Raw genomic sequence first — 53,485 nt, 5'->3', positions numbered from 1 at the left:
GCCTTTCATTTATTTCCATGATTGTACCCTCCATATGATGATGAATTATTAAATTGTAATTTAATTATAAAATATATAAGTTCAACAAATATATTAATTATGTAAAGATTTGATGTATTGCAGAAGGTTGGATGAAATTAGGGTATATTTCCTGTTAATATGGTAAAATATCGATGGTGAATAGGGGGAGATTATAATAGATACAACTAAATACTCAGATAATTTTTCTGAAGATTCATTTTGGAAGAAGATTAAAAAATTCGGCAAAAAAGCAGGGGTTAAAGTTGTTTATGTAGCTTTGCTATTGTTTTACACACTTCAAAAGCCAACTACTCCTGTTTGGGCAAAAACAGTAATTGTTGGTGCATTGGGATATTTCATACTTCCGATTGATTTAATTCCTGACCTAGTGCCAGGTGGATATACTGATGATTTTTCAGGGTTATTTGGAGCATTGATTACTGTTTCAATGTTTATCGATGAGGAAGTTAAGCTAAATGCAAAAGAAAGAATTGGGATTTGGTTCGGTGAAAGTGCAATTTCTGATACAGAATCAGTTGATGATAAATTAAATAAGAAAACTGATAGTGATGAGCAAGATAAAGATGAAGATCAGGATAAATAAAAGATGCAATCGCAAATATCCAGATACGGTAAAGCGATAAATATCCAAGCTACTTGTCATAAATTCAGACATACTTTTGCTCGATTACTGTAGAAGTATCTGCTGGTATCTTTGAACTTCAAGCAATTTTAGGACATACATCAATGGAAATGGTAAAGCACTATGTAAATTTGTTTTCTGATGACGTTATCAAAAAGCACAAAGAGTTTTCACTGATTGAAAATATAAATAAAAAAAGGGTACGAAGTTAATTCGAATGAAAAAAAAGAGACAAGGTACTCGCAATACCCTGCCTCCAAACATTTTAAATCAATAATCCTATAAAACTAAATATGGAATTTCCTTACCCTTATAGTATGGAAAAAAATTCGATGTTGCAAGGTGCCTTTAGTATTGCCTTTTTTAGGGTATTCCCTAGTGAGCTGCCGTTAAGCACAAGTTAATAGACAAAACAAAGGAAAAAACAGCTGATTTTAAGCAGGAGAAAACTGATCTACAATTCGATTTTTCTAGCTTTATCGACAGTGAAAGTTTAGAAAAATTTACTGTAGAACTGCCAAAATAATGCACTAGCATCTATTATATCCACATGCACTTAGTGTTGCAACAAAATATAGTTAGGATCACGAGGACAGCGTACATTTTGGTTAGCTGTCTTTTTTTATGGCAAAAGAGAACATTAAATCTAAATACAGTCTATATTATCCTTATTCAAGGGAACAATATAACCAATTAACTTAATGATGTCAGGAGCAGGGGGATTAATAATGAAAGTACTGTCGATGATCCAGCCTTGGGCAAGCTTATTTGTCCTTAGGGAAGCCGAATATGAAACAAGGACTTGGAGAACGCATTATCGGGGTCCTCTTGCTATTCATACGAGCAAAAAGGTAGATAAGCCCGCCTGTAGACTGGATGGAGTCGCCGAGCTGCTGGCTAAGCATGGGTATACAGAAGATAATCTGCCGACCGGAATGATAATTGGAGTCTGCAAGCTGAAAAACTGTTTGAAAATAGAAGAAAACAATGGTAACTGGGCGGTCTTAGAAGATAGTCGGGTTATTTCAGGGAACGACTTGTTTTTAGGGGATTACAGAGTTGGCGGCTATGCCTGGGAAATTGAGGACATGCGGATGCTCGATGAATATATTCCTGCAAAAGGGCAGCTTGGGCTGTGGGAGTTTAGCGGAAAGATATAAGTATCAAACCATAGTGGCACTGAATCTGGAAATTCTATGCTTGTGGTTCTCTTTGGGGTTGCCATTTGATTAGGAATTTACTTTTTTTGGTGGTTTTTCATGGTTCTGAGACTAATCTTTGCTTGTTTCCCCATTGCGCGGTTCAAAAAGAGGGAGAAATATGATGGTTTTAAAGGGATATCTCCGCAAATGGGGAATTTAACATTATTTAGCACGACTCAAAATCGTGTTCCTTGATAAATATTAAAAGGAAACGCTTTTATACAAGTGTTTCCTTTTTTGTTAATTGTATTTTATATGGAGAGTTAATCTTGATTTCAAATTAAAGATATTGTACTTCTTTACCAAAAAATTATTCAAAAACCAAGATGGAGAATAATCAACATAATGAAAATATATATATTTAAGACCAAGCCAGTGATTTTCAATGTCACTGACTTTTTTTTTACGTGGTAAAATTTGTTGAATATAGGAAACCTACACAAACTAAAGAGTATAATTTTTTGGTCACTAATGCGGTCACTAAAAGGTAATAAACCCTCTATTATCAGTATCTTTTTACACTTTCGAGCGGTCACAATATTGGTCACTAATTAGCAAATTACCTCTTACTCCCCAACATTTTTCTTATTAATCCGCTCCACAATCTCCATCAAATCATCCGGCCTATGAAATTCAATCGGCGAAACGCCTTTATCGAACTCTATTGTATTCGATTCAATCATCAATACATACTTCCCGTTAATCTTGCCTAAATGGATGCTTTCGCCGAAATCGGCCAGCAGTCCTTTGATGGATGTACTGCCAAGCTTCATTCGCAGTTCGGCTTCAGGTGTATGCTCGACAATCTGAGCTGTGGCTTCGACGACCTGATGGGTTTCAAGACGTTCCTGAATTTCACGCTTTTCACTCGTTTCCCAGATTTCCAGGTCCTGTTCGAATTTCTGCAGTTCGTCACTGTTTTCTTCGAATTGGGCGGATACATGTTCGTGGACCATGTGGATGACCTGGTTTTTCATGATTTCCGGCATCGATTCACCATATTCGACGAATTTCAAGAAGTCCTCGAAGTAGCGGGCATGTGAGGCCTGGTGGATTTTCAGTTCGCCTTCTTCGACCATTCCTTCTTCGGGCATGTAGGGGTATTGAATGGATTTCATATTTTTAGTGGTGATTGCCATTTCAACGTGCCTAATCAAGGTCCGTTCATCCGAAATGGAAGCAACTTTAGGCTCGAAATCACATTTTAATAAGAATACGAATGGTTCATCAAGATATTTCGATAATTTAGCCGAAGCAATTATGAAGACACCGCCACGGACGGCACTTGTATCAATATAAGACCGCGTGAATTGTTCATTTTCCTCTTGGAATTCCTCTTTCGTTTTGGCATAGCGAACACGGTTAAATACATTGTAATTAGGGTTGGAATCAAGTGAATGCCCTTCTTCGACAATAAAAGAACCGATTTTCGTCGGTATTTGTTCAGTTTTAGGATGACGGTCCACTTTTCGCTTGGAAATCTTCATCAATTCCCCATCCAAAAAATCCTTTAGAGGACTTTCCTCGTATTCTTGGGTATCAAGTGTTTGGAAATGTTTAAAACGCTTATCAGCCTGATCGCCTTTTCCTTCAACTTGGATTAGATAAAAAGATAGATAGGTAATTGTAAAATCCATGAATGTCACCTTCTTCAATTAGTAAGCATAATTCCCATACTTTTTTTAAGACTTAATAAGTATAGTGATGTACTTTGATTACGTCAAACGATTGGTGAACGAATGGTCAGAATAATATTGATGAATTATTTCATAATCTTCTCTGAGACACTCCCTGGAGTGTTTTTTTGTTTGGACATAAATAGTTCATAAGTCTTGTGTGAATGAGGAAAATTTATCAAAGTGAATTAAGATTAACAGACTTTATGTCGAAATAGTATATATGGGTAGAAAAAATTGGAGGGTAATTCAATCATGAAAAGTATATGGAGAAGTAGACAAAAGATAGATTCAATAGACTATATGCAATATAAAGAACAAGTCGGTATCAATATCAGCGAATATCCGAGTGTATTGAATCAAGTGGACATGATTCATTTGACGATCGGGGATTTGTGCATAATTCGTTCTTTACAGGAAAAAGTGAAAGAACACTTGACCCAAATTGTAGGGAATTTTTATAAAAATCTAGAAAATGAACCCTCTTTAATGAAAATCATTTCGGACAATAGTTCTGTTGAGAGATTGAAAAAAACACTGCATCGCCATATGTTCGAAATGTTTAGCGGTACTATTGATGATGCGTATGTTAAACAGCGTTATATTATCGCACAAGTACATGTGCAAATTGGACTGCAGCCAAAATGGTATATGAGTGCATTTCAGGATTTATTGCAATCATTAATCATTCATGTGATTTCCGATATAAATAATATTGAGCAATATCAAGAAAACATTCTGGCTGTCACTAAAATTTTTAATTTAGAGCAGCAAATAGTTTTAGAGGCATATGAACTTGAAAATGAGAAGATTCGCCAAAAAAACTTAGCAGAAAAAGAAACGATTAAACTACAGGTCAATCATAATGCAGAGGAATTGGCAGCAATCAGCCAAGAGACTAGTTCAGCCACTCAATTAATGGCAAATAAGGTAGGCGAAATTCATGATTTCACTCAAAAAGGGTCAGAGATTGCCATACATGCAGAGGGAAAATCAAATGAGGGAGTCGAACTGTTACAAGGATTAGAGGGAAGATTGGTAAAAACGCAAGAGCAAATGACGATCATCTCCAAAGATATGGAACAGTTATCCAATACGTCAAAGGAAATTGAACGAATTGTCACGATCATCACTTCAATTGCGGAGCAAACGAATTTGTTGGCGTTGAACGCAGCGATTGAAGCGGCAAGAGCCGGTGAAAACGGGAAAGGATTTGCGGTTGTGGCTGGTGAGGTTAGGAAGCTTTCAGAAAATACCAAGGAATCAGTTTCGGAAGTAGTGAAACTGGTTAATGGAATTGCTCATTTTACCGATGTCATGAACACGTCAATTTCCATGGTTAGCGGTGAAATTACTAAAGGCACGAAACAAGGAAAAGAGACTGGCATATTTTTTACTGAAATAGCACACTCCATGCTTTCTGTTAAAGAGCAGAATATTAAGATCACAAAGGAAATGACAGAGCTGAATGGTATATTCGATGATATTAATGAAGCGTTCAATCAGGTGGCCGTTTCCTCGGATCAATTGACTCAATTAACGATGAACTTGTAATGGAGTGTAACGATTTTGTTGGATGGAACACCTTGTCGGGGTCATTCATATTTTAATAAACAACTCGATAGAATATTTATAAAAAATCCCTAAAGCGGTTTTTAGAATAGGAACAATCATGAAGGAAATAAAACAATTCCAAGATGCCGGTAACAGGCTGCTCAATAAATCACTTGATATAAAATAAGTTTAATGTTATATTAATAAAGCGATGAGCTAATTTGTGTAAGTCGTAGAACATGCTTTTAGCTAAACGTCGGGATGTGGCCTGACGGTTCTGCGCCACAAACGCATCAAAGACGCCTGCTGCGTGCAGGCGTCTTTTTCATTTGATCGATTCTTTTTTTGCAGCTTGTACATCTTCCTTGAATTCCTCTTGTATTTCTTCTGTTATTCCTTTGGTTGCATCCTTAAACTCCCTTAGTGAGGTACCCACTGCCCGACCAATTTGAGGCAGCTTGTTTGGTCCAAAAACAATTAAAGCTAAAAGAAGGATTAAAATCAAACCGGGAAAACCAATGTTTGAAAGCATAACTAGTCACTCCAATCAAGTTTGTTAGTTAATATTATAGACTCCTTCCATGTATTTGCAAATATTATTTAGGATATACTATAAAGTTCAGCATCCGATGATCTTCGCAAGACAAACACTTTCAATTCCGTCCTTATTTTATCTTGCACATTCTATCTGAAAATATTAATTACCCAAGGATGCTATTCCTTAAAAAGATATCAATGAAAGTCGGGGACAGTTTGAGAAATTAGAGTGCAGCCATTAATTTTGCCGTTTGGGCATGACTAATTTGGCTCCGCCTGCTTAATGTGTAACAAGAAATTTTTTTGTTGTCTTGGAATAATTAAACTTGCAAGATTGAAGATATTTCGGTATTATAACTATACAAGCTGCGTTGTTCGTAATGATAATTAAGTTTTAACCTTTAAGCTGTAATAGGGAGTTTTATATCGAGACAGGAATGTTATGCCTCGTCACTGACTTGGACAACAGGATTGTTTCTGCAAACACCCACTTTGAGGAGTGGTGGTTTAAAACTTTCTTACTTGAATACGGCAATTGCGGCTTACTACCTTTATAATTAGAAACCAGTTCCGATAAGGGACTGGTTTTTTGTTGTTTTTACTTATTTTCGGAACTTTGTATAAAACGATAGCATCAGAAAACATTTTAAGATATTTATGAAAAATATATGAAAATTTTTATTGAAATATCAGATAATTAGCATTTATAATAATAAATAGATAACTCAGTTCACTATTTGTATAAAGTGATGGTGAGTCGATATTTTTTTAAAGGGTTACGTAAGCGCTATCATTTGGATGGAAGTACTGGAGTCACATGGAGAGGAGAAAATTTTATGGCTAAAATTAATACGACCGAGGTAATTAGCAACAGTAAGTTCAATCGCTTTCATTTTGGATTGCTGGCATGGTGTTTTATCATTATCCTTTTTGATGGCTATGACCTCGTCGTTTACGGTACGGTTGTCCCGGTATTGACGGAGGAGTGGAACCTTACTTCCGTGGAAGCGGGGGCAATGGGGAGCTATGGACTATTTGGAATGATGTTCGGGGCCATTTTCTTTGGTACATTAGCAGATCGGATTGGCAGAAAAAATGTAATCGCTATTTCACTGATTTTATTTAGTTTATTTACACTATTATGTGGATTTGCGAACACGCCTACCATGTTTTCGACTTTCCGATTTTTAGCCGGATTAGGGCTAGGGGGAATCATGCCGAACGTCATTGCCTTATTGACGGATTATGCACCGAAAACGATGCGGAGTATGGTCGTTTCAATCGTTTTGTGCGGTTACTCATTCGGGGGAATGCTTGCCCCGATACTAGGTATCTTGCTTATGCCTTCACTAGGCTGGGAATCAATATTCTGGTTTGCAGGAATACCATTGTTATTTTTACCCTTCATGATGAAGCGTTTACCAGAGGCTTCGACGCATCTGATCAGAATTGGCAAAAAAGAAGAATTGATCAGGGTATTATCCAAGGTCAGTCCGGAGAGCAAATTCGGCATCAAGGATGAAATTGTGGAAGTGAAAAAAACAGATGCGAATATGCCGATTGTTGGATTATTCAAGGATTCCCGTGCATTAAGCACACTGATGTTCTGGATTGCCTTTTTCATGTGCCTATTGATGGTATATGGATTGAATACATGGTTACCAAAGTTAATGATCGAGGCAGGCTATGCGCTGAATTCAAGCTTAGGTTTCTTGATCGTTCTTCAAGGGGGGGCTATCGTAGGCACACTTATCATCGCTAAACTTTGTGATCGCTATGGATCCAAGAAAATGCTTGTGCCGTTGTATGCGCTTGGGGCAGTCAGTTTGACCCTATTGGGAATGGGCGGAAGCTCCTTTGTGATTTACACTTTGGTAGCGATTGCAGGAGCCTGTACCATTGGTGCCCAAAATCTTGTGCAAGCCTATGTTTCCCAGTACTATCCACCCAATATTAGATCTACGGCATTAGGGGTTGCATCTGGAATCGGAAGGATCGGCGGTATGCTCGGACCAATCCTCGGCGGATTCCTATTATCCATCTCGTTACCCATCCAACTGAATTTCATCGCCTTCGCTATTCCGGGTCTCATTGCCGCGGTTGCGTTATCATTCGTTCCAGCGAAAATGGCTTATTATAAACGTGATCATCTGGAACCAACTGAAGAAATGGTGGTAGAGTCCAATAAAATGAACGTCTTGTAAAATTAAATGCATGAAATGCAGTGCAGGGATACCTCCGCAGTCATTTCATGCATATTTGTTTTATTGTCCTATTTGGACGAAGAAATAGTTCTAAATGAAAATTAATAAGAATAAGCGGGAAGATTTCTGGATGGCTTGGCCTATTCTTGAGAAAAGTTGCTTAAATGTTCATAATTTCGCAAATCGAGTCACACTTAAGGTTAAGAATAAATGTTAGAATGATGGTACGGATAATTAATTCCTCCTTAAAATGGAGCGAACTAGAAAAAATAATCTCATCTTTTGTGAGGAGTCTTACTTTGAAAATTTTAAAACATGTAATTTTTTGGTTAAGCATTATAGGGACATTATTCTCTATGATTTATTTCTTTGTAGCGGACATTCCGTTATATGTTAAATTATTTGGCGGAGCCATCATCCTTTATCTTGGATATGATCTATTTACAGAATCAAGGAAAAGAAAGCGTAAAGAAGCCTTGGACGCTTAATCCTATACTCTAATCGTTAAAAGCCCTCATTGATAAGAGGGCTTTTTTGTTGATCAATTTGGCTAATGACTTTGATTATTGACAATATTCTAAAAAACGAGTTAATTTATAGTGAACTTAGTTCTATATATGTATAAATTTGTTGATAACAACATTATCAGTTGTCCTTAAATGAGAGTTCAACCAAAAAAGAGGGACATCCTTAAGGCTATGTCAAAAGGAAAAGCAGAAAGAGGGGAGGAAATGCGCACGATCCAAGTGCCTGAAATGATTGATGAACAAAAATTTTACCGCTTTCATTTGCAGATTTTATTAAGTTGTATCTTTATCATCATCTGTGATGGGTATGATATGTTCATGCTTGGTACGATCCTGCCATCTTTGATGGCGGAGTGGAGGATAACTGCTGTAAAGGCAGGGTTATTCAGCAGCTATGCATTGTTTGGAATGATGATAGGAGCGTTGGTCTTTGGACCGCTGGCTGATAAATTCGGCAGAAAGAAAGTCATTTTGATTTGTACGGTCATTTTTTCCGTATTTACATTTACATCAGGTTTTGCGATTGAGCCAATTTCTTTTGGATTACAACGTTTCATTGCAGGACTAGGCTTGGGAGGAGTCATGCCGAACCTAATTGCAATCATTACTGAATATGCTCCTAAAAAACTTAGAAGTACCCTGGTCGCGATCATGTTCAGCGGGCACGCTCTAGGGGGAGTTGCCGCATCAATGGGAGCGATGTATCTAATTCCGAACTTTGGTTGGCGGGCAGTGGTTTGGCTCGGAGCACTCCCATCAATCTTCATGCCCATATTATATAAATTGTTGCCAGAGTCGATAAATTATTTAATGACAAAAAGCAAATTGGTGAATGTCCTGAATCAAGTGAATCTAGGCGGGCATCTAAAAAGGGAGGACTTTAAGTACCCTCATGTTCTGGATTGCCTTTTTCATGTGTTTATTCGTAATGTATGGCTTGAGTACATGGCTTCCAAAAATCATGGGAGGAGCAGGATATGAATTAGGTTCAAGCCTGACATTTTTAGTCGTATTAAACCTTGGAGCAGTTTTTTGAGCAATTGTTGAAGGGAAGCTTGCAGACAGATATGGTTCCAAGAGGATTCTGGTAACTTTTTTGGTCATTGGATTCATTACCCTCACGATGCTGAGTTTCAAGCCAAGCATGATTATGCTTTATATACTGATTGCCATTGCAGGAGGTACGACAACAGGTACACAAATCGTAACGAATGCATATGTATCCCAGTATTATCCGAATGAAATCCGTTCTACAGGAGTCGTTTGGGCATTGGGCATCGGCAGAATTGGCGGAATACTCGCTCCTACTTTCTGCGGGATCCTGCTTGATATGAAGTTGTCATTGCAGCAGCGGCGATTTGGTTCATTTAGGATAATTTCAGCAACATGACTGCAATCAGGCAGGAAAAGAAATTGATATAACGTAACGTACACCAATGCTGAATCACTGCAAATGGAGAATTTGGTAATAGAAATTGGCTCTTTTCGTAAAGATTGTTGTTTTTAAAAACTAAACGATTTAAGGTTGATTGGAGCGCAAGTGCGAGACTCCTGCGGGAGCAGCGGGACAGGTGAGACCCTACAGGCGTTTACGCCGAGGGGCTCGATTGGATTGGCGCTGTAATCTGTTTGGTCGGGGTTTCAGTCATTATATGGGGTCCTAGACACTAAGAAATTAAAGGGCATAAGGCCCTTTAATTTCTAGGCTGTTTTCGCATACTTTGTTGCTATTTACCAAGTAAAGCGGTGTGGTTGATTTCCCCTCCAGATACTCGCTTTCCGCGGGGCGGGCGGTGGAAAACCCCGCCATATGCAGCATAGACCCGTCCAAAGGTTGGGAACGTTTGGAAAGTTGCAATGATGCCGTATAGCACCAATCCGAAACCTCCGGCTAAACCTAGGTAAATGGATTTACCTTCTCTTAACCAGAGCCAAATCAGGTAACCGCCACCAATTTCCGCCAGGCCAGCCATAATGAAAATCAAAGTAGTAACTACCATATATATACCTCGCTTCCTCGTTGAAATTTTATCATATATGAACTGTAAATGATTATACTTCAACAAAGTTCTAACTAAATGAAAGTTACTGGAGGCAACATCTTGTTTCTTCATTAATGGGACATAGGTATGAGGGTGTGTTACTTATTCAATTAGTATGTATTTGAAAAGAAAACAGAAACCTCAGACCACTTTTGAAGAACCGATCGCCTACAAAAGCATTGAAGTAGAAGAACCTTATCCAAATAACTCTGTCATTGTCGATTAATAATTATATTTTTATACATTTATAATCCTCAATATAATTTCAAGCTATATGAAATATGGGAGTATTGTTCCTCATGATAAACGGGTATCCATCTGTGTTCTTACAAATTAAAACAACAAAAAAGGCTAATAAAAATATCAACACTACATTGTTGTCTTTTTACATTTCAAATTCGTAAAATATCCCTAAAAAGACCAGGATTTTTTAACTCTAACTTGGATTGCAAAACAGATGCAAAGGGTACTATACCTAAATAGGAATATAGTAATCTAGTTGAGGAGTTGCAGCCATGAAATCCCGAACATTTGCATACATGTTAGCGCTATTTCATTCAAGTATTGTCGGCCTATCTTTCTTATTTACGAAAATGGCGATTGCAGAATCGAATCCGCTTGATACTTTGGCGTTCCGATTCACGGTTTCTTTCGTCATCATTTTACTCCTGGTCGCCGTTAAAGTCATTAAGGTGAACTATACCTGGGAGTCGGTTAAAAATCTGATCCCGCTATCCTTGTTGTTCCCAACTCTTTTCTTTGCCTTTCAAACTTTCGGACTTAAGTATTCGCAATCCACCGATGCTGGAATTCTGTCTGCCGTCACCCCAATTCTAACATTGATGATAGCTGGATATTTCCTGAAGGAGAAAACTTCTTTATTTCAAAAGCTTTCGATTCTTTTGTCGGTAGTCGGGGTCATTTATATTTTTGTGATGAAGGGGAGCACCATCGATTTTTCCGACATGCTTGGGATGCTATTGATCTTGCTATCCTGTATTGCAACTGCCTGTTACACTACGATGACCCGTTCACTTGCCAAGGACTATACGCCAGGTGAAATGTCCTTCTTCATGATGGGAACAGGCTTTGTCATATTTAACGTGGCTGCGCTCTTCACCCACTTAAAACAAGGAACGATGGCGGAATTCTTTACACCATGGTCGAGCATGGAATTCATCAGTTCCATTTTGTATTTGGGAATATTGGCTTCATTGGCCACTTCATTATTATCCAATACGATTCTAACAAAAATCAAAGCGTCCCAAATGAGTGTATTTGCTAACCTTTCCACAGTTGTCACGATAACGGCAGGAGCTCTCATTCTAAATGAAAAGATTACCATCTACGATATTTTGGGGTCGATACTAATCATTTTAGGTGTAATAGGCACGAATTATTTTGGTGTGAAGAAAGAGCATTCAATAAAAGTGAAACTGGAATATAATGAAGGGAAATTGTGAATGAAAATGGTCCGTCCCAATTAGGGATGGACCATTCAGACTGTAGACAAACTGAAAATCGGGTTGTCTACAGTTTTTTATGGCTGGGTACAATGTAGTCGTTGATTTCCGCTCCAGACATGCGCTTTTCTAAGCAGGAGTCTCGCACATCCGCTCCGATCAACTTAGGTATAACATTTAGATTTAAACGATATCTGAGGAGTTGAAGATATTGCTTTGGGTCAGTTGGTTCGGGAACAACATTTGATGAAAGAAACATTTTCCGACCCTCTTTTCTAAACAAACTAATGTTCCATTATCATTTCCACCAACTTGTTTGAGGGAAGTCTGTTGAACCAATCACTACTGGTTCGCCTATTTGTGGTGTGCAAACCTGGACACCATAATCATTGCCTGCTTTTGTTACCCGTTCTATCGGATCTGTCCAGTCATGGAAAGACAAGGTGAACCCAGCCCAATGAATGGGGATCATCCGTTTTCCTTGTACATCGATGTGTGCTTGAACGGTTTCTTCGGGAACCATATGGATGGTTGACCAACGTTCATCATATTGTCCGCATTCCATTAAAGTTATATCAAAAGGTCCGTACTTTTCGCCGATTTCTTTAAAATGACTGCCATATCCACTATCTCCGCTGAAAAATACCTTTTCTTGTTTTCCATTAATTATCCAGGAACTCCAGAGTGTGGTATTGCCATCACGTAAACTTCTACCAGAAAAATGCCTTGCAGGCGTACAAACAAATTGCAAATCCTTGAATGAAATTTCATCCCACCAATTAAGTTCCTGAATCAGTTCTTGTTTAACGCCCCATCTTTCAAGATGACCACCGACACCTAGTGGCACAATGAACTGACTGACCTTATCTTTTAATTTCTTTATTGAGTAATAATCCAAGTGATCATAGTGATTATGTGAGAGGAGGACGGCATCGATAGGAGGCAGCATATCCAAATCGATAGGGAGATCACCGCTAAAGCGCTTGTTCCCAAACCAAGGAAAGGGAGTGGGCGCTTTGCCAAACATGGGATCCACTAAAATGGTTTTCCCATCTAACTCCAACATGAATGCAGAATGCCCAAACCAGGTGATTTTATTGGACTTTACAGATGCAGGTTGTTTTGTTTCCATTACGATCGGACGGTCGGGCCTCCTTTTTGGATTAGGTGTAATGAAATCACGTAAAATGGAACCAGTATGTTTAAGACTCATCGCTTGACTGGCAGGAATCTGATTTTGGAATTTTCCCTTGACAAAATTCTCTTTTGTAGTGAAATTTCTCACTTTTTCTTTGTTTGTTCGTCTTCCAAGTGGAGGATAGAGGTTTAGGAAAAGTAACAATAATATAAAAGAAGAAATGAGAATCTTAATAATTTTCATCATGATAGCTTCCTCCCGTATTAATCAGACCTTTTATTAAAACATATCATATCACAAAATTTATAGGGTTATTTACTATGATGTCCCACTAAAAATATGATTAAGATAAACCATTCCGAGACAAGGGCAATGGACGTTGAAACATATGATTCATTAACTGTAAACCCACATTGGGAGGAGTGTTTTTTCTCAAGTCTTCTGACAAGTGTTTAAGTTTCACCCGTCTTAGGCAGGGAATAGAGGTATATATAATGAATAATATAGAGAGCGGTATAAGGAATGTAGCAGCCGAAGGGTAGGGTGATAAATCGATTGTTAATGTTTTTCAGGGTCTTTGTATGGGTAGTATTTATTGCTTTATTAGCCTATGTCATTCTTTCTTGGAAATATAAAGACAAGGTAAGTAAAAGGATTGAAGCGATTCGAAAAACCTGGTATATCATTTTTATACTGGGTGCATTGATTTATTGGAATTTCTATCCGATGAGCATTTTTAATGAGTGGAAAAATTTCTTGATTATGGCTATCGTATTCATCCTGATTGATATGTTTGTGTTCTTGAGCATGTATATATCCAAGATTGGCGATAACGAGCTATCCTATGCAACAAAAGCCGTTGCGGAAAGTGACAAACTTTTAACGGATAATAGGGAAAAGGTCAAGAATATGTTTCATCTCCTAAAAAAGGAAGGAATACCTGAGTATTATCAAACGAATAAGGAATATTTGGCTTATTTGAGCATTCTCCTGCAAGCATATGCGGCAAAGGAAGGGATGAACGTGAAAATCCTTCCTTTCAAGACGGAACAGGACAAGCAATTGGTGATAAGTGGGCATCCGAACTTGAATGGCAGTACCATCCGTGCTACATTGGAAAGAGAAGATACGTATTATAATGATGAAGAAAAAATGGCTTTGCAGCCTGTTAGTATTTTGATGGAACCTTATATCCTTGACGTTAAATCGGAAAGCTTCGTTTCAGAAGTCGATTGTTTATTAATAGCATTATTAATCATGATGTTCGATATGGTCATAAAACAAAAACCAGGTGGTGAAGGATAAATGAGCATATATGATAAAGTGGGCAATGACGTGTCAGTTGCCGTAATCAAACCACAGGTGAAAATACCCGATGTAGGTTTAAGTCCCCACACTAAAAAAGTGATGAAACAAAACAAACGCATTATCATGAAACAAAAAGAAAAAGCTGCACGCTTCAGCCGATTAAAAAATGTTTTATAAGAAGGGAAGGGGGTTTTTCCTTTCCTTATGATATTTCATGGAGAACCCGCATATACTATTCAAAATCAAAGAATAGGAAGGGTCTTTCAGATTATGAACAAAAAACCCGAGAGAGTTAACATCCCAGTCCCCTCCGCTTCACCGTCCGAGAAACGGATACATAAGGGAAATGCTGAGTTGCTCAAGCTTTTACAAAAGCTGAAAGCTAAACGTTGGATTTTTTTAAGGTAAAAGAAAACCAGTCTCTAAGGAGAACTGGTTTTTTTATTTTTCAGATGATCACTGCTGGTGGAAGTATTGAATTTTCTTACGTCCAGACTCTTTAGCCAAATACATGGAACGGTCCGCTTTTTTTAAAAGTGCCTCCATTTCCGTACCATTATGAGGATAAAAACTTATCCCAACGCTAGCTGATACAAAATGATCATTTCCATTAATGTGAATGGGCATGGTTGATAAATGCTTCAGTAATAATTCAGCGTTTTGCTGAGTGTTTATCATTAAATCTTCACAATGCGATGGATGTAATAATACAATGAATTCATCACCTCCGATTCGGGCCACATGACTGCCTTCGGGAACGGTTTGCAAAAAGCATTCCGCTGCCTTTTTGATAACGTCGTCACCAGCATCATGGCCAAAAGAATCATTGAAAAATTTAAAATGATCAAGATCGATGTAAAGAAGGGCCATTTCATCGTTTGTTTTATCTTTATGATATTCGAAATAATTATCAATGAAGTGCCGATTATATAGACCTGACAAAGGATCCCTGATAATCCCTTTTTCAAGAAGTATGGTATGACTAATCAAAGCTGCTAAAGACTTAATGAGTATCAGATCATATTCTTTAAAAACATGGGGTTTAATGTCAAATGCACATAATGTCCCAATGATTTCACCCTCATTTATTAGGGGGACTCCCATAAAACACCCATTCCCTATAAACTCCGTTGCGGGATGGCCACTAGTCAATTCATGTTCCCTCAAATTCGGGATAACGAGAGGTTCCAAACCATTCTCAACAACTAATTTGCAATAAACCATATTATAAGGAAGGATGTCACCTTCACAAATCAACTTTGCATTTCTATTGAAGGATTTGATCATATAACTCTGGATGGGATTCAATATAGAAAGGAAGAATGTATTGACCTCAATGGTTTGGGCTAATAGTGCTAATACTTCTTTAGCGATAGAATCGAAATTCTTATAATAGTTGATATCTTGCTGAATCATTCTCAGGCTCCTCTTTTATCTATAGTCTTTTTAGTTTTCCGGATGTTATTTTCATATTGAACGACAAAGACACAAAAGCGGAATCTGAATACCGTGACAGTAGTCCGGATTTCCACTAAACTCAATTAAGGGGTTGGATTCGTTTTATCGATGAATCATGTAAATGAAAAAGTTAAAAATTGACCTTTACTTTATTTTCGGCATTTTTTTACTATCATTAAATTTTCTTTCGCCGGATTATCAACCAGCTAAATTTCTATATCCGTTTCTGGATTTACGGGATGGGTATCACTTCATGATCCATAAAGCCTAAGGCAATGATCAGTCTATTTATCATGCATTATACTGTAATTGAAATGGGAAGAGTACCTTTGATGTGCGTGCTTGGTATGCTTTTCTAATTTGCCCTGGAGCGTTCAAATGTAAAGCAACTTGTGAGGGTACATGAATTTTGATAAAACGGATGTATCGCGCTCATTTATAAAAAAAATTTGGGGAGGATAAAAGCAAGCAATAAAGTACATATTGGATAATTCAAAAGGGGATCATTATGGGAAAATTAGAAAGTATATATCCTATTGCTATAGAGAATACAAAGGAAAAAATAATCCAGGATATGGATTTTTATTTAGAGAATCAAGAGACGATGCCTTCTTATTCAGCTTATATATCAGACAGGACTACTTTTATTGAGCAAATTTGGATAAATGTTTGGCTAAATAAAGCATCAAACGATGTGCCAAGAAAGGAAAAAAAGGCGTTTTTAAGCGAAAGGGGATTTGTAACGGAAGGCTCAGATCATAAACTGATCAATAGCATGTTCCGGAACGAATTAAAGAAGTATCGCCCGTTTGATGGCTTAACGTGGATTAAAAAAAACTTTGCTGATAATCAAGAAGATTGGGAGAAGAGATATAAAAATGCAAGGGAAAAATTCTTTAGGCGACAAGAAGAACAGCGGCTTGCCAAGCAGCGCTGGAAGATACGCGCAAGATTGCAAGAAGAGGCCAATGGCTTTTTTGAAAGTAACTCACTTTTTTTATATTTACATGTCAGGTATTATATTGCTGGAATTTTGGCAAAAGATCTTAAGAATAAGCCTAAATTCCAATATGTCGATCCATACTTGCTTGAAGAACAGTTGGTTGAAGAGGGAGGCTTTCAAGCTGCCGAATACCTAATGGTCACTGATTTTTTTGAAGAACTGACAGGCGATATTCACTCATTGATCGGTTGGGGAAGGAACCGTTATGAATATGAAAATTACTTCTACAGGTATGAAAGATTAGTTTCGGATTTCATAATGGAATTAGCCCCTGGCAAATACTTGCAACATCTATCTGCTGCACTGCATCATGATTTTTTTGAGTCATATGGGGAAAGGCTGACGGTTGATGCCCTTAAGGGTATACTAAGCGATGAATTGGCTGATTTGTCTCAGTCCTGTTTCGATGAACTTCATGAAGAATACCTTTCTGATTTACTGAAGCTTGAAGGAATTCCTTTTAATGAAACATTGCACGAAGAAATATACGAAAAAGACGTGGAGAACAGAGAGAGAAGAAAAGCTGAAGTATTGGCAGAGCAAGCCAAGAGGCTGGCAGAAGAGCAAAGGATGATCGATGACATCATCGGTAAGGCCTATACGCCATCATTAGGAAAAAAAGTAAGATATGTTTTGCATATCGGAGAAACCAATACCGGGAAGACGCATAAGGCCCTGGAGAAAATGAAAGAAGCGGAAAGCGGTTTGTATCTAGCTCCCCTAAGACTGTTGGCCCTTGAGGTATTTGATAAATTAAATGCGGACGGTGTACCTTGTTCATTAAAAACCGGTGAAGAAGAAAAGGCAGTTGAGGGAGCTAAACATGTCTCCAGCACCGTTGAAATGTTTCATGAGAAAGACTACCATGAAGTAATCGTCATAGATGAGGCCCAAATGATTGCCGATAAAGATCGAGGTTTTTCATGGTTCAGGGCAATCACGCAAGCAAATGCGAAAGAAGTACACATTATCGGGAGTAATAATATCAAATTGATGCTTCTAAACCTTCTGAATGAAGCTGATTTAGAACTCCACGAATACAGACGGGAAATACCGCTTGAGGTAGAACAAAGGGAGTTTGGACTGAAGTATACAAAAAAAGGGGATGCCCTCATTTGTTTTTCGAGAAGGCAGGTACTGGAAACCGCGTCCCGGTTAAAAGAGAGCGGACATAATGTCAGCATGATATACGGCAGTATGCCTCCTGAAAATAGAAAACGGCAAATAGAGTTATTCAATCGTGGTGAAACATCAGTTGTCGTTGCCACCGATGCGATTGGTATGGGATTGAACTTGCCAATACGCCGCATCGTCTTTCTTGAAAATGAAAAATTCGACGGGACACGGAGAAGAAGATTGACTTCTCAAGAAATCAAACAAATCGCAGGTCGAGCGGGTAGAAAAGGAATTTATGACACGGGAAAGGTAGCATTTACAGCAGAGATCAAAATCATGAATAAGTTGCTGGAACAAGTAGATGAACCAGTTCAAACCTTCACTATCGCCCCAACCTCTGCTGTGTTTGAACGTTTTCAAAAATATTACCGGAACCTAGGGACATTTTTCGAAATGTGGGAGAGGTTTGAGCCTCCTAAAGGCACGAAAAAGGCATCTCTATCGGAAGAAAGGGAGCTTTACGAACTTATAAGGGATACTGAAATCGAAGCGCGTTTCTCTTTAATGGATTTATATGGTTTCTTGCATATTCCTTTTTCGGCAAAAGAACCAACTTTGATCAGACAGTGGCTGGAAACGGTCGAAGCGATTGCCGAGAACAGTGACCTTCCTGAACCGATCATCAAGACTAGAAATCTGGAGGAATTGGAGCTATCTTACAAAGCGATAGGTCTTCATTTACTATTTTTATATCGGATGGGTAAGCGGACGGAAGCCGTTTATTGGGAGCGTATCCGTGAAGAAATCAGTGATGGCGTTCATGATCAGTTAAAAGACGAAATGTTGAATTATCAAAAAAAATGCAAGCGCTGTGGAAAAAGGCTTCCGGATGACTCGCGTTTTCATATATGTGATGCTTGTTATCATAAAGGACTTAGAAAGACGCACAGATACAATTAACCGAATTGTTTTGATAGTAATAACCCGAATGCCGCATTCGGGTTATTAGCAGTTGTATAAATCACTTTGTCGTTTGTTTTGATTTAGCTATGAGTGCTGCTTGCAGCTTCATTCGTTTATCAGCTTTCTTATCATGCACCACTAAGATTGCATGAATTAAACCAGGGACATAGAAAAATAGTGTGAGTACCAGATTAATCACTGCCTGGATGGGTTTACCTGCTAATAATACGGCTAATGGAGGGAAAAGAATCGCAATTAAATAAAGAATGGTGAACACTCCCCAATATATTGATTTTTATCTGACGATTACGGTTTACTTTTTTCTTTTGGCTGTTTTCGCATACTTTGTTGCTATTTACCAAGTGAAGCAGTGTGGTTGATTTTCCCTACAGATGCTCGCTATCCGCGGGGCGGGAGGTAAGCCTCCTCGGCGTAAACGCCTGTGGGGTCTCACCTGTCCCGCTGCTCCCGCAGGAGTCTCGCACTTGCGCTCCAATCAATCTTAAATCGTTTAGTTTTTAAAAACAACAAGCTTTACGAAAAGAGCCTTTCCTTTTAATGATTTTTTTATTCTAAAACAAATGCTTTACTTGAGTCGAGAAGTAATTAGGTTACTGAAGTTCAATTTTCCTGATGTTGTCTCTTGCTAGCGCCTTGATAAATATATGCTCAAGAGCCGGATTCATACCAACTGAGCATTCTGATACTAAAAAGCAGTCTTTTGACTCCCGATGATGTCAGGAGGACTATGGCTAATCATCGTTTTTGCTTATTGCGGCAGTGTAACGCCGGTTTTTTGTGTTAGAATAATCAGAATACTGTCTGTGGAAAGCGGGAGATTCATGAAAAAAAAGATAGGCTGTTTGCATGCACACCATACAAATATAGAATACATAGAAACCGCATTCTCGAATTTCGATATTGAATGGCTTCATTTTGTAGATCCGGGATTGGTGCAACGGGTGCCAACGGATAAAAATTTTAAGCATTCGGATGCTCAAAAAAGGGTTAAACAACAAGTAGAATGGATTGCCGAATGTAAAGTGGATGCCATTCTGATAACCTGTACAAATTACATCGCTATTTTAAACGAAGAGCAGCTATCCTTACCCATGCCTATCATTAAAATTGATGAACCATATTTTGAGCAAATTTGCCAATTGCAGCAACCGCGGATGATATTATTCACGAACCCTGCCACTGTTGAAGGAACAGTCAAACGTTTAAATGCCCATGCTGAAAAATATGGGGCTGTGGATTTTGAAGTTATCATCATCGACAATGCCTTTGAATTCATTATGCAGGGATTGGGAGAGAGGTATAACGAGAAAATTTTGAACTTCCTATACCAGTTTAATAACGAAAATAGACCACTGTCGGTGGCTCAACTATCAATGGTCGAAGCAGCAAAGAGATATGAACTTCAGACAGGAATGACAGTTTTAAATCCATTGAATGCATTAGTTGATTCCATGATCGTTCAACTAGAACTAAGTTTATTGAGTGGTCTTTGAATCAAATGATTTCCACATGAATGGAATGCTTTTTCTTTGTATATGGTAGAAAACAAAAAAATCCTTGCATGATCTGGTAAAATCCCAGTGCAGGGATTTTTTTATTATTCCTTTGTGCGGATTTGTTCACGGATGTTTTCAAGTTCTTCAAGGGATAGAGCTGTCAGGGAATTTTTTATTTCTTCTTCGACCCGTTTTCGATCAAGCTCCCTATATTTGCTCCACCAATCCCGCAGCCCTTCGGTGTTTTCGAGAAGATACTCTATATCAATTTCTTCTTGCTCATCATCTGATAAATATCGCATGACCGCACCTAATAATCGATTGAGTTTGGCTACTTCACTTTCCTTATCAGGTGAAGCGAGGGTATCTTTCACTTCTAAATCATCTTTAGCCGGAACATTACGAGGTGTCATAATATCCTCCTGTTTTTAATACTAGTGTGCCTGAAAATGGCGGTTTTCAATATTTGTTTTTCGTATTATTACAAATTTCATTTGTAAAGTATGTATTTATATTAATGAAATTTCAACATAAACCTCGCTAGAATATATAAATTCTATCATCATCCTTAAATAGGTTTAATAAAATAATGGGTAGGTAAGGGGGAAGTATAAATAAAAGGAATAGCTTAGTGCTATTCCTTACATCAAGCGGCTAATTTTCTGCATTCTTCTGCACACCTAAAGCATGCTTCAGCACATTTTTGACAATGTTCATGATCTTGTTTTTTACATTCGTTTCCGCAGCTTTCACAAATCTTGGCACAAACTGCAGCCAACTCTGAAATAAACGGTGTACCTCTTCCTATCGCCTGTTCTAAAGAAGAGCAAATATCCGCACATTCCCGATCCAAGCGAATACACTCCACCATCATGTTTACATGTTCTTCTTTTAAGCATGCATCATAACAATGATTACACGCGGTCATACAATCATTTAAAGTTTGGATAACAGATGAATAATTCTCATGTGACAAGAACAAATCTCCTCCTATAATATGGTCTCTCCCTTATTATTATCCTTTAAACTTCTAATAGGATAAGGTGAATGGTTCTTCTATAAAACTGATTGGACAAGCGACGGACTTTAGGGAATTAATGGAAGGGGCAGTGCATAAATTTAAATGAAAGGAGTGGATATATGAAAATGTTCATTAAATTAAGTGTGGCCAGTGTCTCCGGAGCCGTCGTGTATTTGATATATAATGTCAACCAGACGCTGCGTAAAGGAATGGGAACACTCGAAGAAACAAATAAGACACTGGAAGAGGTAAGGAACGCGGTACATGGATTGACGCAAGAGTCCAAACAATTGATCCACTCTGCCAATCAAATTACAGCGGATGTTAAAGGGAAGATGGAAAATGTCGATCCATTGCTGGAATCTGCTCAAGATGTTGGGGAAATGATTCATAATGTAACCAATTCCATGAAAGAAGCGAGTTTGGAAGGCGGACCTAAGGATTTATCCACTCCGACAGTTCCTTCAACTCGAACTGAAACTGAGGGGGTTCAAATAATAATCAAATAGTATCATCATTTATCATTAAAAAAACAGGCACCCCGGGATTCACTAACCTATTTAAAGCAATCGTTTCTACTATTTAATTTAGAGGGGGAGCTTTATCTTGATAATTCAATATAGTGTGGCAGCGATCGCTTTAGCCTTCATTTGGTTGGTGGTATTTTTAATCAGTACTCTTCAAAAGGGAATGGTCACGATAGGAGAAGCCAATCAAACATTGACTGAGGTGAGAAATGCCATCCACGATTTGTCCGGCGAATCGAAACAACTATTGCAAACTGCAAATGAAATCACCGACGATGTAAAAATTAAAATGAAAACGGTTGAACCATTATTGGATTCTGCTCAGGATGTTGGTGAAGCGATACATTCAGTTACAGACTCTGTTAAAAAAGCCACTAACGGTTTCCGTACAGAGTTTACTCCAAAAAAAATCAATGCTATCAAACCCAAAAACCAATTCAGATAAAAAGAGTATATTAAAAAATGAAAGACACTGCCGGGATTTGGAGTGTCTTTTTTGATGATATGTATAATAGCTGTAGTCTTATGCTTTATATGGATATCGTCCTTGGTTTATATCTATAAGACCATTTTCTCTCATACAGATTTCTTTACACTCTGTATGAGAATATGGAACAAACATAAATTCTGTATGGAATATGGGACAAGCAATTATTTTTCTGTCTTGTCACCTGCAGCATGACTGGATGTTTTTGAGTCATTGGAATGTTTGACGCCTTTACTTATATATGGTTTCGCGCTTTTTTTCTTGTTGGCACTTGTTTTCCAACGATTCCAGCCCTTCTTGCCCGTTCCAGTGCCCGTACCTTTACCCGTTCCACTCTTAGCCTTCGCTTTACTCATGAAATCACTCCATTACAATTCTATGGTTAGTTTAAACCATTTTACTTGATTATTACCCAAGTATGTTGAAATATACAGTAACGAAGGTGATATGTACAGGGAAAGGCTCAATATTTTTAATCTTGATCGTAATAAACCAATAACAGCAAGGATTTTTGCCTCACTTTATCGATATGGATCTTGATTTCGTCAGTAAGATGCTTATGCCGATTTTCTTGCAAATGGTCAAGTAGTGCATGAAAGTTAATAATACAGCCCCTGTATTCATTCCTAAAATGATTCCTCCCATATTAAGAGAAGCTTGAGACCCTAGGATATACATCATTAAAAAGGCAACAATATGGGACCATACGGTATGGATGAAAGCATCCTTCACTAAACCCAGGCCGATGAGATAAGCTTGCATGGGAATGACAAAAAAATGAAAAAGGAAATAAGGACATAATAATTTTAAATAGTATGCGGCAGATGTTGAAGAAAAAAAGAGGGAGGTCAAAGGTTCCGCAAAGAGGTAAATGAAAATGACAGCCGGAACTCCATATAATACGGTGAAAGACATCGATTTTTGCAATAAAACCCTCAATTTTTCCTTATCCTGCTTCTTGTATGCATTCGAAACATTCGGAATGAGCATGATCATTAAGGAATGCGCGATAAAGGCCGGAAAGAAGCCAATCGTCATCGCAACCCCAGTCAGCATCCCAAAATGCTCTGTAGCCACTACCGCACCGAATCCTGCCGAGAGAAGGGCAGTATGGATCAAAAAAGGTTGGATGGCATTCGTTATCGCATGAAAGATCCTTAACCCCATGGTGGGCAGCGAAACTTCCAATAACTTTTGTCGTGCATGTTTACCGGTTGTCCGCGAGTTCGTACCGCGCCTCATGATTCGCATTTGAAGAATCAAAAGGTTGATCAAGTATAGAAAAACGAGGAATTCACTGCCAATCAAAACAAAAAAGGCCATTAATAATGACTTTTCCTGGTTAAATTCAAATAAATTAAATATGAGGAAAAGCAAACCGAATTGAATGATATCTTTTAAAAAGTTGGATAAGGCAATCTTCCCCATTTGTTGGACACCCATGAAATAGCCCCTAGCAATCGATGAAAAGGAAACTATGGGGATCAATGTGATGAGCAGCCATTTTATATAGGGGTGGTATCTGTCCATTATGGATGAGAAGGAAAGTATGAAAGGCATGACTATACACATTACTAATACGACGACCGCAGCCATTTTAAGTGCATGAATGATAAGATTATAATGCATTGCCTGTTTATTTTCCGCAACGAATTTTGAAATGGAAATATGTAATTCAAGGCTGGCAATCACATATATCAAAAAGAAAATTGGCAATATGGACATATAAAGCCCCATGCCCTCTTCGTGTAATTCCCTGGCCAGGAGCATGTTCACTAAAAATTCGATACATTCACCAAAGAACGCTGCGACAATCAAAATGAGCGTTCCTTTATAAAAAGACTTCATGTTGGCCCACTCCTAACAAGGTGTTTGTATAAAGATATGAGACATGCCATGGAATATTCATGTGGAACTGCATATCCCGGCGATACAATATGCGGTAATGCCTAGGGGAATCCTTAATAATCGTTGTTGTAAGATAAAAAATAAAATCGGGGTTAGGTTGGGTAATTGAATGAAATCGATTGGTTACATTCATTTGTTATTGGGAAATCCACATGAAAGACTTCATGGGTGATATTCCAAACAAAGTCATGTTCCCTTTGGTCGAAAGTGTCAGATGAAAGCATGAACATAAGACCGGGACTTGAATTTCGCTTTGAAATTCATGCTTTATTTTGCTATCCTTTAGCAGAGGGGATGATTTATATGAAATTCACATCTATTAGTCAATCAAATATAGATGAATTGTGCATTGCGTTTGAAAGTTGTCTTACGAAACATGATATTACATTTAAATATGTAGACATGACGGAAGATAACGGAATCATATCGTTTATTTTTTGTAATGACCCGGAAAATGCGAGATCGGTCGACATGGAAAGTGAACGTTTCATTGGATTGGATACGGATTACATAGCCAAGGAAATTTTAGAGCCTATCCTGCCTAGATTAAAGGAATATGCACAAAATAAAATCATCGATTAAGATGATTTTTTTGTTTTTATACTTGTTTTTATTGTCTAAATGGAACTGGAAATTTAACTTCCTATTATATGCGTATTATCATAACAGGGAGATGATATTTCATTGATCGTATATAGTTAGGGGAATTAAAAAAGGCCGGAAGGGAAAAGGAAGAATTTATAAAACGGTTTACCATTGGATAGCTTTGCAGGAAACGGTGATTAAATAAAAGAAAAACCCTAGGTTGAATACATCCAGGGTTTTTCTTCTTTGAAAAGCAATCTTTATGAATTGTAAAGATCGCTTTTCACCATTTTCACTCAACTCCTCAGCCTTCAGGATCAAATGACCATTTTTTTACCGGCATTTAATTCAACTTCCTGCTTGGGAGTTTCTATGGTCTTGTTTTTCTTCACTCTTAAGTGATAAACCGCATAACATCCAAGGAAGAATGTTCCCCCGCAATAAAGGGCCATTCGCTGCTCAGGAACAAACGCAAGACTGATCATGACGATGCAGTTTGTTAGTAAAGCAAGAATGGGGATGAATGGATATAGCGGAACTTTGAATTTCAGATTTTCTATCTTTCCGCCTTGGCGGGTATAGGATTTTCTAAAAGCAAGAAGACTGGCCGATATGGCAATCCAGCCAATTTGTGCACCTAATCCTGCAAGGGAGAGAAGAAAGACAAATATTGTTTTGGCAGCTACTACACTTGAAAGTAAAGACAAACCGGCAATTGCAAGGGTAATAAGCAAGGCATTAAGAGGAATCCCTCTCTTATTCACCAAACCGAGCTTCGGACTTGCCATACCTTCCCTAGAGAGCGAGTAGAGCATGCGTGTCGCAGCATAAAGACCGGAGTTCGCCACTGACAATAGTGCTGTAAGAATGATGAAGTTCATGATGTCAGCTGCATACGGAACTCCGATACTATCTAGTACAACAACGAATGGACTTTCTGAGATGCTGGCTTTTTCCCTTGGAATCATCGCCGATAATACAGTGACAGAAAGAACAAAGAAGAAAAGGGTTCTCCAAACGGTTTGTTTGATGGACTTTGGTATGACCTTTTCCGGGTTTTCACTTTCTCCAGCGGCAATTCCGATTAATTCTGTGCCCTGGAAGGAAAAGTTCACTGTAATCATTGTGATTAGCAGGGCCGATATCCCATTGGGGAAAAGACCCTCAGCGATAAAGTTGGAGAAAAATGGAGCTTCTTGTCCACCTTTCATATCAATCATTCCAAACATGGCAGCACCGCCAACGATGATGAACAGAATGATGGCCAATACTTTTATGCTGGAAAAAACAAACTCCGATTCGCCAAATGCTTTTGCTGATAAGGCGTTGAGTGAAAATATGAGAAAAGCAAAGATTGCACACCACATCCAAACGGGTGATTCGGGAAACCATCTTTGCATAAGCTGTCCTGCTGCCAAAAACTCTAAAGCAACTGTAACAGCCCAACCTAACCAGTAAAGCCATCCGATGGCAAACCCGGTTCCAGGACCGATGAACTTAGTCGCATATGTCTGAAACGAACCGGAAACAGGCATGGCAACGGATAGTTCACCTAGACAAAGCATCGTTAAATACATGATGAAGCCGCCGACTATGTAAGAGAGGATAGCACCGAATGCTCCTGCTTCATGAATGGTATAGCCTGAACCAATGAAAAAGCCCGTACCAATACATCCCCCTATTGAAATCATAAATAAATGTCTTGCTTTCATGCTCCGTTTTAATTCATTTGGTTGATTTTCTGCTGTTTTCATTGAAAAACTCCTTTACCTGATGGGTGCAAACGGTTTCATTTATGTTGGGACGTTATTAGGGAATTTGTGTTTTCACAAGTCTAATAGCTTTGATTCTTAGATGGTATCGAATTCCCTCCGAAAAGAGATTACTTCTGCATTAAAGAATCATGAGTCAATGAACAAAGGTACCTATGCAGAATTAATTTCGAAAGCGCCGCTTAATAAAGAAAAGGAAGCCAAGCGTCAGGAAACTAGGGATGTAAATTGGTTCAAGTCGATTATCCGTCAACGGGGGAAGAAGCACATAAAAGAAGTATGGGCTTTTTCCTATGGATTATCACTTTAACGAACTCTCTATTTTTCTATAAAAAACATTGAGTCCGATTATTTAACATGAGCCAATAAATCAGGAGTGATATGATCTTCCGCTCCATAAAGTAATTTTTCCCCAAGCAATGAGCCCATTAATGCAACAGCAACTTCAGCCGTTTTATTATGCTCGTCCAATATTGGGTTTATCTCAACAAACTCTGCTGATGTAATGATATTAGCTTCAGCTAGCATTTCCATGGCAAGATGGCTTTCACGGTAACTAATTCCTCCCATTACAGGCGTTCCGACCCCTGGTGCATCATCTGGATCAAGACCATCTAAATCAAGTGATAAATGAACAAGATCCGTACGTTCCTTCAGATAGGCAATCGATTCTTCCATCACTTTTGTCATGCCCATTCTATCAATCTCATGCATCGTATAGACTTTAATTCCTTTTTCCCTGATTAACTCTTTCTCACCTTGGTCTAAAGAACGGGCACCAATAATGACAATATTTTCTGGTTTGACCTTTGGAGAATATCCGCCAATGTTAGTCAGTGCAGGGTGGCCAAGACCCAAACTTACTGCAAGGGACATACCATGTATGTTTCCTGATGGGGAAGTTTCGGCAGTGTTTAAATCCCCATGTGCATCATACCATATTACCCCTAAGTTTTCAGAATGCTTCGCTAAACCGGCTAATGTCCCGATTGCTATACTGTGATCTCCACCTAATACTAAAGGAAACCGATTGGATTGGATGACTTCATCCACTTTTTGACTCAATTTTTCATTACCTTCTGCTACGTCCTGCAGATTCTTTAGATTTGTGTCGATATCACTTTGTGCTCTTTCCTGTATTTCTACTTTAATATCACCTTCATCACGGACAGTATAGCCAATGTTTTCTAGTCTTTCACTCAATCCTGCATATCTTATGGCACTAGGCCCCATATCCACTCCTCTTCTAGTTTGACCAAGATCCATTGGAACACCAATAATTGAAATTTCCTTCTTCATGTGTAATTCCTCCTTCGATTTTTCTTCCCTAGTATAAGGGTAAAAGGATAGATGACTCAACTCGACATTTTTTTGAATATTTATACGATTGGGAAAAGGGTGAAAGTCTTGGGTTAAATTTCCTAGCATTAATTATTCATGAACATTAATTCATTACCGTGCAGGATATGTTCATAAATAAGAAAAGTGGTGCGAATCCCTTTAAATATGGAATATGGTGAGATTTTCATCTCACGGATGAAAGTGGAAGCGTTCCTAATCTGATTCTTACGCAAAGGATGATTCAGAAGGTAATGGGTGTATGTTACTAGTTACATTTATTCAGAAAAAGGAGCAGTTTCACTTGTAATGCATGGAAGGATTTTTCAATTTTATATGGAATATATATAAAAAGACTAAAAATATTTAGTAGCTTAAAAGAATTTTACGAATTTTTTTCATCTAACTCACTGAGTACTTTGTTTTTAGACGCAGTTTGAATTAGGAGGTATTCATGTTGAATAGCAATGACAGACATAGTGGGAAAATGGAACCGAACCTAAGGAATCGGAGCTTTGAGTATTTATCGAACCGCTGTTCAAGCAAAATAAATAATTTTTTGGTTCTTTGCATATATGAGCAAAACAATCAATTTCATGATTTCAATAATAAATTCAAAACACACAAGCTAAAAGATTCGAAAGGGTTTCTAACCTTTAAAGATGGATTGAATAATAAAAGTTTTGTTATTTGGGAACATGCATATAAAGAGAACGAAGAGCTATTTGCCAAGCTGCGGTTAACGGCGAGAAATGAAACATTATCCCATATTGCCCAACATGTCGTATTCTATCTATTAAGTGAATATGATAGGATTTCTACAGGAAATCATGCTATTTTAAAAGATAAACATTTAATGGAAGATTCAATTTACCAAATGGAAAAAAAATTAAAAAAAGATACCTTTTTAGCTGAGAAAACGGTTTGGGAGGACTTTTACAGCTGGTTTAGACTGCTGGTAAAAGAATGGGTCCTTGAGGAAATAGCCTTAACAATAGGCTTTAATGAAATGGAAAGACTTGATGATCAAGCATTAAATAAGCTATTTTACAGTCATCTCACAAAACATTTTACTGAAAACACTGAATTTTTATCGAAAGTAACAGATATCGTTAATGAGTATATTAAAAAGTGGATCGATAAGATCATGATTGAATTTAATATCGAAAATAATACGATCGAAAAGATAGAAAACCTGCTATGTTTTAAGAGGGATTTGCAAACATCGGATGTACTATTATCCACGATGAGGGATTTTGCTTTCAACTTTACAATCCAAGATCATTTGCTTGTAATGAATAGTGCTCCATATCAGTCGGTTAGAGATGCAATTTATAAAAAAAAATTCGAAATCATTGAAAACAACCCTTGGCCTGCAACTCCAATATTAAAGGGGAATACGGAAGGATACATACAAATAATCCCTTTTGGGAACGATCATACAACCCTTGAGCAGTCGAATGTAAAAGAAGCTTGGAACCGTTTCCACTCTTTATCTGATGTTGATGTCGATGTTTTTGATGCTCTTTGCAGCCTTTTCTTGTCAAAGGCTGCTCATAATGAGGAAACAGTGGAAATTTGTTTAAATGACCTCCTTTCAATAAGAGGATTGAAGCCAAAACTCGGTGGATTCGGACGTCGGGGTGGTTACGAACCTAAACAGCGTGAACAAATTTTGAAATCGCTTACAAATATACAAAGCATCTGGATTAACATTAACAAAGCTACCATCTATGAAAATGGTAAGCCTGTTCAGACAAAGCTACAAGGGAGGACATTTATTTTTAAAGATCGTGCTGGTGTGGAATATGATATATCGGAAGAAACTTGCAGGAAAAAGATAACGTTCACGATTGACAAGGTTTTCGCTAAGTATCTTAATGGCTCTGCGAGGCAAGTCGCCCTTCTTTCGATAAAGGCCCTTCAATATAATCCTTATAAGCAACTTTGGGAAAAAAGGCTTACAAGATATTTAAGCTGGCGCTGGAGGACCCAAGCAAGAAAAGGAGACTTTTTACAGCCGAATAAAACCAGTACCTTAATGGAATCGATCGGTGAAAAATTAAATGACCGTACACCGTCCCGTACTAGGGAACGTTTCGAGAAAGCTTTGGATGTTTTACTGGATGATGGTGTAATCGCATCATGGCATTATGAAAAATGGGATGAATCGATAGCCGATTATAAAGGCTGGGCCAGTATTTGGCTGAATTCGATGATATTAATAGAACCGCCTGATATCATAAAGGAGCAATATCGTTCTATTGAAAAAAAACAAAGATCTCACCCTGGCAATCGGCTTACAAAGCAAGCCCCGGCTAACCTAAAGAGCAGTGATCATATTGGTGAGCAAATAAGAAATGCAAGAAAAAGACTCAACCTCTCTTTATATCAATTAGCAGAAGAGTTGGAGATATCAGCGCCATACGTTAGTAACATTGAAAGAGGTATGAAAATTCCATCCCCTAAAATTCAAAAGAAAATGAAGAAATGGCTTGAGAAACAGGAACATATTAATGAATTTTGAACAAATTGAACCCTTTCCCCATATAAGGAAGAGGGTTTTTTGTGTTGTGAAAACAGGATTTTTAAGAATACCCCTGTATGTTTTGCCTTATACACAAAAACATTGGCGTTTATCTCGTTCCAATGTCGGGGCTATCACTGTAAAAAGTCGGGGTCATCGAGAACACAAATTTTTCATTCCATATTTTTGACCCTGCTGCAATATATGAATTTTCGTCTTTTACAAATAATTAACTGTCTAATGTTTTAAATGAATTTAACAAACTATGTTTTTTCAGAATATAACGCCCTCCATGTAAGATTAGTTCAAAGATATCTTTTTATATGTAGGGGGGAAGATCATGATAGAAAATCAACATTCAAACAATTCTCATGAAACACTTGAGCAGTTATTCAATCCAAGATCCATTGCAATCCTGGGTGCCTCCAAGAGTGAATACAAAATAGGGAATTTACAGGTGAAAGCCCTTTTGGATGGTCATTTTAATGGGGAGATTTATCCGATCAATCGCAAAGCAAAAGAGATTGAAGGGATAAAGTGCTATGAATCTTTGTCAGATGTCCCGAATGAAATTGATTTGGCCATTTTTTGCCTTGGGGCGAATCAGGTGCAGCAAGGATTGGAGGAATGTGCACAAAAGAAAGTGAAGGCAGCCATCATTTTTGCTGCCGGTTTTTCAGAAACAGGAAAAGAAGGTATTAAGCAACAGGAATTGCTAACAGATATTGCAAGAAAGAATGGAATACGGATAGTGGGTCCCAACTGTGTTGGATTAGTGAATTTGTCGAATGGTTTGATTGGCACTTTTTCCCCTGCCATTCAATCTGTGCCATTAAATGACCAAAGAGGGGTCGGTTATGTCTCCCAAAGCGGTGCATTTGGTGTTTTGACCTATATGGCAGCAGCTCAGAATGGATTGAGTTTCAATTACTTCGTGAGTGTAGGAAATGAAATGGAAACTGAATTCTCGGATGTAATTGAATATATGATTCATGATTCAAAAACAAGTGTGATTAGCGGCTACTTGGAAGGTGCTAAAAACCCAGATAAATTACGAAGCCTGGCAACAGAGGCATTGGATCGAAATAAACCCATGATTGTCATGAAAACCGGGAGGAGCAAGGCCGGAAGCAGAGCGGCTGCTTCTCATACAGGATCACTTGCGGGATCGGATCAAGTATATGATGCCTTTTTTAAACAAGCTGGCATCGTAAGGGCCGACGATTATGAGGATATCATATCTTTTTCAAAGCTATTCCTATCAAAGAAGCTTCCAAATGGACGCAATACGGTAATCATCACCAGTTCTGGCGGGAGGGGTATAAATGAAGCGGATCGCTGTGAATCATACGGACTTACCATCAATCCACTCAGCTTAAAGACAATAACAGAAATCAAACGTAATCTACCTGAATATGCGAGCGCTTCCAATCCAGTGGATTTAACAGCGGCCGCATCTGTTTCCAACCCTGAGTTATTCCTTGCACCATTGCGGGCACTTGTAGAAGATCCGGATGTCGATAATATCATTTTTACGGAGTTTCCTTTTAATTGGACTGCCGAGCATCCTTTGCTTCAAGAGTTTATTGAAATTTGCAGATGCTCAGATAAATTTGTATTCATTACCACATTTCCATTAGATGGCATGACACTCCCGCCTTGTACCGCTGAGCTCGTGAAAAATGGCATACCAGTGATTCCGGGAAGCCTTAATCCGATAAGAGGGCTGGCGAAACTAGTTGAATACAGTGAATTTTATCGAAAAAATCTTGAAATTCGAGTTTCTAATAGTACAAAGAAAATAGAGAAACAAAGCTTGCAGGACATGCTGAAGCCGGGTATTACATTAAGTGAATCCGAAGCTAGTATGGTTTTGGAACGATATCGGATTGCTACCACGAAGCGTGTTATAGCTGAAAATGAAAACGATGCCATCCAATTCGCTAACAGTATCGGTTATCCAGTCGTGTTAAAGGTCGATTCGCCGGATATACCACATAAGACGGAAGCGGATGCGATTCGATTGAATGTAAGTACTGACCTTGAGGTCAGGAATGCTTTCACGGATATTAAGCGGAATGCACTAAATTATAAACCTGAGGCTAAAATAAACGGCATTTCCGTTCAGGAAATGTTACCTGATGGTGTGGAAATCATTGTTGGCGCAAGTGATGATCCCGTATTTGGGCCGGTTATCATGTTTGGTCTAGGGGGAATATTTGTTGAGATTTACAAAGATATTTCGTTAAGGATTGCTCCACTGTCAAGACAGGATGCACTTGAAATGATTGAAGAAATTAAGGGGAAGGACATTTTAATGGGAGCACGCGGGAAAGCACCGGTCGATATCGAAGCCATCATTGATGTGTTATTAAAGGTTTCCGCTTTAGTTACAGATTATAAAGATTCCATAGACGAATTGGATATCAATCCTTTGCTGGTATATGAAAACGGAATCAAAGCCGCTGATGCCATGATTGTTGTAAAAAATAATGTGAATGATAATACCGTTATTAGGGGGTAGAAAGCAAATGGAACTGGATCATTTGAACTGTTTAACGGGAGCTGAATTTATATTTGAAGTTGAAAAGAGGCATATCCGTCAATTTGCTGAGGCGATTGGTGATTTGAACCCCTTATATGTGGATGAAGAATATGCAGCGAAAACTTCATATGGTGGCATTATAGCACCGCCGACATTCCCGATAGCCATTGGTCAGGATAGTGGCGAAAGCCTTGACTTGGGCCTCGAACAAAGGAGAATGCTGCATGGTGAGCAGGAGTTTATTTATTCCCGCCCGATTAGACCAGGTGATAGGTTGCATTGTCAGATGAAAGTAACAGATGTATACGAACGGGAAGGCAGAAAAGGAGCGATGCAATTCTTGGTACTTGATACAGAAATGAAAGATGAGTCAGGTGAAATGGTGGTCATAAGCCGAACGAATATCATTTATCGGCCCATCAGGAGTAATCATGCTCCTGTTTGAATAAACATGCTGATAGTTAAGGGGCTAAAGTATCGATGTTAATTTCCGGAAAACCGCAAGCGGGAGGAATCAGGGATGTTGAAATATGAAAGTTTACATGAAGGTCAAAGACTTGAAGCTCTCATCAAGCCAGCTGTAACCAAGGTACAACTTGTTAAATATGCCGGAGCTTCAGGAGATTTCAATCCATTACACACAGATGATGCATTCGCACAAGAGATTGGCATGCAGGGTGTGATTGCTCATGGAATGCTTGTAATGGGCTTTCTTGGTGAATATGTAATGAAACTGGCTGGTCATCATGCTGTACCGGCAACCTTTAAAATGAGATTTGGTGCCGTAACGGTACCAGGAGATCGAATCACATGTTCTGCTTTCGTTAAAAGTCTGTATGAAGAAAGAGGTCAACGCTTTGTAAGACTGGACCTTACTGCAGAAAAGGAACCAGAGCAAGTTGTGGGTTCAGGTGAAGTCGTTTTACGCATTCAATAAGGGAGGTTTTTGTATGGACAGCATTAAAAATCGCTATGCCATTGTCGGTGTAGGGGAAAGTGAGCGTTCTAAGAATTCAGGTACAACCCCGTTACATTTGGCATTGGACGCTGCTCGAGCTGCATTGAATGATGCGGGGCTAAAAGCGAAAGATATCGATGGGTTCATGAGTTATTCTGAAAACGATTCTTGTACATCTCATCAATTAGCAACATATTTAGGGGTCCGCCCCAAATATGTTAAGGATATTCTGGGCGGGGGAAGCAGTACCGAAATGTTGATAGCTGACGCTGTTGGCTTAATCGAATCAGGTCAATTGAATACGGTGTTGATTTATCGTTCCATGAATGGACGCTCAGGGGTACGGATGGGCGGAGGCGGCTGGGATGTGAATATGCTTCAAACAGCAATAGAAGGCGGAAGCTTTATCATTCCTTACGGTGCTGGCGGTCCAGCTCAGTGGTTCGGACTCTTTGCAACGCGACATATGCATGAAACCGGGCTGACCCAGGAACATCTAGGGCATGTATGTTTAGCTTTTTACGAACATGCTCAAAGGAATCCTAAAGCATATTTCCATGGTAAACCACTAACGATGGAGGAATATCTTAAAACGCCATATTTAAGCTATCCATTTAAAAAACATGATTTCTGCCTGGAATCCGATGAAGCAAATGCAATCATTGTCACTTCAGCAGAACGTGCTGAAGGATGCAAGTCCAGGCCGGTATACATCATGGGTCTATCTGCTAGGCAGTGTGTGTCCCATGCACATTATTGGAATGATTTAACGGAAGTGGCTGCAGACTATGTAGCGCCTGAAGTATATAAAATGGCTGGAGTTAGACCTGAAGATATCGACGTTGCATCCATATATGACTGTTATAGCTGGGTTGTTCTTCGGCAGTTGGAGGCTTATGGATTTGCTCCGCGTGGAGAGGTCGGTAATTTTGTAGCCGAAGGAAACCTGCGGATCGGTGGGAAATTACCTTCGAATACGGCAGGAGGAATGCTATCGGAAGGATATACACATGGAATGAATAACGTTTTGGAAATCGTCCGTCAAGTTCGCCACGAATACAAAGGAACCGATCGTCAAGTGGAAAATTGTGAAATCGGAATCTGTACTGGCTGGGCTGGACCTGATGTGGCGGGTGCCATGATTTTAAGAAATTAGGAGGGAACAAAATGGAATACCAAAAACCTATTCCGCTAAAAACACAGGATAATAGTCCATATTGGGATGGCGCAGATCGTCATGAACTGATTCTTCAAAAATGCAATTGCTGTCATCAATATTCCCATCCTCCTGGTCCGAGCTGTGCAAAATGTGGCAGTTCTGAACTTAGCTGGGAAAGCCAAGGCAGCGATATTAACGGTAAAGTCTATTCATATATCGTTTCCTACCGGCCCTTTTTACCTGGATTCCAGGATGATTTACCGCTAGTGATTGCCATAGTCGAATTAGATATGTTGCCCCAGGTCAAGTTAATCGGAAATATTCTGCATTGTTCACCAGAAGAGATTGAAATGGGTATGCCAGTAAAGATGGTTTGGAAGGATATTACGGATGATCGGTCAATACCGCAATGGATTCAGGTATAGAAGTATAATTTGCAAGCATTAAAGGAGGAAAGTAATCTATGGATTTTTCGTTTACAACCAAAGAGGAAGAATTCCGTCTTGAATTGAGAGCGTGGCTTGAAGAAAATTTACCTGAAGGTTGGCTTGAAGGAACCAGTAATGTTTCTAAAGATGAAGGTGAGTATGCCGTTTTCCTGAGGAATTGGCAAAGGAAATTATACGAAGGCGGCTGGGCAGCGATTGCTTGGCCAAAAAAATACGGCGGTCGTGAAGCGACGTTGATGGAGGAAATAGTTTATCAACAGGAAATGGTTAGAGTAAAGGCTCCGGCACTTGTGAATTATGTTGGCATCCATATGGTGGGACCCACTCTTATGCAGATTGGAACGGACGAGCAAAAAGCAAAATATATCCAAAATATTCTTACAGGAGAGGAAGTATGGTGTCAAGGATATTCCGAACCGAATGCTGGGTCTGATTTATCTGCCATCCAAACTAGCGCCGTAAAGGACGGAGATCGGTGGATCATTAATGGTCAGAAGGTTTGGACTAGCTTTGGCCACTTAGCTGATCGATGCTTTTTATTGGCCAGGACGAATCGTTTCGATAAAAAGCATAAAGGGATAACGGTATTCCTTTTGGATATGAATCAGCCGGGGGTGGAAACTAGGCCCATCATTCAAATGGATGGTCAGCATGATTTTAATGAAGTCTATTTGAATGATGCGATTGCATACGATACTGAAATAGTTGGGGAAGTGGATGAAGGCTGGAAGGTTACGATTGCATTGCTTATGCATGAAAGAACGGGAATCGGAGCGCAAGTTTTTACATTGGAGCAACAATTTAAGGAACTTGTAGCCTTAGCCAAAGAATTGAAAGAAGATGATATGCCATTGATGGACAATCCGCTTGTTCGTCATACAATGGTAGATTTATATACTCGCACGCGCGGTTCACTTTTGAACTATTATCGGAATCTGACTAAGACATTAAAAAACGGTCATCCAGGTGCAGAAGGTTCGATGGATAAATTGATGGTAAGTGAACTTACTAAAGAGCTGCTGTCCCAATCGATTTCATTACAAGGACATAAGGGTGTTCTGTGGAAAGAAGATGCCATCTCCTCCAACTCGTATTGGCAGGATAATTATCTTTATTCTTTTGGACAAACAATAGGAGGTGGAACGAGCGAGATACAAAAGAACACTATTGGGGAAAGGATTCTAGGTTTACCGAAAGATATGGGACGTTAAGATGAAAAGGGGGGAATAAAGGTGGATTTTTCTTTAAATCAAGAACAAGAAATGTTTCGTGGATATGTCCGGAAATATTTAGATGGTGCTGGGCAAACAAAAACGGCCCGCGCATACATAGAGGGTGAAAATGGATCTCTAAGGACCTTATTATCCGGGCTTGCCGAACTGGGATGTTCAAGTATTAATATATCGGAAGATCATGGGGGAATGGGCTTAGGTCCCCTTGATTTAATACCTGTACTTGAAGAAACCGGCCGTTCTTTATTGCCAGGTTTATTTTTAGAAACGAATGCACTGGCTGTGCCATTGATAGAGAAATTCGGGACGGAAGTACAAAAAGATAGGTACTTAGCAGAAATTGCGGCTGGTATAAAAACATTCTCGCTAGCTTGGTTAGAACCAGGTGGAAGTTACGGTCCTTCTGACATTAACTTGGAGGCAAAATCCCTAAACGGTCAGCTGATATTGAGCGGAGTGAAATCAATGGTTCCCGATGCAGGGTTGGCTGATCATTATATAGTATTGGTCCGTACAGGCAAAGGTAGACGAAATGATGGGATTACACTACTTATCGTCGATCGAAATGAAACGAATATTACGATGGAAAGCCAAAAAAACATTGATGAAACCCGGCATTTGGCAGCATTGTCTTTCCATGATGTTGAAATTCCCATGGGTCAGGTACTTGGATCCATGCATCAAGGTTGGGATGCCCTCCAAGAAGGGTTACTTTCTTTCAATGCAGCTCTCTCAGCAGCAATTGTCGGGTGTATGGAGAAAGTGGTAGAGATGGCAGCAGAGTATGCGAAGATCCGTGAACAGTTTGGTCAGCCCATAGGAAGATTCCAAGCGATTAAACATAGAATCGTCGATATGAAAATGGATCTCGAAACAGCTAGATCTTTAGCTTATTATGCTAACTGGGCTTTGGAAAGCGGTGAAGAAGATCGGGTTCAAGCCGTTTCCTGCGCACGAATATTTGCCACGAAAGCATTTGTACGTATTTCGTCAGACAATATTCAGATTCATGGCGGAATCGGATTTACAGAAGAAATTGATTGTCATCTTTTTGTTAAGCGTGCCAGATTCTATGAGAATTATTTAGGAAGTACTGAACAATATTACAAACAGGCAGCTACAGCATTAGGTTGGTAGAAAAGTAGAATGGGTTACATTCGTGCTTTACTAAGCCGAAGGGTGGAGATGAACGTTGGAAATTTCATATAAAGTGAAAGAGTTTCAGAATATGATTAATGGCGATCTGGTTCCCGCTTCTTCCGGGAAGCGGATTGAGAGCTACGACCCGTCAACTGGCAAGGTTTGGGCAACCATTCCTTGCAGTATGGCACAAGATGCTGAAGCGGCAGTAGAAGCAGCCCGAATTGCTTTTGCCGATTGGTCCATGAGGCCAGCTATGGACCGGGCAGCTTACCTGCGGAAAATAGGTGATTTAGTCGTAAAGCATGGTGAAGAGCTAGCTGAGTTGGAATCAAGAGACAATGGTTGGGTGATCAGGGAAACGAGCCACGGCCTCATTCCCAGCTTAGCAAGCCTTTGGTATGATGCAGCAGGTGCTACAGCTATTGGGAGTAAGGGAGATACTGTCCAATTGGGACCTGCAAGTGTAGGTTATTCATTGAGGGAACCTTTAGGGGTAGTAGCAGGAATCCTTCCATGGAACTCACCGCTTTTCACGTTTACCATTAAAGCAGCCTATGCGATTGCAGCAGGAAATGCTGTCATTATCAAACCATCAGAGTTGGCTTCTATCGCGTCATTACGATATGGAGACCTGATTAATGAAATCCTCCCGCCAGGAATCCTGAATGTCGTATCAGGAACCGGAGCGGAAGTGGGAGAAACTCTAGTAAAACATCCGGATGTGAACAAAATCAGTTTGACCGGTTCTGGGGGAACGGCAAGGGCGATAGCACAATCGACCGCACGAAATCCCAAGCCCATGATTTTGGAGCTTGGTGGGAAATCGCCAAACATAGTCTTTGCGGATGCTAACCTTGAAAAAGCAGCACAAGGGGTGACGAACTATGGGATATTTAGCGGCAATGCAGGCCAACTATGTGTAGGTGGATCGAGGATTTTGATTCAAAGGTCCATATTCGATGAAATGATCATTAGGATGAAAGAAGTGATGGAACAGCAAATTCATCTGGGTGATCCAATGAATCCTGCCACTTCAATGGGACCGATCGCTAACGCTGCTCAATATGAAAAAGTCCTTTCATATATAGAATTAGGCAAAAAGGAAGGAGGGGAAATCATCATCGGTGGCCGTCATGGAGGTGTTAGCCTATTACCTGATGAACCCGAATTAGCTGATGGCTATTGGGTTGAGCCAACACTGATCAAGGTCAATAGTAATTCTCTCCGTATCTGTCAAGAGGAAATCTTCGGTCCGGTAGCGACCGTTATCCCCTTTGATACGGAAGAGGAAGCCCTCACCATAGCTAATGACAGTGATTATGGTTTAGGAGCTGGAGTATGGACCTCGAATTTGGATCGGGCAAATCGGATGGTACGCAAACTGGAATCGGGTAATGTGTGGGTGAACTTGTTTCGCAGGGTGGGACCTGAACTCCCATTCGGAGGCCAAAAAAGCAGTGGATTCGGAACGGATACCATTCTTGAATATACCCGTGAGAAGACCATTTATATGGAAATAGGATGAGGGAATTCGCTGTAAATAGTGGACTGGGGGTTCTGTAGATGGCACAAGATTCTAATGGCATTTTTTATGGATGGTATGTGGTGTTGTGTGGCTTTTTCATAATGTTCGCCGGTTTCTCGATAATAAATTCCTTGCACAGTTTGTTCATGGTTCCGGTTACAGAAGATTTAGGAATAAGCAGAACAACTTTTTCCATTGCACTTTCCATTGCTGGCCTTGGAGTGGCTGTTGCTTCTCCAATCATGGGGAAACTACTCGCTAAAGGGAATATGAAATGGATCATGTCAATTTGCGTAGTAATGGCCGGAGCAGGATTCATGTCATACTCGCTTGCCAATTCAGCTGTATATTTTTGTATCATAGGCTTTGTAATCGGCATCTGTGTTGCAGGCTTTTCCAATATTCCCATATCAATCATGTTAACCAATTGGTTTTATGAGAAAAAAGGAAAGGCCATGGGTTTGGCATTTGCGGGTTCGGGAATTGGGGCAGCGGTCCTAAGTCCGATCATTACAAAATTAATCTCAAATTATGGTTGGAGAACGGCCTACGTAATAGCAGGGATACTGATAATTGTCTTAACATTACCCTTGGTTTTACTATTTGCAAAGAAAAGTCCCGCGGAAAAGGGGCTTGTTCCACTGGGCTCTGACAACATGGAAATGGCCGAAACGACTGTGGAATCTGAACAGAAGGGCTTAACGATGAGAGAAGCAAAAAAGACGGCAATGTTTTGGATTTTCGTCCTGGGAATCGTTTGTTTTGCATTGGTTGCAGGAGGGGTGCAAATGCATATCCCGGCATATCTGATCGACATAGGGCATCCAGCCATCTTTGCAGGAACCATTTTCGGAATACTATCTTTGGCAAATACGGTAGGGAAATTGATTCTTGGAGCTGTATTGGATAAGTTCGGTACGGCTGGCGGTGCCATTTATGTAGGGATTTGCATGACAATCGCAATGGCGGCACTATTGTTAGCGAAAACACAGGCATTCGCATTCCTATTCGCCATCGTCTTTGGCTTTAGCATAGTGATATCCACCCTAGGGCCTCCCTTCATGACAAATGATATCTTTGGAAAGAAAGACTTCGGCTCCATCTTTGGCATCGTGCAAGTTTTTTTTGTGGCAGCAGGTTCATTGGGAGTGATCGTTTCGGGTTTAATCTATGATTTGACAGAAAGCTATCGTGCAGCTTGGATCTTTTTCCTTTGTTTATTCATCTTCAGTATGGTTTGCGTACTAACGGCAAATGGCATGAAAAAAAAGACCATCAGCAAAATCAAAAATATTCCCGACCAAAAAATAGGATAGATTGCTAGAGAAAAAGCCATATTGAAGGGTTTGTCTCCCGTAATCAAAAAAGGTAAAGAGCGGCAGGCTAGAATGCTGCTCTTTACCTTACTGTTAAACTATATGATGGTTTTAAAACTTTTTACTCCATTCCTCATCTTCAAGTGGCACACCATTGGCACTAATATACTCTACAATCATATTTCCATGTTTAAGAATGCCATCTTTTATTAGGGCTTTGATAATTTTGGTGAAGCGGCCATCATCTGCGTCCTGTTTCTTACGTGAAAGGGTTATCCGAATGGTTGGGGACACTTCGTAATCTTTATAGCTGGCTGGTTTATTCGGATCAATCTTCAATTCTTTCCCGATCTCCTCATCAAAGACCAAGAGTAATTGATTATGATCGCCTATTTCTTCCTGAATCTCCTTCCACTCATCACTCTCTGCAATATCTCCCATTTCTTTGGAAATCAATACGTCACCAAGTTCTTTTTCAACATAAGGCCTTATTTCTTTTTCTGCATCATCTTGCCATTTATCTGATATGAATGTGTCCTCCATTTCCCCTGTTTCCTCATTAAAGAAAACTAGAAATTGAGTATCATATTTTTCATGTTTCACTTTAGCTGCATATTCAAAATTGCCCCGGTTTCCCATATTGTCGTATAGGACATCATATATTTCGGTTCCGTCATCAAAAGTTTTCCCTAAATATCGTTCAGCTTGATCCCGGACCTTCTTTTCTTCAGCGGGATCTGCTTTCATACTCTGCGTGAATGAAAACATAAGTATCGCCACTCCGGCGACGATGATTGAAAAAATACCTAGTAAAGTAAGTAAAATCTTTTTTGTTTTACTCAAGGAACACCCTCCTGTAATCTCTGCTACTTATCAATTATTACCATATTATTCTAACATTGTTATCGCTCATTTTACTATGGAAATTGAGCCGATCTTTTCCCGGTGCCAAATCTAAATTGCCTGCCCTCCAAAATATCGGGATACTTTGTTACAATAAATAAATCGTTAGTACCCTAAAGGGAGAGATTGACTTGGAAATCTATCAAAGAAAAATGAATCATAATCGGGATGAATACAGAAAGTTGAGGTGGCAACAGCATCGTCTACAAGTTACAGGGCTATTCGATGCCGTTTTTTCGAAAAAAGCGTTCGCAGATAAAGTGGCTATCGTTGGTGCAGGCAATTGCGATGATTTGGATTTAGAGTATCTGGCGACTAGATGCAACTCCATATATTTATTTGATATTGATATGGAAAGTATGGAAAATGGTACGGCGAAATTGCCTGAACGGACTCGGAAGAAAATTCAACTTGTTGAAATCGATGTAACAGGCCTTGATAAAGTGGATTTTGAACACGACCTATCTTCCATGCTGGATCGTGGTGAAACGGCAAAGGGAATTACTCAATATTTAAAGGAAACCGAGAATCGGTTAGGTAAGCTTTCTGAAAGTGTTTTTGCTAATTATTATAATGATTTTGATATCGTGGCAACATCAGCCATTTATACCCAACTATTTTATAATTGGGCCAAGGAACTGTTTTCTGATTACGAACACCAATATCAGAAAGAAGGCGCAGAAGAGATCAAGAATGGAATTTTAGATTTAAGGGATGAAATCGTACGTAAAATGAATCACTCTATTTCTAAATGTACCAAGCAAAATGGATTCTGTATTACATGGACTGATATCTTAAAAATCGAACCTGAGTATATGGATACAATTAATGAAGGGATGAATGCCATCTTTGCATTGGCCTCGAACGTAGGATATGGGGCAGCATTGATTGGGGTAAAAACGTTTATTGAAAATGTGGATAAAAGCGAATTAAGCCTTCGCTACTGGACATGGGATTTTAATGCAAACAAACAGTATTTGACCATTGGCATTCTTGGAAAATTGAATGGCTTGTAAAAAAATGAAAGGCGGGATAGGTAAGCATATCAGCAGCTATACCTATCCCTTTTTTTATTGGTTATAGAACCCATAGGAATATTATCAATCACTTTTGCGTGATAAAAGGGAACTGGATCAGTAAATCATAAGGAATAAGACATATTTATATAAAAGGTATAAAAAAACGATGAAATTTTTGACTATTTGTCTAATGATTTCACAATCTGGTGTGGATATAATGAATCTGTTGAAAACAGAATATTCCGATAAGTGAAGGCGAGAGAAAGAAAAGGAAGAGGACGTAGTAATGAGGGTGAAACAATAAGGAAGGGGTGTGTTGTTTGAAAGCTGATATCGTGTTCATGAATGGCGAGGTCATAACCGTAAATCAAAAAAATGAAGTAGCAGAAGCCCTGGCAATTAAAGGTAATCGCATCTCGGCAGTCGGTACGAATCATGAAATCAAGGCATTCATCGGGGAAGAAACAAATGTGGTTGATTTGCAGGGGAAGTCATTACTTCCCGGGTTTATTGATTCTCATATTCATCTTATATTGTACGGTGCCAATCAATTGGCAGTAAGTTGTAAAGCAGAACATATCAAATCTGTAGAAGATTTATTGATCGATCTCAAGAAGAAAGCTTCGACGGTCCCAAAAGGTGAGTGGATCCGCGCCTGGGGCTTTAATGAGACCGCCGTGAAAGAAAAACGTTATCCAACAATAGCCGAGCTGGATGCTATTTCAACAGACCATCCCATCATGGTAACCCGTACATGCAGCCATATAAGCGTGGTGAATAGCAGGGCGTTAGCGATTGCCCGAATTGATGAGAACTCAGAGAACCCAAATGGGGGGATCATAGAAAAGGATAGGGCTGGGAGGATTACAGGCAAACTCATTGAAACAGCAAATATGATAATGGCCGACAGAGCAAGTTATTCAGAAAGTGAACTGTTGAAAGCCGTGAAAATAGCCTCGGAACATTTCATCGCAGCAGGCATAACAAGCATTCATGAAGCTGGTGCCCATGGTCCTGAAAGTTTCCGTTTAATGCAGCAGGCCATAAAAAATAACGATATTCGTGTCCGTATCTATGCGATGGTCGGTTCATTGAATAATTCTCATGAATTTGTAAATAAAATGGTGGATTCGGGAGTCATGACCGGAACTGGGGACGAAAGATTCAAAATCGGTCCAGCAAAATTGTTTACGGATGGCAGCAGTACCGGTCCGACAATCGCTACCCGTGAGCCTTATTCGAGTGATCCTGGCAATTTTGGCATTCTTTATTATAAAGAAGAGGAAATCTATCAAATATTAGGTCAGGCACATAAAAAAGGTTATCAGATCACAGTCCATGCCCAGGGCGACAAAGCGATAGAGATGTATTTGAATTGTGTGGAAAAGGCCTTGGATGAATCGCCCAGAAAAGATCATAGACATAGAATCGAGCATGCTGGAATATCTTCGCCAGATTTACAAATGAGGATGAAAGAACTTGGAGTCATCCCAATCCCCAACCCCCCATTTCCTTATGAGTTCGGCGATATATATATTGAACACTACGGCAATAGGGTCAACCACATGTACGCCGCCCGTGATTATATTGATAATGGCATCTTGGCCGCAGGAGGTTCCGATGCTCCCGTTACTGATCACGACCCTTTATTAGGCATACACGTTGCTGTTAATAGAACAAGCAGATCTGGTACGAAAATAGGTCCGGTTCAATCTATTAGCGTATTGGAAGCCATAAAACTATACACATGGAATGGCGCGTTTGCGAGTTTCGATGAAGATATCAAAGGCAGCCTGGAGGCAGGAAAGCTGGCCGATTTAGTAGTATTGAATGATAGTATATTGAAGGTGGATTCCCAAAGTATCAAGGATTTGAAAGTTGAGTCAACGATTCTGAATGGGGAGATTCTTTATCATAGGGGAACATTAGTAGAAATATAAATCCGGCATAACCATTCTAAAACAACCATACCTTCAATTTCATTTTTTCTTAAGCGAACGCATGTAGAATTTAAAGGGGGATATTGGCTATGAAAAAGCAAAAATTATCAATTAATGGTGAGAGGCTGAGTCGTACGCTCGAGAAATTCGCTGATTTTGGAAGGACAGAAAATAATGGAGTCACACGGCTTTCCCTTTCAGAAGAAGACCGATTAGTCCGTGATTACTTTTGCGCTTGCTGTAAAGAATTGGGTATGACCATTAAGGTTGATGATATGGGGAATATTTACGCTACATTAGCGGGACTTGAAAACAAACCGCCTATTGTGATGGGATCACATATGGATACCGTAAAGAAGGGCGGGAGGTTTGATGGTATCTTGGGTGTAGCTGCAGGCTTGGAAGTGGTGCGGACTTTGGTGGAAAATAGTATCCAACCTGAAATTCCGATAATGATCGTCAATTTTACAAACGAAGAGGGAGCCAGATTCGAACCTTCCATGATGTCTTCGGGAGTCCTTTCAGGTAAATTCGAAAAATCCATCATGCTGCAAAAGACGGATAGTGACGGAACGACTTTCGAAAGTGCCCTGAATGCCATTGGATATGAAGGGGATAAAGAGAATCGTTTAAAAGAAGCGACTGCATTTCTAGAATTGCATATTGAACAAGGGCCAATTCTTGAACGTGAATCACTAACGATCGGTGTCGTTGAATGTGTCCTTGGCATGGTGTGCTATGAGATAGAAGTTACTGGAGAATCCGATCATGCCGGTACCACCCCGATGAATATGAGAAAAGATGCTTTCTTCACTGCGAATACCTTGATTATGGAGGCTCGTCAGAAGCTAAGCATGCTTGAAGACGATTTGGTTTTTACGATGGGAAGGGTAAATGTGTTTCCTAATATTCATACGGTTATTCCTAATAAAGTGGTTTTTTCGCTAGAAGCGAGACACAAGGATTCCAATGTCATCGAAAAGGTGGAGGAAATCATTGAAAGCCTTACAACTACAGGTTCAGAAGGCGGATGCGACATCCAAGTGAAAAAATTATGGGACAGGGATACCGTTTGGTTCGACAAGTCCACTTGCAATTTGCTAGAGCAATCGAGCAATACATTAGGTCTACCCTATAAGAGAATGGTAAGCGGTGCAGGACATGATGCGCAGTTTATAGCCAGTTATATACCGACTGCCATGGTTTTCGTACCAAGCATCAACGGTAAAAGCCATTGTGAAGAGGAACTTACTACTTGGGAAGATTGTGAAAAAGGCGTCAATGTTATATTGGAAACGGTCCTTGCCATCCAGTCTCCTTAAGACGCATGTACAATTGGTTGTAAGCAGCTAATGACAGTTAGCCACGGATGCTATCAAACCATCAGTTCAGTTTGAAACTAGGCTTGACTGATGGTGATCCATTTTTGGAAACCTAATTAGGGGAGGGTATAATTTGAATGCTATTAAGTTATTGCTTTTTGTTCCATTTATAGGGTTCTTAGGTTTATTGTCCTATGCAAATAAAATAGAACCGTACATATTGGGGATGCCTTTTTTGTTATTTTGGGTCGCATTTTGGATGGTCATGGCATCGATCATCTTAATGATTGTCTATAAGTTCGATCCTGATAATAAAGGGAGTGATTCTGAATGAATATATCATTACTCATCATTTCCATCTTCTTGGTTCTGGCACTTTATTTAGGGATAAAAGCAAGAAAGGGGAAGGATATGGACATGGAGCAATTTGCCGTAGGGGGCAGGGGCTTCGGTACATTCTTCATTTTTCTCTTGATAGCAGGTGAAATTTATACAACTTTTACATTCCTGGGCGGAAGTGGGTGGGCTTACTCAAAGGGTGCCGCTGCTTATTATGTTCCCGCCTATATTTTCTTAGCCTACGTCCTATCATATTGGCTCGTCCCTAAAATATGGAGATATTCAAAACGCCATTCCATCATCTCTCAGCCAGAGTATTTTGCATCTAAATATAAAAGCAGGGCAATGGGGATGATCGTTGCTGTATTGGGGAGCTTAGCCCTCGTTCCGTACATAGTCATACAGCTCAAAGGATTAGGTATCATTGTTTCCGAAGCATCTTACGGGGCTATTTCTCCAGTAGCTGCAAGTGTCATCGGTGCTGTTGTCGTAACTACCTATGTAATGATTTCAGGCATTCATGGATCAGCATGGACAGCCATACTGAAAGATTTCATGATCTTGGTAGTCGTTATCTTTTTAGGGATTTACATTCCATTTCATTACTTCGGAGGCATACAGCCAATGTTCGAGACCGTCCAAGCTGCTAAACCGGAAATGTTGGTTTTGGCAGATCAAGGATTGAGTCAGTCCTGGTTTGTGTCCACCGTTTTGCTGAATGCACTAGGATTTTATTTGCTGCCACAAACATTCATGGTCGTTTTATCGTCCAATGGGGAAAGGACCCTTCGCAAAAATGCGATTGCGTTACCCTTATACACATTGTTACTGCTATTCGTTTTTTTCATCGGATTTACAGCCATCATGGAAATCCCGGGATTGCAAGGAGCTGATGGGGATCTCTCACTTTTAAGGCTGGCGATTCAAACATTCGATCCCTGGGTGATAGGAGTTATCGGAGCTGCAGGTTTATTGACGGCCCTGGTCCCTGCTTCAGTCATGCTAATGGCTGCATCGGTAGGTCTGACAAATAGCTTTTACAAAGTTCTGGTCCCTGCTGCGACTGAAACACATCAGTTGATTGTCTCCAGGATCATCATCATCGGTATCTCAATCATTGCTTTAATTGTAACGATAACAGGCGGCGAGGCTTTGGCCATCTTGAATATCATGTCATACAGTTTGATTACACAACTGGCACCTTCCTTGTTTTGCAGTTTATCAAAAACCAATATGATCAATAAGTATGGTGCAATGGCAGGGATATTGGCAGGTGTCCTGATAGTTTTATATGCGACAATTGCAGATGTGAAGGTTGCTACATTCCTGCCGGATATCCCACATGTAATTAATGATATCAGTACAGGCGTCATAGCTCTGTTGTTTAATATTCTTGTAACATTCATTGTAAGTGCACTGACTAAACATATCTCTATGCAACAGACCGAAATGAATGATTTGGACAAGATATCCTAATTTCTTTTAACAAGGCTAATGAAATAAAAAGCATGTTATGGGGGGCTTTTGTGAAAATTAAAATAACCGCTTGTCAATTTCGAGTAGAAAAAGTGTCAAATTTCAATGAATTTCAGAAACAAGTAGAAGACTTGATCACCCAAGTTCCCGAAAACTCGGATTATATCATTTTTCCGGAACTGTTAACCATCGGGCTATCAGCGGCCTTTGGAGAACAAGATGCTTCGTCCGTTATCAGGATTGATGAATATACCAATCAATACAAAGATCTTTTCCGTTCACTTTCCAGAAAAAGAAAGCAGGTCATCATTGCGGGCACGCATCTGGAACACCGCGAAAATGAATACTTCAATATCGCATACATTTTTGATAAAGATGGATCGGTCGTTGAGCATAAAAAAACTCATATCTTTCCTGCTGAAGCGAATTGGCATACTTCTGAAGGTGATGATCTGGAAGTTTACTCCGTAGGTCCGGTTAAGATAGGAATAGCGGTATGTTATGAAGCGGAGATACCTGAAATTTCAAGGATATTATCAGTGAACGGGGCCGACATCATTTTTTGCCCATCATACACATTTACAGAGGCTGGTTTTTGGCGGGTACGCCATTGCGCACATGCACGCGCAATCGAGAATCAGGTATATTTTGTTCATTGCCCAACTGTTGGTGAACCTGGGGCGCCGCTGCCGAACGGTTACGGCCGTGCCAGTATACTTAGTCCCTGTGACAGCGCTTGGCCAGCAAATGGAGTAGTAGCCGAGGCGGTAATGAATGAACATACAGTCATTACCGGGACGGTCGATATGGACGAGCTTTATGAGAATCGAAAAAGTGGTGCGGCGACCACTTTCAAGGATCGTAATCGCCGAAAAGAGATGTATGCGAAATATGAGCCTTATGAAGGGCTGAAATAATCTTGTCTAAAAAAGGTGGTTCGGAAATTATCCCGATTATTATTTTTCACAGTTTTATATGAGATGATTCTCAATGAATGGAATGAATTTGTGTTACTCCTGCCGAATAACTGGCTAGCCGGGACTCCTCGTAGCGAGGAGGCTAGGCAGTCAGTAGGCAGTCAGTAGGCGGAAAGGGAGCCGATTTCTAAAAGCAAGCTCGAACTTTTTTAACAAAGACTGCTGGCTTTTCTCAAAATTTGTCTACAGTATGCGACAATATTAATACAAGGGTGTTTTTCCTCTTCTATCTTCCAATAAAAAAACCGAAGGAATTGTCATACTAATCTAGTTTAAGATTTGCAAAACCTTTCGTTTTATGGCTTCCATGTATGATTTTGCATTTATTCCTCACTTGGCGCGCATTAACTATAAAATGTTTCTATTCTCTTGCGCATGAAACGGGAATTGACTTAATATACAAAATATATTGTCAAATGCATGTTACATATATTAAAATGTATGTAACCATTCCATATTGTAATAATATAGATAGTCACCCTATTTATACCTGTTATGATGTCTGTAATGGCAGGAGGCATTATAAGTATGTTTCAGCAGAACACAGTATATATAGTTGGCGAATCGAAGGCGGCATCCAATAATCCAATTACACAGCAATTCAACTGCTTTTTTATCGGTTTCGTCATTGATAGTGATACGCATGATATCGTGGATGCGGAATGCTCGACTACAATATCGATTACATCACGCTTCATTCAATCCATGTTAGTAGGTAAATCAATCCTTCGGCCCGATGAATTGGAGAAGGAAATTGAGAAACGGTACTTTGGTTCATCTCAGAAAGCACTGACCGTCGCTCTAAGAAATGCGAGCATTAAATATCAGCAACTTTATAAGTCATAGCTGCTTCTTTTGTCAGTCGCAATTGAAATCCAGCTGTTAAAGAGTGTGTACGCGCTCTTTGGCAGCTGGATTTTTTTATGTAGGTCTATGCAAGACTTCATTGGCGGGTTTGAATAAAATTGAAATTTAATTTTATTATCATGAAACTCCCTAAATATAAGGAGGTATGGAATATGATTCAAGATGGTGTGATGTTTGTCTGTTTTTTATTGGCATTTACTGCCGTGATTGCGGTAGCGGAAAAAAAGATAGGAGGAAAGTTCTTCAAGTATGTTCCTGGTATTGTCCTTATTTATATTGGAGCGGCAATGATGAAAACATTCGGGGTCTTTTCAGATAGTGAGTCAGTCGAAAGTGCATATGGCACCATACGAGGACTCCTGCTACCCGCCATGTTAATGCTCATGCTTTTGCAATGCGATATGCGAAAAATAATCAGACTTGGACCAAAGATGCTTTTAACTTTTTTTGCCGCTTCCTTCAGCATCATCGGGGGGTTCACACTTACTTACGTTTTAATGAATGGTTTTTATGCTGAAGGAACATGGAAGGCGTTCTCGGCCTTGAGCGCAAGCTGGACAGGGGGATCTGCCAATATGGTGATCTTGCAAGGAATACTCGATGTACCTGAAAATATATTTGGCTATGCGTTGATCATGGATACAGTCAATTATTCCATTTGGGTCATGTTCTTGTTTTGGCTGGTGCCTCTTGCTGGAAAATTCAATATTTGGACTAAAGCGGATACATCTTTCATTGATCAAATGACTTCCGACCTTGAAGCGGGGGAAACCGCCAAGACGGAATTTGGATTCGTGGAATTGATCGGTTTCTTGGCGCTGGCTTTAATTGTATCAGCAGGGGCAACCAAAATTGGGGAGAGACTGCCAGTACTGGGTGCCGCTGTGAATGGAACCACTTGGACGATCATCATCGCTTCGACCGTAGGTTTAATTCTGGCTGTCACAAAAGTTGGACGTATTGCCGGTTCCATGGAAATTTCAAAAGTCATGCTTTATATAGTCATTGGTTTAATAGCTTCCCATGCCGATTTTTCACAGCTGTTTCAAGCACCTGTGTATATTTTGTCCGGATTTATGATTCTATTCTTTCATGGATTGATCATGGTCATTTTGGCCAAAATCTTTAAGTTGGATCTATTTACAATGGGAGTTGCCTCATTGGCCAATATAGGGGGTGTGGCATCAGCTCCTATATTGGCAGGTGCATTCAACCGGACGCTAATACCGGTCGGGATATTGATGGCTGTACTTGGCAGTCTTCTGGGCACCTATTTTGGAATTCTTACATCATATATACTCTCAAGCTTTTAGGAAGGGTTGTTAATATGAAGATTGAAAGTTTAAAAGTATCAGTGGAAACCTTGCCACTTGTCAAGCCATTCAAAACGGCATTACGCACAGCAATGGAAATTGAAAACATCATGGTTTCCGTAATGTTGGAGGATGGGACAGAAGGTTTGGGGGCCGCAGCCCCTACGGTCGCCATTACAGGTGATTCTACAAAAGGAATCATGACGGTCATTGAAGAAGTAATCACACCACATTTAATTGGCCGCGACATCGAGAATATCAATGCATTGTCTCAGCAGATCCAACAAACCTGCGTAGGTAACACAAGTGCAAAAGCTGCTGTTGAAATCGCTTTGTATGACGCAGTCAGCAAACGATGGCAGCTCCCTTTATATCAATATCTTGGCGGTAAATCGAATGTTCTGAAAAATGATATGACAATCAGCGTTGATGAACCCGAAGAAATGGCTAAGGCGGCATTGTCCCTCATCGATGGCGGATTCTCAACGATGAAGATAAAATTGGGGAAAGACTGGAAGAGTGACGTGGAGCGGGTTGCCTGCATTCGTGCTGCTGTTGGCGACCAGGTTACTATCAGGATTGACGCAAATCAAGGGTGGACTACAAAACAAGCGATTTCCATTATTCATGAACTCGAGGAAAGAAAGCTGAATGTTGATTTGGTGGAACAGCCCGTTCAAGCCCATGATATCAAAGGGTTGAAAGAAATAAAGAGGTCTGTCCAAGTGCCGATCATGGCCGATGAAAGTTTGTTTTCCCCTCGTGATGCAATGAGACTCCTGAATGAACATGCTGTTGATTTACTTAATATTAAATTAATGAAAACAGGAGGAATTCGACGTGCACTTCAAATCGCAGATATGGCGGAAGCAGCAGGGGTGGAATGCATGATCGGGAGTATGATGGAATCGACCGTGAGTGTAGCAGCCGCAGCTCATCTGGCAACCGCCCATCCTAATATAACGAAGATTGATTTAGATGCACCATTATGGATTAAGAATGAACCATTTGAAGGCATTCAATTTATGAAAGATCAACTTCTCATTGCTGATAAACCTGGACTAGGAGTCAAGAGGAAATCCTCATTTACTCAATAAAAACTATTTCGAAAGGGTGATTTTTTTGAAAAAGTTAACAGTTGTGGTGCTATCTTTATTTACTCTCGGTATTTTAGTTTTCAGTCCCAATGAAGCTAGTTCAAGAGAGAAGGAGAGAATTGCCTATGTAGATGTAGCTGTGGCCACTCTTTGGACGGAGTCGGAATCATTAAGGGATATCGATGCTCCTTCTGCATCGAATCCCGTTGATTTGAATGCCTGGATCGGCTCGTTGAATTATGAAGACAAGCTATGGCTTGTAGGTAACCTGGAAACACAAGCTTTATATGGTTCAAAAGTGACGATTTTAGAAGAACGGGGTGAATGGGTGAAAGTAGCCGTTTCCAATCAACCGACGCCCCGAAATGATATTGGTTATCCAGGATGGATGCCAAAGGCACAATTAAAAGACGGAAATTCTTTTGAGAAGCAATTTAAGCGGGGATTTGCCCTTGTAAATGCTCCGAAGACTTGGCTTTATTCGAGCTCAAAACTTCGGTCAAAATTCATGGAGGTCAGCTTCGATACCCGCCTCCCGCTATTGCAGGTTAAAAAGGATAAAGTGAAGGTGATGACACCGAGTAATGGAGCAAAATGGATAGAAAAGGAGGATGTTTCAATCTACCAAAATGAAAATCAAATACCAGCTCCAACCGGTAAGGACATCGTTGAAACAGGAAAGGGATTTTTAGGGCTTCCATACCTATGGGCTGGAATGTCCGGATTTGGATTTGACTGTTCTGGATTTACCTATACAATGTACCATGCTAATGGAATAACGATTCCAAGGGACTCATCCATTCAAGCGCAATATGGTAAAAAGGTGGAGCAAGAAAACCTTCAACCAGGTGATCTACTATTTTTCGCCTATGATAAAGGGACAGGAAAGGTCCACCATGTCGGAATATATATTGGTGACGGCAAAATGATCCATTCGCCAAACAGCTCGACACATGTAAGGATAGATGAAATAAAAACATCTGGATACGGAGAGGAATATGCAGGAGCAAGAAGATATATCGATTGATGCTTAAAAAGCTTAAGAGCCCAGTGCCCTTAAGCTTTTTTCGTATTTGAACATACCAATTCCATCATTCTATCGGATGACAAAACGATGCCCCGATGACTTAATAATTAGCATGCATCGGAAGAAACGTTTATTCCCGATTAGAGGCTTAGTAAAAATAGTTATATAAGTTTTATACCAGAATAATGAACTAGAATTCTACTTCTATAAACTGAAGGTATACGTATACCGATAAGGAAAAATATGGTATAGTTAATTGCAGATTTTTCTTAATATTTTATAATGTGAGGGGCTGCCAATGATGATCACTTTTCCGAAACCTGATGTTGAGCAATTTTTAC

General features: G+C 39.6%; 50 protein-coding genes, 1 other RNA gene and 1 pseudogene (1 of these 52 running past the window's edge). 39 read left to right on the top strand and 13 right to left on the bottom strand.

Annotated elements, in window-relative coordinates; genetic code table 11:
• Positions 1-190: 190 nt before the first annotated feature.
• The gene (locus ACFRAK_RS16360; RefSeq protein WP_387599303.1) at positions 191-625 is read left to right on the top strand and encodes a YkvA family protein; all 435 of its coding nucleotides are present in this window, start codon (positions 191-193) and stop codon (positions 623-625) included.
• Between the two features lie 767 nt (positions 626-1,392).
• Positions 1,393-1,824, top strand: a complete 432-nt coding sequence (locus ACFRAK_RS16355; RefSeq protein WP_063577328.1) for an ASCH domain-containing protein — start codon at positions 1,393-1,395, stop codon at positions 1,822-1,824.
• 608 nt (positions 1,825-2,432) lie between these two features.
• On the opposite strand, the gene ACFRAK_RS16350 is transcribed toward ACFRAK_RS16355, so the two are convergent.
• Entirely contained in the window at positions 2,433-3,503 is a 1,071-nt protein-coding gene (locus ACFRAK_RS16350; protein ID WP_387598392.1) for a DUF3900 domain-containing protein, read from the bottom strand.
• 294 nt (positions 3,504-3,797) lie between these two features.
• Between ACFRAK_RS16350 and ACFRAK_RS16345 the strand changes: the two genes are divergently transcribed.
• Positions 3,798-5,096: a protoglobin domain-containing protein gene (locus ACFRAK_RS16345; protein ID WP_387598395.1), complete on the top strand. Its 1,299-nt coding sequence runs from the start codon at positions 3,798-3,800 to the stop codon at positions 5,094-5,096.
• 325 nt (positions 5,097-5,421) lie between these two features.
• Here the strand turns inward: ACFRAK_RS16345 and tatA are convergent, their stop codons facing one another.
• The gene (tatA, locus tag ACFRAK_RS16340; protein WP_192204717.1) at positions 5,422-5,628 is read right to left on the bottom strand and encodes a twin-arginine translocase TatA/TatE family subunit; all 207 of its coding nucleotides are present in this window, start codon (positions 5,626-5,628) and stop codon (positions 5,422-5,424) included.
• Positions 5,629-5,993: 365 nt separating this feature from the next.
• Here tatA and ssrS point away from each other — a divergent pair.
• The 6 genes and pseudogenes from ssrS to ACFRAK_RS16310 form a co-directional block, all read left to right on the top strand.
• A non-coding RNA gene (gene ssrS / locus ACFRAK_RS16335) (6S RNA) lies at positions 5,994-6,181 on the top strand.
• 288 nt (positions 6,182-6,469) lie between these two features.
• Complete coding sequence (locus ACFRAK_RS16330; RefSeq protein WP_387598398.1) at positions 6,470-7,837, top strand: MFS transporter; 1,368 nt, start codon at positions 6,470-6,472, stop codon at positions 7,835-7,837.
• A gap of 299 nt (positions 7,838-8,136) precedes the next feature.
• The gene (locus ACFRAK_RS16325) at positions 8,137-8,325 is read left to right on the top strand and encodes a hypothetical protein (protein WP_387598401.1); all 189 of its coding nucleotides are present in this window, start codon (positions 8,137-8,139) and stop codon (positions 8,323-8,325) included.
• A gap of 243 nt (positions 8,326-8,568) precedes the next feature.
• Positions 8,569-9,345, top strand: coding sequence for an MFS transporter (locus ACFRAK_RS16320; RefSeq protein WP_394572081.1), 777 nt, complete (start codon positions 8,569-8,571; stop codon positions 9,343-9,345).
• Between the two features lie 115 nt (positions 9,346-9,460).
• The gene (locus tag ACFRAK_RS16315) at positions 9,461-9,754 is read left to right on the top strand and encodes an MFS transporter (protein ID WP_394572080.1); all 294 of its coding nucleotides are present in this window, start codon (positions 9,461-9,463) and stop codon (positions 9,752-9,754) included.
• 209 nt (positions 9,755-9,963) lie between these two features.
• A pseudogene (locus ACFRAK_RS16310) lies at positions 9,964-10,035 on the top strand (YnfA family protein); the annotation flags it as partial.
• Between the two features lie 56 nt (positions 10,036-10,091).
• On the opposite strand, the gene ACFRAK_RS16305 reads toward ACFRAK_RS16310, so the two are convergent.
• A complete protein-coding gene (locus ACFRAK_RS16305) occupies positions 10,092-10,364 on the bottom strand; it encodes a YnfA family protein (RefSeq protein WP_394572079.1) in 273 nt (90 codons plus the stop codon).
• A gap of 557 nt (positions 10,365-10,921) precedes the next feature.
• Between ACFRAK_RS16305 and ACFRAK_RS16300 the strand changes: the two genes are divergently transcribed.
• Positions 10,922-11,869, top strand: coding sequence for a DMT family transporter (locus ACFRAK_RS16300; RefSeq protein WP_387598409.1), 948 nt, complete (start codon positions 10,922-10,924; stop codon positions 11,867-11,869).
• A gap of 298 nt (positions 11,870-12,167) precedes the next feature.
• Here ACFRAK_RS16300 and ACFRAK_RS16295 read toward each other — a convergent pair whose 3' ends face one another.
• On the bottom strand, positions 12,168-13,253 hold the full coding sequence (locus tag ACFRAK_RS16295) for an MBL fold metallo-hydrolase (protein ID WP_394572078.1): 1,086 nt from the start codon (positions 13,251-13,253) through the stop codon (positions 12,168-12,170).
• A gap of 315 nt (positions 13,254-13,568) precedes the next feature.
• Between ACFRAK_RS16295 and ACFRAK_RS16290 the strand changes: the two genes are divergently transcribed.
• The gene (locus ACFRAK_RS16290) at positions 13,569-14,312 is read left to right on the top strand and encodes a type II toxin-antitoxin system SpoIISA family toxin (protein WP_387599306.1); all 744 of its coding nucleotides are present in this window, start codon (positions 13,569-13,571) and stop codon (positions 14,310-14,312) included.
• Positions 14,313-14,492, top strand: a complete 180-nt coding sequence (locus ACFRAK_RS16285) for a hypothetical protein (RefSeq protein WP_387598415.1) — start codon at positions 14,313-14,315, stop codon at positions 14,490-14,492.
• Positions 14,493-14,771: 279 nt separating this feature from the next.
• On the opposite strand, the gene ACFRAK_RS16280 is transcribed toward ACFRAK_RS16285, so the two are convergent.
• The gene (locus tag ACFRAK_RS16280; RefSeq protein WP_387598418.1) at positions 14,772-15,731 is read right to left on the bottom strand and encodes a sensor domain-containing diguanylate cyclase; all 960 of its coding nucleotides are present in this window, start codon (positions 15,729-15,731) and stop codon (positions 14,772-14,774) included.
• 550 nt (positions 15,732-16,281) lie between these two features.
• Here ACFRAK_RS16280 and ACFRAK_RS16275 point away from each other — a divergent pair.
• Positions 16,282-18,852: a helicase-related protein gene (locus ACFRAK_RS16275; RefSeq protein WP_387598421.1), complete on the top strand. Its 2,571-nt coding sequence runs from the start codon at positions 16,282-16,284 to the stop codon at positions 18,850-18,852.
• A 61-nt stretch (positions 18,853-18,913) separates the two neighbouring features.
• On the opposite strand, the gene ACFRAK_RS16270 is transcribed toward ACFRAK_RS16275, so the two are convergent.
• A complete protein-coding gene (locus tag ACFRAK_RS16270) occupies positions 18,914-19,123 on the bottom strand; it encodes a YqaE/Pmp3 family membrane protein (protein ID WP_260285064.1) in 210 nt (69 codons plus the stop codon).
• Between the two features lie 574 nt (positions 19,124-19,697).
• Here ACFRAK_RS16270 and ACFRAK_RS16265 point away from each other — a divergent pair.
• Positions 19,698-20,369: a hypothetical protein gene (locus ACFRAK_RS16265; protein ID WP_394572077.1), complete on the top strand. Its 672-nt coding sequence runs from the start codon at positions 19,698-19,700 to the stop codon at positions 20,367-20,369.
• Between the two features lie 104 nt (positions 20,370-20,473).
• Here the strand turns inward: ACFRAK_RS16265 and ACFRAK_RS16260 are convergent, their stop codons facing one another.
• Together ACFRAK_RS16260 and ACFRAK_RS16255 are read right to left on the bottom strand one after the other, a co-directional pair.
• Positions 20,474-20,785 carry a hypothetical protein gene (locus tag ACFRAK_RS16260; protein WP_387598426.1) on the bottom strand — a complete coding sequence of 104 codons (312 nt, stop codon included), beginning with the start codon at positions 20,783-20,785 and terminating at the stop codon, positions 20,474-20,476.
• Between the two features lie 233 nt (positions 20,786-21,018).
• Positions 21,019-21,348 carry a four-helix bundle copper-binding protein gene (locus ACFRAK_RS16255; RefSeq protein ID WP_394572076.1) on the bottom strand — a complete coding sequence of 110 codons (330 nt, stop codon included), beginning with the start codon at positions 21,346-21,348 and terminating at the stop codon, positions 21,019-21,021.
• A 164-nt stretch (positions 21,349-21,512) separates the two neighbouring features.
• Between ACFRAK_RS16255 and ACFRAK_RS16250 the strand changes: the two genes are divergently transcribed.
• Positions 21,513-21,902, top strand: coding sequence for a DUF948 domain-containing protein (locus ACFRAK_RS16250; RefSeq protein WP_387598430.1), 390 nt, complete (start codon positions 21,513-21,515; stop codon positions 21,900-21,902).
• Between the two features lie 97 nt (positions 21,903-21,999).
• A complete protein-coding gene (locus tag ACFRAK_RS16245; protein WP_387598433.1) occupies positions 22,000-22,365 on the top strand; it encodes a DUF948 domain-containing protein in 366 nt (121 codons plus the stop codon).
• A 206-nt stretch (positions 22,366-22,571) separates the two neighbouring features.
• On the opposite strand, the gene ACFRAK_RS16240 is transcribed toward ACFRAK_RS16245, so the two are convergent.
• Both ACFRAK_RS16240 and ACFRAK_RS16235 read right to left on the bottom strand, forming a co-directional pair.
• On the bottom strand, positions 22,572-22,763 hold the full coding sequence (locus ACFRAK_RS16240) for a DUF3934 family protein (protein WP_260284963.1): 192 nt from the start codon (positions 22,761-22,763) through the stop codon (positions 22,572-22,574).
• A gap of 160 nt (positions 22,764-22,923) precedes the next feature.
• Positions 22,924-24,255, bottom strand: a complete 1,332-nt coding sequence (locus ACFRAK_RS16235) for an oligosaccharide flippase family protein (protein WP_387598436.1) — start codon at positions 24,253-24,255, stop codon at positions 22,924-22,926.
• Between the two features lie 363 nt (positions 24,256-24,618).
• On the opposite strand from ACFRAK_RS16235, the gene ACFRAK_RS16230 reads away from it, so the two are divergent.
• Positions 24,619-24,897 (top strand): hypothetical protein, encoded by a 279-nt coding sequence (locus ACFRAK_RS16230; RefSeq protein WP_260284961.1) that lies wholly within the window; start codon positions 24,619-24,621, stop codon positions 24,895-24,897.
• 320 nt (positions 24,898-25,217) lie between these two features.
• On the opposite strand, the gene ACFRAK_RS16225 is transcribed toward ACFRAK_RS16230, so the two are convergent.
• Entirely contained in the window at positions 25,218-26,654 is a 1,437-nt protein-coding gene (locus tag ACFRAK_RS16225; protein ID WP_260284960.1) for an amino acid permease, read from the bottom strand.
• A 157-nt stretch (positions 26,655-26,811) separates the two neighbouring features.
• On the opposite strand from ACFRAK_RS16225, the gene ACFRAK_RS16220 reads away from it, so the two are divergent.
• Positions 26,812-26,982, top strand: a complete 171-nt coding sequence (locus tag ACFRAK_RS16220; RefSeq protein ID WP_387598441.1) for a hypothetical protein — start codon at positions 26,812-26,814, stop codon at positions 26,980-26,982.
• A 38-nt stretch (positions 26,983-27,020) separates the two neighbouring features.
• On the opposite strand, the gene rocF is transcribed toward ACFRAK_RS16220, so the two are convergent.
• Positions 27,021-27,971, bottom strand: coding sequence for an arginase (gene rocF, locus ACFRAK_RS16215; protein ID WP_192204743.1), 951 nt, complete (start codon positions 27,969-27,971; stop codon positions 27,021-27,023).
• A gap of 493 nt (positions 27,972-28,464) precedes the next feature.
• On the opposite strand from rocF, the gene ACFRAK_RS16210 reads away from it, so the two are divergent.
• From ACFRAK_RS16210 to ACFRAK_RS16165, 10 genes are all read left to right on the top strand, one after another.
• Positions 28,465-30,537, top strand: a complete 2,073-nt coding sequence (locus ACFRAK_RS16210) for a helix-turn-helix domain-containing protein (protein ID WP_394572074.1) — start codon at positions 28,465-28,467, stop codon at positions 30,535-30,537.
• Positions 30,538-30,877: 340 nt separating this feature from the next.
• Positions 30,878-33,061, top strand: coding sequence for an acetate--CoA ligase family protein (locus tag ACFRAK_RS16205; RefSeq protein ID WP_394572073.1), 2,184 nt, complete (start codon positions 30,878-30,880; stop codon positions 33,059-33,061).
• Between the two features lie 7 nt (positions 33,062-33,068).
• Positions 33,069-33,527, top strand: coding sequence for a MaoC family dehydratase N-terminal domain-containing protein (locus tag ACFRAK_RS16200; RefSeq protein WP_394572072.1), 459 nt, complete (start codon positions 33,069-33,071; stop codon positions 33,525-33,527).
• A 75-nt stretch (positions 33,528-33,602) separates the two neighbouring features.
• The gene (locus ACFRAK_RS16195) at positions 33,603-34,019 is read left to right on the top strand and encodes a MaoC/PaaZ C-terminal domain-containing protein (protein WP_394572071.1); all 417 of its coding nucleotides are present in this window, start codon (positions 33,603-33,605) and stop codon (positions 34,017-34,019) included.
• A 13-nt stretch (positions 34,020-34,032) separates the two neighbouring features.
• Positions 34,033-35,196 (top strand): thiolase C-terminal domain-containing protein, encoded by a 1,164-nt coding sequence (locus tag ACFRAK_RS16190; RefSeq protein WP_387598451.1) that lies wholly within the window; start codon positions 34,033-34,035, stop codon positions 35,194-35,196.
• 11 nt (positions 35,197-35,207) lie between these two features.
• Positions 35,208-35,624 carry a Zn-ribbon domain-containing OB-fold protein gene (locus ACFRAK_RS16185; protein WP_342615716.1) on the top strand — a complete coding sequence of 139 codons (417 nt, stop codon included), beginning with the start codon at positions 35,208-35,210 and terminating at the stop codon, positions 35,622-35,624.
• Between the two features lie 38 nt (positions 35,625-35,662).
• Positions 35,663-36,859 carry an acyl-CoA dehydrogenase family protein gene (locus tag ACFRAK_RS16180; RefSeq protein ID WP_387598456.1) on the top strand — a complete coding sequence of 399 codons (1,197 nt, stop codon included), beginning with the start codon at positions 35,663-35,665 and terminating at the stop codon, positions 36,857-36,859.
• A 21-nt stretch (positions 36,860-36,880) separates the two neighbouring features.
• Positions 36,881-38,017, top strand: coding sequence for an acyl-CoA dehydrogenase family protein (locus ACFRAK_RS16175; RefSeq protein ID WP_394572070.1), 1,137 nt, complete (start codon positions 36,881-36,883; stop codon positions 38,015-38,017).
• A 55-nt stretch (positions 38,018-38,072) separates the two neighbouring features.
• Entirely contained in the window at positions 38,073-39,548 is a 1,476-nt protein-coding gene (locus tag ACFRAK_RS16170; RefSeq protein ID WP_394572069.1) for an aldehyde dehydrogenase family protein, read from the top strand.
• A gap of 38 nt (positions 39,549-39,586) precedes the next feature.
• The gene (locus tag ACFRAK_RS16165) at positions 39,587-40,864 is read left to right on the top strand and encodes an MFS transporter (protein ID WP_394572068.1); all 1,278 of its coding nucleotides are present in this window, start codon (positions 39,587-39,589) and stop codon (positions 40,862-40,864) included.
• Positions 40,865-40,975: 111 nt separating this feature from the next.
• Here the strand turns inward: ACFRAK_RS16165 and ACFRAK_RS16160 are convergent, their stop codons facing one another.
• On the bottom strand, positions 40,976-41,707 hold the full coding sequence (locus ACFRAK_RS16160; protein ID WP_394572067.1) for a hypothetical protein: 732 nt from the start codon (positions 41,705-41,707) through the stop codon (positions 40,976-40,978).
• A gap of 191 nt (positions 41,708-41,898) precedes the next feature.
• Between ACFRAK_RS16160 and ACFRAK_RS16155 the strand changes: the two genes are divergently transcribed.
• The 11 genes from ACFRAK_RS16155 to ACFRAK_RS16105 form a co-directional block, all read left to right on the top strand.
• The gene (locus ACFRAK_RS16155) at positions 41,899-42,783 is read left to right on the top strand and encodes a hypothetical protein (RefSeq protein WP_394572066.1); all 885 of its coding nucleotides are present in this window, start codon (positions 41,899-41,901) and stop codon (positions 42,781-42,783) included.
• 323 nt (positions 42,784-43,106) lie between these two features.
• Positions 43,107-44,726, top strand: coding sequence for an amidohydrolase (locus ACFRAK_RS16150; protein ID WP_394572065.1), 1,620 nt, complete (start codon positions 43,107-43,109; stop codon positions 44,724-44,726).
• Between the two features lie 89 nt (positions 44,727-44,815).
• A complete protein-coding gene (locus ACFRAK_RS16145; protein ID WP_394572064.1) occupies positions 44,816-46,048 on the top strand; it encodes a Zn-dependent hydrolase in 1,233 nt (410 codons plus the stop codon).
• Positions 46,049-46,181: 133 nt separating this feature from the next.
• A complete protein-coding gene (locus ACFRAK_RS16140) occupies positions 46,182-46,382 on the top strand; it encodes a DUF3311 domain-containing protein (protein WP_192204757.1) in 201 nt (66 codons plus the stop codon).
• Complete coding sequence (locus ACFRAK_RS16135) at positions 46,379-47,863, top strand: sodium:solute symporter family protein (protein WP_394572063.1); 1,485 nt, start codon at positions 46,379-46,381, stop codon at positions 47,861-47,863. Before ACFRAK_RS16140 ends, ACFRAK_RS16135 begins: the two co-directional genes overlap by 4 nt.
• A 50-nt stretch (positions 47,864-47,913) precedes the next feature.
• Positions 47,914-48,780 carry a nitrilase-related carbon-nitrogen hydrolase gene (locus ACFRAK_RS16130; RefSeq protein WP_394572062.1) on the top strand — a complete coding sequence of 289 codons (867 nt, stop codon included), beginning with the start codon at positions 47,914-47,916 and terminating at the stop codon, positions 48,778-48,780.
• 588 nt (positions 48,781-49,368) lie between these two features.
• Positions 49,369-49,686 (top strand): DUF3870 domain-containing protein, encoded by a 318-nt coding sequence (locus tag ACFRAK_RS16125; RefSeq protein ID WP_192204760.1) that lies wholly within the window; start codon positions 49,369-49,371, stop codon positions 49,684-49,686.
• 173 nt (positions 49,687-49,859) lie between these two features.
• Positions 49,860-51,020: a DUF819 family protein gene (locus tag ACFRAK_RS16120; protein WP_387708528.1), complete on the top strand. Its 1,161-nt coding sequence runs from the start codon at positions 49,860-49,862 to the stop codon at positions 51,018-51,020.
• Positions 51,021-51,034: 14 nt separating this feature from the next.
• Complete coding sequence (locus tag ACFRAK_RS16115; protein ID WP_394572061.1) at positions 51,035-52,117, top strand: dipeptide epimerase; 1,083 nt, start codon at positions 51,035-51,037, stop codon at positions 52,115-52,117.
• Positions 52,118-52,142: 25 nt separating this feature from the next.
• Positions 52,143-53,144, top strand: coding sequence for a C40 family peptidase (locus tag ACFRAK_RS16110; RefSeq protein ID WP_394572060.1), 1,002 nt, complete (start codon positions 52,143-52,145; stop codon positions 53,142-53,144).
• A gap of 301 nt (positions 53,145-53,445) precedes the next feature.
• On the top strand, positions 53,446-53,485 hold the start of the coding sequence (locus ACFRAK_RS16105; protein WP_394572084.1) for a S9 family peptidase. 1,760 nt of this gene lie beyond the right edge of the window; the window shows 40 of its 1,800 coding nt (coding positions 1-40); it begins with the start codon at positions 53,446-53,448; its stop codon lies beyond the right edge, outside the window.

Source organism: Peribacillus sp. NPDC056705, assembly GCF_043656335.1.
Note: the sequence above shows the minus strand (reverse complement) of the source record. Positions and strands in the feature narration are given on the sequence as shown.

Coding starts and splice junctions, on each gene's coding strand:
- ACFRAK_RS16355 (WP_063577328.1), top strand. CDS start 1,393: ATGAAAGTACTGTCGATGATCCAGCCTTGGGCAAGCTTATTTGTCCTT.
- ACFRAK_RS16350 (WP_387598392.1), bottom strand. CDS start 3,503: ATGGATTTTACAATTACCTATCTATCTTTTTATCTAATCCAAGTTGAA.
- ACFRAK_RS16345 (WP_387598395.1), top strand. CDS start 3,798: ATGAAAAGTATATGGAGAAGTAGACAAAAGATAGATTCAATAGACTAT.
- tatA (WP_192204717.1), bottom strand. CDS start 5,628: ATGCTTTCAAACATTGGTTTTCCCGGTTTGATTTTAATCCTTCTTTTA.
- ACFRAK_RS16330 (WP_387598398.1), top strand. CDS start 6,470: ATGGCTAAAATTAATACGACCGAGGTAATTAGCAACAGTAAGTTCAAT.
- ACFRAK_RS16320 (WP_394572081.1), top strand. CDS start 8,569: ATGCGCACGATCCAAGTGCCTGAAATGATTGATGAACAAAAATTTTAC.
- ACFRAK_RS16305 (WP_394572079.1), bottom strand. CDS start 10,364: ATGGTAGTTACTACTTTGATTTTCATTATGGCTGGCCTGGCGGAAATT.
- ACFRAK_RS16300 (WP_387598409.1), top strand. CDS start 10,922: ATGAAATCCCGAACATTTGCATACATGTTAGCGCTATTTCATTCAAGT.
- ACFRAK_RS16295 (WP_394572078.1), bottom strand. CDS start 13,253: ATGATGAAAATTATTAAGATTCTCATTTCTTCTTTTATATTATTGTTA.
- ACFRAK_RS16290 (WP_387599306.1), top strand. CDS start 13,569: ATGTTTTTCAGGGTCTTTGTATGGGTAGTATTTATTGCTTTATTAGCC.
- ACFRAK_RS16285 (WP_387598415.1), top strand. CDS start 14,313: ATGAGCATATATGATAAAGTGGGCAATGACGTGTCAGTTGCCGTAATC.
- ACFRAK_RS16280 (WP_387598418.1), bottom strand. CDS start 15,731: ATGATTCAGCAAGATATCAACTATTATAAGAATTTCGATTCTATCGCT.
- ACFRAK_RS16275 (WP_387598421.1), top strand. CDS start 16,282: ATGGGAAAATTAGAAAGTATATATCCTATTGCTATAGAGAATACAAAG.
- ACFRAK_RS16265 (WP_394572077.1), top strand. CDS start 19,698: ATGAAAAAAAAGATAGGCTGTTTGCATGCACACCATACAAATATAGAA.
- ACFRAK_RS16260 (WP_387598426.1), bottom strand. CDS start 20,785: ATGACACCTCGTAATGTTCCGGCTAAAGATGATTTAGAAGTGAAAGAT.
- ACFRAK_RS16250 (WP_387598430.1), top strand. CDS start 21,513: ATGAAAATGTTCATTAAATTAAGTGTGGCCAGTGTCTCCGGAGCCGTC.
- ACFRAK_RS16240 (WP_260284963.1), bottom strand. CDS start 22,763: ATGAGTAAAGCGAAGGCTAAGAGTGGAACGGGTAAAGGTACGGGCACT.
- ACFRAK_RS16235 (WP_387598436.1), bottom strand. CDS start 24,255: ATGAAGTCTTTTTATAAAGGAACGCTCATTTTGATTGTCGCAGCGTTC.
- ACFRAK_RS16230 (WP_260284961.1), top strand. CDS start 24,619: ATGAAATTCACATCTATTAGTCAATCAAATATAGATGAATTGTGCATT.
- ACFRAK_RS16225 (WP_260284960.1), bottom strand. CDS start 26,654: ATGAAAACAGCAGAAAATCAACCAAATGAATTAAAACGGAGCATGAAA.
- ACFRAK_RS16220 (WP_387598441.1), top strand. CDS start 26,812: ATGAACAAAGGTACCTATGCAGAATTAATTTCGAAAGCGCCGCTTAAT.
- rocF (WP_192204743.1), bottom strand. CDS start 27,971: ATGAAGAAGGAAATTTCAATTATTGGTGTTCCAATGGATCTTGGTCAA.
- ACFRAK_RS16210 (WP_394572074.1), top strand. CDS start 28,465: ATGTTGAATAGCAATGACAGACATAGTGGGAAAATGGAACCGAACCTA.
- ACFRAK_RS16205 (WP_394572073.1), top strand. CDS start 30,878: ATGATAGAAAATCAACATTCAAACAATTCTCATGAAACACTTGAGCAG.
- ACFRAK_RS16200 (WP_394572072.1), top strand. CDS start 33,069: ATGGAACTGGATCATTTGAACTGTTTAACGGGAGCTGAATTTATATTT.
- ACFRAK_RS16195 (WP_394572071.1), top strand. CDS start 33,603: ATGTTGAAATATGAAAGTTTACATGAAGGTCAAAGACTTGAAGCTCTC.
- ACFRAK_RS16190 (WP_387598451.1), top strand. CDS start 34,033: ATGGACAGCATTAAAAATCGCTATGCCATTGTCGGTGTAGGGGAAAGT.
- ACFRAK_RS16185 (WP_342615716.1), top strand. CDS start 35,208: ATGGAATACCAAAAACCTATTCCGCTAAAAACACAGGATAATAGTCCA.
- ACFRAK_RS16180 (WP_387598456.1), top strand. CDS start 35,663: ATGGATTTTTCGTTTACAACCAAAGAGGAAGAATTCCGTCTTGAATTG.
- ACFRAK_RS16165 (WP_394572068.1), top strand. CDS start 39,587: ATGGCACAAGATTCTAATGGCATTTTTTATGGATGGTATGTGGTGTTG.
- ACFRAK_RS16145 (WP_394572064.1), top strand. CDS start 44,816: ATGAAAAAGCAAAAATTATCAATTAATGGTGAGAGGCTGAGTCGTACG.
- ACFRAK_RS16135 (WP_394572063.1), top strand. CDS start 46,379: ATGAATATATCATTACTCATCATTTCCATCTTCTTGGTTCTGGCACTT.
- ACFRAK_RS16125 (WP_192204760.1), top strand. CDS start 49,369: ATGTTTCAGCAGAACACAGTATATATAGTTGGCGAATCGAAGGCGGCA.
- ACFRAK_RS16120 (WP_387708528.1), top strand. CDS start 49,860: ATGATTCAAGATGGTGTGATGTTTGTCTGTTTTTTATTGGCATTTACT.
- ACFRAK_RS16115 (WP_394572061.1), top strand. CDS start 51,035: ATGAAGATTGAAAGTTTAAAAGTATCAGTGGAAACCTTGCCACTTGTC.